Raw genomic sequence first — 54,225 nt, forward strand, 5'->3', positions numbered from 1 at the left:
GCCAAGCAAGGAAGCCTGGAGTTTGCTGCCGATGAATGACCTGCACGTACGCATCGCCGACTGGCACAAGGATTACGAAGAGCTGCATCGCATCCGCGAAACCGTCTTCGTCGCTGAACAGGCCGTGCCGCCTGAACTGGAATGGGACGCCGAAGACAGTGATGCCGTGCATTTTCTCGCCTGCGAAGGCGACTACCCGATCGGTACGGCACGCCTGCTCGCCGACGGCCAGATTGGCCGGGTAGCGGTGCTCAAGGACTGGCGCGGCCTGAAGGTCGGTGAAGCCCTGCTGCAGGCGGTGATCGCCGAAGCGCAAAAACGTGGCCTGAGCCAGCAAATGCTCAGCGCCCAGGTGCAGGCGACGCCGTTCTATGAAAAGCTGGGCTTCACTGTAGTGAGCGAGGAGTACCTGGAAGCCGGTATCCCTCACGTCGACATGGTGCGCAGCAGCTGATCTCAGCCGTGGCACACCGGTGCCACAGAGGTCAGCATGAACGACGAACACACGCCCGCCGATCTCGAGCCCATCGAGTTCGAATCGCCCGGGCGTTTTACCCTGCACAACCCGGACAGCCCCCTGCCACAGCCGGCCGCCTGGGAGCCGGCACCCTTCGTGCTCGGCAGCGAGTCGGCCGTGCAGCGTTTCAGCCTGCCCGACCAGGCCCGCAGCCACGCCCTGGCGATGATGCAGCAGGCCAGGCGCACGCTGTGCCTCTACAGCCCCGATCTCGAACCCTGGCTCTACCATCACAGCAGCATTCACGCAGCCTGTAGCGATTTTCTACTGCGTCATCGCCACAGCAGCCTGCGCATCCTGGTGTGCGACAGCAGCCGCGCGGTTCGTGACGGGCACCGACTCATCGCCCTGTCGCGAAAACTGCCCAGCCACCTGCACATTCGCCGCTGCCATCCTGATTACCCTGTTCCTGAGGGCGCCTTTCTGCTGGCTGACGACCAGGGCGTGCTGATGCGCCCGGAGCCGGATCAGTTCGGCGGCTATGCGAATTACCAGGACGCCGCCCGTGTTCGCCAGTTGCAGCGACTATTCGACCAGACCTGGGATACCAGCATCACCGATCCTGACTTGCGAAGTTTTCTGCTATGAAGAGATTTATTGCCATGAAGAGCTTTCTGCCATGAAGCGACACGTTCTCGGCGCCGCCCTGCTCGCGCTCAGCCTCTCGGCACTGGCCGCCACCGAAGTCATTCCACTCAACTACCGCACCGCAGGCGACCTGCTGCCCGTGGTGCAATCGGCGCTCGGTAACGACGGGCGGGTGAGTGCCTACGGCAACCAGTTGATCGTGAATGCGTCGCCAGCGAAGATCGAGGAGGTGCGCGCCCTGCTCGGCCAGCTCGACACTCAGCCGCGGCGCTTGCTGATCAGCGTCGACACCAGCGAATCGACCTACCGCGACGACCGGGGTTACGGGGTCGACGGCAGCATCAGCGCCGGCAACGGCCGCGTGGAAATCGGCCGTGGCGAAGTCGACGGTCGCGACCAAGCGCGCATCATTCGCCGCAGCACCGACAGCCGCGGCGGCGGCACGCAGCAGGTGCAGACCAGCGAGGGTTACCCGGCGCTGATCCAGGTTGGCCAGAGCGTGCCGGTGACCACCAGCAGCCGCGGCCCTTACGGCCAGGTGTACAACAACACCGAGTACCGCAACGTCACCCAGGGCTTTTACGTCACTGCCAGCCTGGCGGGCGAGATCGTGCACCTGGATATCAGCAGCAACCGTGACCGGGTCAGCCAGCAGCAACCCGGCGTTATCGACATCCAGCAAGCCGACACCCGGGTCAGCGGACGGCTCGGCGAGTGGATCACCATCGGCGGCAGCAGCGAGCAGAGTCAGGCCGACCGCAGTGGCGTTCTGCGCCGCTACTCGACCGAAGGCCGCGACGACATGAGCATGCGCGTGAAGGTCGAGGTGATCGACTGAAAGCCCCGTAAAACGTGACCATACGGTCGATCTAAGACTTATGTAGTACTCCTAAAAAAACACTACAAAAACGATTGACGAACATTTCCGTCGGTCGCATGATGGCCTCGCTCCCGCTAATCAGGGGTTCTGGAAACGGAACCTCCGGGTCAGTCTCCGCGCACCGCAGGGATCGATTCGTGTTGTTACGCCCACAAGGCAGCTCGACGAGATGGCGACTGGAACGAGGTTGTCCTGAGGGACGGGGAAGCGTTTCACGCATCGAACGGCACAGTGCCAAGGGCGTCCACGGGCCTGCACGCACTACCGCTCGCCTACCCGGCGGCGGGCACACGATGCGCTTCGTCCACCCGGCCACGGCCCTCCTCTTTCCGGTTTCCTCTCAACGTCTGCGGTGAGCTCGCGCCGAGCCTGCGCTTCCATGCGCGATGCCCGGTGCTCGACCAAACACACACTTGAAGGATTGACCATGTCAGCTTACGAAAACGACATCAAAGCCGTTGCCGCCCTGAAAGAAGCCGCTGGCAGCAGCTGGAGCGCTATCAACCCGGAATCCGTCGCTCGTATGCGCGCCCAGAACCGCTTCAAGACTGGCCTGGATGTAGCCAAGTACACCGCGGCCATCATGCGCAAGGACATGGCCGAGTACGACGCCGACTCGTCCGTCTACACCCAGTCGCTGGGCTGCTGGCATGGCTTCATCGGCCAGCAGAAACTGATTTCCATCAAGAAGCACCTCAAGACCACCAACAAGCGTTACCTGTACCTGTCCGGCTGGATGATCGCCGCGCTGCGTTCCGATTTCGGCCCGCTGCCGGATCAGTCCATGCACGAGAAGACCGCGGTCGCAGCACTGATCGAAGAGCTGTACACCTTCCTGCGCCAGGCCGACGCCCGTGAGCTGGATCTGCTGTTCAGCGCCCTCGATGCGGCCCGCGAGTCGGGCGATCGTGGCAAGCAGAGCGAGATCCAGGCGCAGATCGACAATTTCGAAACCCATGTGGTACCGATCATCGCCGACATCGATGCCGGTTTCGGCAACCCCGAGGCCACCTACCTGCTCGCCAAGAAGATGATCGAAGCCGGCGCCTGCTGCATCCAGATCGAGAATCAGGTCTCCGATGAGAAGCAGTGCGGCCACCAGGACGGCAAGGTCACCGTGCCCCATGCCGACTTCCTCGCCAAGATCAACGCGGTGCGCTACGCCTTCCTCGAGCTGGGCGTGGACGACGGCGTGATCGTCGCCCGTACTGATTCCCTGGGTGCCGGCCTCACCAAGCAGATCGCCGTGACCAGCGAGCCGGGCGACCTGGGCGACCAGTACAACTCGTTCCTGGATTGCGACGAAATCAGCCCGGCCGAACTGAAGAACGGCGACGTGGTGATCAACCGCGAAGGCAAGCTGCTGCGCCCCAAACGCCTGCCGTCCAACCTGTTCCAGTTCCGCAAGGGCACCGGCGAGGATCGCTGCGTACTGGACAGCATCACCTCGCTGCAGAACGGCGCGGACATGATCTGGATCGAAACCGAGAAACCTCACGTCGGCCAGATCAAGGCCATGGTCGATCGCGTTCGCGAAGTGATCCCCAATGCCAAGCTGGTCTACAACAACAGCCCGTCGTTCAACTGGACCCTGAGCTTCCGCCAGCAGGTGTTCGATGCGCTCGAAGCCGACGGCAAGGACGTATCGGCCTACGATCGCGCCAAGCTGATGAGCGCCGAGTACGACGAAACCGAACTGGCCCAGATTGCCGACGAGAAGATCCGCACCTTCCAGCGTGACGGTTCGGCCAACGCTGGCATCTTCCACCACCTGATCACTCTGCCGACCTACCACACCGCTGCGCTGTCCACCGACAACCTGGCCAAGGGCTACTTCGCCGACCAGGGTATGCTGGCCTACGTCAAGGGCGTGCAGCGTCAGGAGATCCGTCAGGGCATCGCCTGCGTCAAGCACCAGAACATGGCGGGTTCGGATATCGGCGACAACCACAAGGAGTACTTCGCCGGTGAAGCGGCTCTGAAGGCTGGCGGCAAGGACAACACCATGAACCAGTTCCACTGAGAACTGGCGCCCGCCCGAGCACACGTTTCGAGCCTCGGCCCCGGCAGCGATGCCGGGGCTTTTTTATTGGCAACTAAGGCGCCCAGCTTTAAAGGCGCCAGTTATCGAGACGAGCCGCCTGGAGAAGCGTTAAAAGAATACATTCTCAAATGACATATATTCCTATTGAAGCGAGTTTTACTTTCCACTACATATAACTTCCCCGCGCAGCCGAAGTTTCCGCCTTGTTTTGTAGCTCCTTGATTTGCGTGGTTTTCTGAAAACGGGCTGATTGCAGACATGCGACGTTTTATTATTTTTTTGTACTGAAAAATTTACTTACACCAAATACAGGCATAACATTATGCGAATTGATTCAAGGCGCTTAATGCCTTGCCATAATTTTAAATCGTGCGTTAAGCCGTTCCTTGCCTGAGGAGCCCCGGCATGCTGGAAGCAAGCAGTTCCCTGTCCCATAACTGGGCGTTGGCCGTTTTTCTGCTGGGCGTCGTTGGCCTCTGTGCCTTCATGATGGGCGTCTCCAGCCTGCTGGGCAGCAAAGCCTGGGGGCGCAGCAAGAACGAGCCTTTCGAATCGGGCATGCTTCCCACCGGTAGCGCGCGTCTGCGCCTGTCCGCCAAATTCTATCTGGTCGCGATGCTCTTCGTGATCTTCGACGTCGAAGCCCTCTTTCTCTTCGCCTGGGCCGTCTCCGTTCGCGAAAGCGGCTGGGCCGGCTTCATCGAAGCAGCCGTTTTCATAAACATTCTGTTGGCAGGTCTTGTCTACCTTTGGCGTATCGGTGCGCTGGATTGGGCACCCGAGAGTCGTAAGGCTCGGCAGGCGAAGCTGAAACAATGAGGCTTTGGCGATGCAATACAAACTCACTCGGATCGATCCGGATGCTCCCAACGAGCAATACCCGATCGGCAAGCGGGAGGTCGTTACCGACCAACAGCTAGAAGACGAAGTGCACAAGAACATCTACATGGGGAAACTCTCGGATGTTCTCAGCGGTGCGGTGAACTGGGGTCGCAAGAACTCCCTGTGGCCGTACAACTTCGGGCTTTCCTGCTGCTACGTGGAAATGACCACCGCGTTCACCGCGCCGCACGACGTCGCGCGATTCGGTGCCGAGGTAATCCGTGCATCCCCACGCCAGGCCGACTTCATGGTCATCGCCGGCACCTGCTTCATCAAGATGGCGCCGGTCATTCAGCGTCTCTATGAGCAGATGCTCGAACCCAAGTGGGTCATTTCCATGGGGTCGTGCGCCAATTCCGGCGGTATGTACGACATCTATTCGGTCGTTCAGGGTGTCGACAAGTTCCTTCCCGTCGACGTCTACATTCCCGGTTGCCCGCCCCGCCCCGAGGCGTTCCTGCAAGGCCTGATGCTGTTGCAGGAATCCATCGGTCAGGAGCGCCGCCCGCTGTCCTGGGTCGTTGGCGATCAAGGCGTTTACCGCGCCGAGATGCCTTCCCAGAAAGAACAGCGCCGCGAGCAGCGTATTGCGGTTACCAACCTGCGTTCCCCTGACGAAGTCTGAGTCCTGCCTCCTTATAGAGCCGGACTCACTCTCACCGTTGACCGATAGCGATCGAGACCATGACTGCAGACACCATCGTGTCCATTGCGCCGTACAAGGCGGACGACCAAGACGTCGTCGTTGAGCTTCAATCCCGTTTTGGCGCCGACAGCTTCACGCTGCAGGCCACCCGCACCGGCATGCCGGTGATCTGGGTCGGCCGCGACAAGCTCGTCGAAGTGCTGCGCTTCCTGCGCCAGACCACCCGTCCCTACGTCATGCTGTATGACCTGCACGGCGTCGACGAGCGCCTGCGCACCCAGCGTCGCGGCCTGCCGGACGCCGATTTCACCGTGTTCTATCACCTCATGTCGCTGGAGCGTAACAGCGACGTGATGATCAAGGTGGCGCTGCGCGAGGGCGACCTCAATCTGCCGTCCGTGACCAGCATCTGGCCGAACGCTAACTGGTACGAGCGCGAAGTGTGGGACCTGTACGGCATCCACTTCACTGACCACCCGCACCTGACGCGCATCATGATGCCGCCGACCTGGGAAGGTCACCCGCTGCGCAAGGACTACCCGGCGCGCGCTACCGAATTCGACCCGTTCAGCCTGACCCTGGCCAAGCAGCAGCTCGAGGAAGAGGCCGCGCGCTTCAATCCCGAAGACTGGGGCATGAAACGCCACAGCGAGAACGAGGACTACATGTTCCTCAACCTCGGCCCCAACCACCCGTCCGCCCACGGTGCGTTCCGTATCATCCTTCAGCTCGACGGTGAAGAAATCCTCGATTGCGTGCCGGAAATCGGTTATCACCACCGCGGTGCCGAGAAGATGGCCGAGCGCCAGAGCTGGCACAGCTTCATCCCCTACACCGACCGTATCGACTACCTCGGCGGGGTGATGAACAACCTGCCCTACGTGCTCTCGGTCGAGAAGCTCGCCGGCATCAAGGTGCCGCAGAAGGTCGACACCATCCGCATCATGATGGCCGAGTTCTTCCGCATCACCAGCCACCTGCTGTTCCTGGGTACCTATATCCAGGACGTGGGCGCCATGACCCCGGTGTTCTTCACCTTCACCGACCGCCAGCGCGCCTACAAGGTGATCGAAGCCATCACCGGTTTCCGCCTGCACCCGGCCTGGTACCGCATCGGTGGCGTCGCCCACGACCTGCCGCGCGGCTGGGACAAGCTGGTCAAGGAATTCGTCGACTGGCTGCCCAAGCGCCTCGACGAGTACGAGAAGGCTGCACTGAAGAACAGCATCCTCAAGGCCCGTACCATCGGTGTGGCCCAGTACAACACCAAGGAAGCGCTGGAATGGGGCACCACCGGTGCCGGCCTGCGTTCCACTGGCTGCGATTTCGACCTACGCAAGGCGCGCCCCTACTCCGGCTACGAGAACTTCGAGTTCGAAGTGCCGCTGGCCGCCAACGGCGACGCCTACGACCGCTGCATGGTGCGCGTCGAGGAGATGCGGCAGAGCATCAGGATCATCGATCAGTGCCTGCGCAACATGCCGGAAGGCCCGTACAAGGCGGATCACCCGCTGACCACGCCGCCGCCGAAAGAGCGCACGCTGCAGCACATCGAAACCCTGATTACCCACTTCCTGCAGGTTTCCTGGGGCCCGGTCATGCCGGCCAACGAAAGCTTCCAGATGATCGAAGCGACCAAGGGTATCAACAGCTACTACCTGACCAGCGACGGCAGCACCATGAGCTACCGCACGCGCATCCGCACGCCGAGCTTCGCCCACCTGCAGCAGATCCCTTCGGTGATCCGCGGCAGCATGGTTGCCGACCTGATCGCGTACCTGGGCAGTATCGACTTCGTCATGGCCGACGTGGATCGCTGAGGAGAACACCATGAACATGATTCAGACCGACCGTTTCGCCCTCAGTGAAACCGAGCGCTCGGCCATCGAGCACGAGATGCACCACTACGAGGACCCGCGTGCGGCGTCCATCGAAGCCCTGAAGATCGTGCAGAAGGAGCGCGGCTGGGTGCCGGACGGTGCCGCCGATGCTATCGGCGCGATTCTCGGCATCCCGGCCAGCGACGTCGAAGGTGTCGCCACCTTCTATAGCCAGATTTTCCGCCAGCCCGTCGGCCGTCACATCATCCGTGTATGCGACAGCATGACCTGCTTCATCGGTGGCCACGAGAACGTGCTGGGCAGCATCAAGGCCGAACTGGGCATCGTGCCCGGCCAGACCACCGCCGACGGCCGCTTCACCCTGCTGCCGGTGTGCTGCCTGGGCAACTGCGACAAGGCCCCGGCGATGATGATCGACGACGAAACCTTTGGCGACGTGCAGCCCGAAGGCGTGGCGCAACTGCTGGAGAACTTCCAATGACCAGCCGCAGCTCCAACCTGCTGACCTCCTTCGGCCCGGCCAACCGCATCGCCCGCAGCGAAGAGACCCATCCGCTGACCTGGCGCCTGCGCGACGACGCCCAGCCCGTATGGCTCGACGAATACCAGCGGAAGAACGGTTATGCCGCCGCCCGCAAGGCCTTGGCCGAGATGGCCCAGGCCGACATCGTGCAGACGGTCAAGGATTCCGGCCTCAAGGGCCGCGGTGGCGCGGGCTTCCCCACCGGCGTGAAGTGGGGCCTGATGCCCAATGACGAATCGCTGAACATCCGTTACCTGCTGTGCAACGCGGACGAGATGGAGCCCAATACCTGGAAGGACCGCATGCTGATGGAACAGCTGCCGCACCTGTTGGTGGAAGGCATGCTGATCAGCGCCCGGGCGCTCAAGGCGTACCGCGGCTACATCTTCCTGCGTGGCGAGTACGTCGACGCCGCCGCCAACCTCAATCGCGCCATCGAAGAAGCCAAGGCAGCCGGCCTGCTGGGCAAGAACATCCTGGGCAGCGGTTTCGATTTCGAGCTGTTCGTGCATACCGGCGCCGGGCGTTACATCTGCGGTGAAGAAACCGCGCTGATCAACTCCCTGGAAGGCCGTCGCGCCAACCCGCGCGCCAAGCCGCCCTTCCCCGCTGCGGTGGGCGTGTGGGGCAAGCCGACCTGCGTCAACAACGTCGAGACCCTGTGCAACGTGCCGTCGATCATCGGCAACGGCGTGGACTGGTACAAATCCCTGGCCCGCGAAGGCAGCGAAGACCACGGCACCAAGCTGATGGGCTTCTCCGGCAAGGTCAAGACCCCGGGTATCTGGGAACTGCCGTTCGGCATCAGCGCCCGCGAGCTGTTCGAGGACTACGCCGGCGGCATGCGCGACGGCTACACCCTCAAGGCCTGGCAGCCTGGCGGCGCCGGCACCGGTTTCCTGCTGCCCGAGCACCTCGAGGCCTCCATGTACGCCGCCGGCATCGCAAAGGTCGGCACCCGCATGGGTACCGGCCTGGCCCTGGCCATCGACAACACGGTGAACATGGTTTCGCTGCTGCGCAACATGGAAGAGTTCTTCGCCCGCGAATCCTGCGGCTGGTGCACGCCATGCCGCGACGGCCTGCCGTGGAGCGTGAAGATCCTCCGTGCCCTGGAACGCAAGCAGGGTACCCGCGAGGACATCGACACCCTGCTCGGCCTGGTCAATTTCCTCGGCCCCGGCAAGACCTTCTGTGCTCACGCACCGGGCGCCGTGGAGCCACTGGGCAGCGCGATCAAATATTTCCGTGAAGAGTTCGAAGCCGGTGTGGGCGCCCCTGCGCCGCAGCCACCGGTAGCGGCACACGCGGTATAGGCCCGATGGCCGGACGAGTGGGCGCGATGGCGCCGTCCGGCCCAGGCAAAGACAAGAATTCCCTTAGCCCGTCCGCTTTCGAGCGGGCAAACGAAGACTGAAGAAAAATGGCCACTATCCACGTAGACGGCAAAGATCTCGAAGTCGATGGTGCAGACAACCTGCTGCAGGCCTGTCTGTCCCTTGGTCTCGACATCCCCTACTTCTGCTGGCACCCGGCGCTCGGCAGCGTTGGCGCCTGCCGCCAGTGCGCGGTGAAGCAGTACAGCGACGAAAACGACAAGCGCGGCCGCCTGGTCATGTCCTGCATGACGCCGGCCACCGACAACAGCTGGATTTCCATCGACGACGAAGAGGCCGTGGCCTTTCGCAAGAGCGTCGTCGAGTGGCTGATGACCAACCACCCGCACGACTGCCCGGTCTGCGAGGAAGGCGGCCATTGCCACCTGCAGGACATGACGGTGATGACCGGCCACAACGCCCGTCGCTATCGGTTCAGCAAGCGCACTCACCAGAATCAGGAGCTCGGCCCGTTCATCGCCCATGAGATGAACCGCTGCATCGCCTGCTATCGCTGCGTGCGTTACTACAAGGATTACGCCGGCGGCACCGATCTGGGCGTCTACGGCGCACACGACAACGTGTACTTCGGCCGCGTCGAAGACGGCACCCTGGAAAGCGAATTCTCCGGCAACCTGGTCGAGGTCTGCCCGACCGGTGTGTTTACCGACAAGACCCACTCCGAGCGCTACAACCGCAAGTGGGACATGCAGTTCGCCCCAAGCATCTGCCATGGCTGCTCCAGTGGCTGCAACACCAGCCCGGGCGAGCGCTATGGCGAAGTACGCCGCATCGAGAACCGCTTCAACGGCTCGGTGAACCAGTACTTCCTGTGCGACCGTGGCCGCTTCGGCTATGGCTACGCCAACCGTGAAGACCGTCCGCGTCAGCCGGTGATGATGCTCAGCAAGATGAAGATGGGCCTGGACGCCGCGCTGGATCAGGCCGCGGCCCTGCTCAAGGGCCGCAAGGTGATCGGTATCGGTTCGCCGCGTGCCAGCCTGGAGGGCAACTTCGCCCTGCGCGAGCTGGTCGGCGCTGGCAACTTCTACTCCGGTATCGCCGCAGCCGAGCAGGCCAACATTCGCCTGATCCGCGACGTGCTGCAGAACGGTCCGCTGCCGGTGCCGACCCTGCGCGACATCGAGAGCCACGACGCGGTGTTCGTACTTGGTGAAGACCTCACCCAGACCGCCGCCCGCGTCGCCCTGGCCCTGCGCCAGTCGGTCAAGGGCAAGGCCACCGAAATCGCCGCTGGTGCGAAGATCCAGGATTGGCACATGGCCGCCGTGCAGAACGTCGCCCAACACGCGCTCAACCCGCTGTTCATCGCCAGCGTCACCGCCACTCGCCTCGACGACGTCGCCGAGCAGTGCGTACACGCCGCGCCCGATGACCTGGCGCGCATCGGTTTCGCGGTGGCCCACGCTATCGACCCGAGCGCCCCGGCCGTCGAAGGCCTGGAAGCCGAGGCCAGCGAGCTGGTGCAACGCATCGCCGAGGCGCTGGTGGGCGCCAAGCGCCCGCTGATCGTTTCCGGCGCCTCGCTGGGCAATCGCGCGCTGATCGAAGCCGCCGCCAACATCGCCAGCGCCCTGAAGAACCGCGAGAAGAATGGTTCCATCAGCCTGGTGGTGCCGGAAGCCAACAGCATGGGCATGGCCCTGCTGATGGGTGAGCAGTTCGCCGGCAACAGCCTGGACGACGCCCTCGAAGCGCTGACCTCCGGTCAGGCCGACGCCCTGGTGGTGCTGGAGAACGACCTCTATCACCGTGCCGATGCCGCCCTTGTAGATGCCGCCTTGGCCGCCGCCAAGGTGGTGATCGTCGCCGATCACCAGAGCACCGCCACCACCGCCAAGGCGCACCTGCTGCTGCCGGCTGCCAGCTTCGCCGAAGGTGACGGCACCCTGGTCAGCCAGGAAGGCCGCGCCCAGCGTTTCTTCCAGGTCTATGACCCGTCCTACTACGACGCCAACATTCTGGTGCGCGAAGGCTGGCGCTGGCTGCACGCGCTGCACAGCACGCTGCACAATCGCGTCGTCGACTGGACCCAGCTCGACCAGGTCACCGCTGCCTGCGCCGAAAGCTCCGCGCAGCTGGCCGGAATTCGTGATGCCGCGCCAAGCGCCTCGTTCCGCATCAAGGGCCTCAAGCTGGCCCGCGAACCGCATCGCTACAGCGGTCGTACCGCCATGCGCGCCAACATTAGCGTGCACGAGCCACGTCAGCCCCAGGACAAGGACAGCGCCTTTGCCTTCTCCATGGAAGGCTACTCGGGCAGCAAGGAAGACCGTCAGCAGATCCCGTTCGCCTGGTCGCCCGGCTGGAACTCGCCTCAGGCCTGGAACAAGTTCCAGGATGAAGTCGGTGGTCACCTGCGTGCCGGCGACCCCGGCGTGCGCCTGATCGAAGCCAAGGGCGCAAGCCTGGGCTGGTTCAGCGCACCGACGGCCTTCAACCCGGCCCAGGGCACTTGGCAGGCCGTGCCGCTGCACCATCTGTTCGGCAGCGAGGAAATGTCCTCGCGCGCCGCGCCGATCGCCGAGCGCACACCCGAAGCCTACGTGGCGCTGGCCAAGGATGAAGCCGATCGCCTCGGCGTCAACGACGGCGCCCTGCTGCAACTGAGCGTCAACGGTCAGAGCCTGCGCCTGCCGCTGCGCGTCAGCGAAGAGCTGGGCATCGGCCTAGTCGGCTTGCCGGTCGGTCTGGCAGGCATTCCGGCTGCCATCGCCGGCGCGTCCGTCACCAATATCGGGGAGGCCGCGCAATGAGTTGGCTGACCCCGCAGTTGCTCGACATCATCCAGGAAGTGCTCAAGGCCATCGTCATTCTGCTGGCGGTGGTGGTTACCGGGGCGCTGCTGAGCTTCGTCGAACGCCGCCTGCTTGGCTGGTGGCAGGATCGCTACGGCCCGAACCGGGTCGGCCCGTTCGGCATGTTCCAGCTCGCTGCGGACATGCTGAAGATGTTCTTCAAGGAAGACTGGACGCCGCCGTTCGCCGACAAGCTGATCTTCACCCTGGCGCCGATCATCGCCATGGGCGCCATGCTGGTAGCCTTCGCGATCATCCCGATCACCCCCAACTGGGGCGTGGCGGACCTGAACATCGGCATCCTGTTCTTCTTCGCCATGGCTGGCCTGTCGGTATACGCCGTGCTGTTCGCCGGCTGGTCGAGCAACAACAAGTTCGCCCTGCTCGGCAGCCTGCGTGCCTCGGCCCAGACCATCTCCTACGAGGTGTTCCTGGCCCTGGCGCTGATGGGCATCGTCGCCCAGGTTGGCTCGTTCAACATGCGCGACATCGTCGATTACCAGGCGCAGAACCTGTGGTTCATCATTCCGCAGTTCTTTGGTTTCTGTACCTTCTTCATCGCCGGCGTGGCCGTGACGCACCGTCACCCCTTCGACCAGCCGGAAGCGGAGCAGGAGCTGGCCGACGGTTACCACATCGAATACGCCGGCATGAAATGGGGCATGTTCTTCGTCGGTGAATACATCGGCATCGTGACCATCTCCGCGCTGCTGGTAACCCTGTTCTTCGGTGGCTGGCACGGTCCGTTCGGCATCCTGCCGCAGATCCCGTTCTTCTGGTTCGCGATCAAGACCTGCTTCTTCATCATGATCTTCATCCTGCTGCGCGCTTCCATTCCGCGCCCGCGGTATGACCAGGTCATGGCCTTCAGCTGGAAGTTCTGCCTGCCGCTGACCCTGATCAACCTGCTGGTGACCGGCGCCGTCGTGCTGGCCACGGCCCAGTAAGGAGAAACGAGATGCTCAAATATATCTGGGATGTGCTGGTCGGCACCGGCACGCAATTGCGCAGCCTGGTCATGGTCTTCGGCCATGGCTTTCGCAAGCGCGACACCCTGCAATACCCGGAAGAACAGGTCTACCTGCCGCCGCGCTACCGCGGCCGCATCGTACTGACCCGCGACCCCGATGGCGAAGAACGCTGCGTAGCCTGCAACCTGTGCGCCGTGGCCTGCCCGGTAGGCTGCATTTCGCTGCAAAAGGCGGAAACCGAAGACGGCCGCTGGTACCCGGACTTCTTCCGCATCAACTTCTCGCGCTGCATCTTCTGCGGCCTGTGCGAGGAAGCCTGCCCGACCACCGCGATCCAGCTCACCCCGGATTTCGAAATGGGTGAGTTCAAGCGTCAGGACCTGGTGTACGAGAAGGAAGACCTGCTGATCTCCGGCCCCGGCAAGAACCCGGACTACAACTTCTACCGCGTGGCCGGCATGGCCATCGCCGGCAAGCCGAAAGGCGCCGCGCAGGACGAAGCCGAGCCGATCAACGTCAAGGGGTTGTTGCCATAATGGAATTCGCCTTCTACTTCTCCGCAGGGGTCGCGGTTGCCTCGACCTTTGGCGTGATCACCGGCAAGAACCCGGTGCACGCCCTGCTCTACCTGATCATCTCGCTGCTCGCCGTATCCATGGTGTTCTTCAGCCTCGGCGCGCCGTTCGCCGGTGCTCTGGAGATCATCGTCTACGCCGGCGCCATCATGGTGCTGTTCGTGTTCGTGGTGATGATGCTCAACCTCGGCCCGGCCTCGGTACAGCAGGAACGCACCTGGCTGACCCCGGGCATCTGGATCGGCCCGGCGCTGCTCTCGGCGCTGCTGCTGGGTCAGCTGCTGTACGTGCTGTTCGCCGTACCGAGCGGCGCCACCATCGGCCACACCACGGTCGATGCCAAGGCCGTGGGCATTCACCTGTTCGGCCCTTATCTGCTGGCCGTCGAGCTGGCGTCCATGCTGCTGCTGGCCGCACTGGTCGCCGCCTATCACCTGGGTCGTAACGACATCAAGGATGCTACGCCATGAACGGTATTCCAATGGAGCACGGCCTGGCGCTGGCCGGCGTGCTGTTCAGCCTCGGCCTGGTGGGCCTGATGGTGCGCCGCAACATCCTGTTCGTGCTGATGAGCCTGGAAGTGATGATGAACGCCGCTGCCCTCGCCTTCGTGGTCGCCGGCGCGCGCTGGGCACAGGCTGACGGGCAGATCATGTTCATTTTGGTCATCGCCCTGGCCGCCGCCGAAGCGAGCATCGGCCTGGCGATCCTGCTGCAGCTGTATCGCCGCTTCCACACCCTCGATATCGACGCAGCCAGCGAGATGCGCGGATGAACCTCCTATTCCTGACCCTACTGTTCCCACTGATCGGCTGGTTCATCCTGGCCTTTTCCCGCGGTCGCCTGAGCGAAGGCGCTGCCGCCGTCGTCGGTGTCGGCTCGGTCGGCCTGTCGGCCCTGACCACTGCCTGGATCATGTGGCAGTTCAACGTCGCGCCACCGGCAGACGGCGTTTACACCCAGACCCTGTGGCAGTGGATGAGCGTCGACGGCCTGGCGCCGAACTTCACCCTGTACCTGGACGGCCTGTCGCTGACCATGCTCGGCGTGGTCACCGGCGTGGGCTTCCTGATCCACATGTTCGCCAGCTGGTACATGCGCGGTGAAGAGGGTTACTCGCGTTTCCTCTCCTACACCAACCTGTTCATCTTCAGCATGCTGCTGCTGGTGCTGGGCGACAACCTGATGACCCTGTTCTTCGGGTGGGAAGGCGTGGGCCTGTGCTCGTACCTGCTGATCGGCTTCTACTACAAGCACGTGCCCAACGGTAATGCGGCGCTGAAAGCGTTCATCGTCACCCGTATCGGCGACGTGTTCCTGATGATCGGCCTGTTCCTGCTGTTCCTCAACCTCGGTACCCTGAACATCCAGGAACTGATGGTGCTGGCCCCGCAGAAGTACGCAGCCGGCGACACCTGGCTGTGGCTGGCGACCCTGATGCTGCTCGGCGGCGCGGTCGGTAAATCCGCCCAGCTGCCCCTGCAGACCTGGCTGGCCGACGCCATGGCCGGCCCGACCCCGGTTTCCGCACTGATCCACGCCGCCACCATGGTCACCGCGGGCGTCTACCTGATCGCCCGTACCAATGGCCTGTTCCTGTTGACCCCGGAGATTCTCGAGCTGGTCGGCATCGTGGGTGGTGTGACCCTGGTGCTGGCGGGTTTCGCCGCCTTGGTACAGACCGACATCAAGCGCATCCTCGCCTACTCGACCATGAGCCAGATCGGCTACATGTTCCTGGCTCTGGGCGTTGGCGCCTGGGACGCGGCGATCTTCCACCTGATGACCCACGCCTTCTTCAAGGCGCTGCTGTTCCTCGCCTCCGGCTCGGTGATTCACGCCTGCCACCACGAGCAGAACATCTTCAAGATGGGCGGCCTGTGGAAGAAGCTGCCGTTGGCCTATGCCAGCTTCATCGTCGGCGGCTCGGCCCTGGCGGCGCTGCCGCTGATCACCGTGGGCTTCTACTCCAAGGACGAGATTCTCTGGGAAGCCTTCGCCAGCGGTAATTCCGGCCTGCTCTACGCCGGCCTGCTGGGCGCCTTCATGACCTCGATCTACACCTTCCGGCTGATCTTCATCGCCTTCCATGGCGAGCAGAAAACCGACGCCCATGCCGGTCATGGCATCGCCCACAATCTGCCGCTGATCGTGCTGATCGTGCTGTCGACCTTCATCGGCGCCTGGATCACCCCGCCGCTGGCTGGCGTGCTGCCGCAGAGCGCCGGCCATGCCGGTGGCGAGGCCAAGCACAGCCTGGAAATCGTCTCGGGCTGCATCGCCCTGGCCGGTATCCTGCTGGCCGCCATGCTGTTCCTCGGCAAGCGCAGTTTCGTGAACGCCGTCGCCAGCAGCGCGCCGGGTCGTTTCCTGTCGGCCTGGTGGTTCGCCGCTTGGGGCTTCGACTGGCTTTACGACAAGATTTTCGTGCAGCCCTACCTGTTCTTCTGCCGGGTGCTCGCCCGTGACCCGATCGACGGTGCCATCGGCATCGTCCCGCGCCTGGCGCGTGGTGGTCATAGCGTACTGAGCCGCAGCGAAACCGGGCATCTGCGCTGGTACGCCATCTCCATCGCCGGGGGCGCCGTGCTGGTGCTCGCCGCCGTGCTGCTGGCCTGACCGATGATCCCGAATACTTTTTCTAAGGAAACTCGCCCGTCATGATTCTGCCTTGGCTAATCCTGATCCCCTTTATCGGCGGCCTGTTGTGCTGGCAGGCGGAGCGCTTCGGCGGAACCCTGCCGCGCTGGATCGCGCTGCTGACCATGTCCCTGCTGTTCGGCCTCGGCCTGTGGCTGTGGGGCACCGGTGACTTCAGCCTGGCGCCTGCGCCGGGTGCCGAGCCACGTTGGGCCCACGAATTCCAGGTACGCTGGATCGAACGCTTCGGCATCAGCATCCATCTGGCGATGGACGGCCTGTCGGTGCTGATGGTCACCCTGACCGGTCTGCTCGGCGTCCTGTCGGTGCTCTGCTCGTGGAACGAGATCCAGAACCGCGTCGGCTTCTTCCACCTCAACCTGATGTGGATCCTCGGCGGCGTGGTCGGTGTGTTCCTGGCCATCGACCTGTTCCTGTTCTTCTTTTTCTGGGAAATGATGCTGGTGCCGATGTATTTCCTCATCGCGCTCTGGGGTCATAGCGGCAGCCCTGGCAAGAGCCGCATCAACGCGGCCACCAAGTTCTTCATCTTCACCCAGGCCAGCGGCCTGGTGATGCTGGTGGCGATCCTCGGCCTGGTGTTCGTGCACTTCAACCAGACCGGCGTGTTCACCTTCAACTACGCGGACCTGCTCAAGACCCAGCTGTCGGAAGGCACCGAATACCTGCTGATGCTCGGCTTCTTCATCGCCTTCGCGGTCAAGTTCCCGGTGGTGCCCCTGCACTCCTGGCTGCCGGACGCCCACGCCCAGGCACCGACCGCCGGCTCCGTGGACCTCGCCGGTATCCTGCTGAAGACTGCGGCCTACGGCCTGCTGCGTTTCGCCCTGCCGCTGTTCCCCAACGCTTCCGCCGAGTTCGCGCCCATCGCCATGTACCTGGGCGTGTTCGCGATCATCTACGGCGCACTGCTCTCCTTCGCACAGACCGACATCAAGCGCCTGGTGGCCTACTCCAGCGTCTCGCACATGGGCTTCGTGCTGATCGCCATCTACTCGGGCAGCCAGATCGCGCTGCAGGGCGCAGTGGTGCAGATGATGGCCCACGGCCTGTCGGCTGCGGCGCTGTTCATCCTCTGTGGTCAGCTGTACGAGCGCCTGCATACCCGTGACATGCGCGAGATGGGCGGCATCTGGGCACGTATGTCCTGGCTGCCGGCCCTGAGCCTGTTCTTCGCGGCTGCTGCACTGGGCCTGCCGGGTACCGGCAACTTCGTCGGCGAGTTCCTGATCCTGATCGGCAGCTTCAAGGCCGCGCCATGGGTCACCGTGATCGCGGCGACCGGTCTGGTACTGGGCTCGGTGTACTCGCTGATCATGATCCACCGCGCCCACTTCGGCCCGGTGAAGAACGACAGCCCGCTGCCGGGCCTGCAATTTCGTGAACTGAGCATGGTGCTGTGCCTCGCGGTGCTGCTGATCCTGCTCGGCGTTTACCCGCAACCGGTGCTCGACACCTCTGCCGCCAGCATGCAAGGCGTGCAGCAGTGGTTCAGTGGCGCTCTCGATCAACTCGCCTCGGGCCGGTAAGGGTTAAAATTTATGGAACATCATGCTGTGCAATTCACCACCCAACACCTGATCGCCCTGCTGCCGCTGCTGGTCACCTGCGCCACCGTGGTGGTGGTCATGCTGGCCATCGCCTGGAAACGCAGCCACGCGATGACCTTCGTGCTGTCGGTGATCGGCCTCAACGCGGCCCTGCTGTCGCTGCTACCGACCCTCGGCGTCACTCCGCTGCAGGTCACCCCGCTGATGCAGATCGACACCTTCGCCTGCTATTACATGGCGCTGGTGCTGATCGCCACCCTGGCGTGCGTCACCCTCACCCATGCCTACCTGGGCGAGGCCAAGGTCAATGACGGGCAGACCAAGGGCTACCCGCGCAACCGCGAAGAAATGTACCTGCTGCTGCTGCTCTCCGCGGCTGGCGGCCTGGTGCTGGTCAGCACCGAACACCTGGCGGGCCTGTTCATCGGCCTGGAGCTGCTCTCGGTTCCGACCTACGGGATGATCGCCTACGCCTACTTCAACAAGCGTTCGCTGGAAGCCGGCATCAAGTACATGGTGCTGTCGGCCGCCGGCAGCGCCTTCTTGCTGTTCGGCATGGCGTTGCTGTATGCCGACGCCGGCAGCCTGAGCTTCGCCCAGATCGGTGCCAGCCTGGCCGCTGCCAGTGGCAGCCAGCTGGTGCAGATCGGTATCGGCATGATGCTGATCGGCCTGGCGTTCAAGCTGTCCATGGTGCCCTTCCACCTGTGGACGCCGGACGTCTACGAAGGCGCCCCGGCGCCGGTGGCCGCCTTCCTGGCCACCGCCAGCAAGGTCGCGGTGTTCGCCGTGTTGCTGCGCCTGTATCAACTCTCCCCGGCAACCGCCGGCGGTTGGCTGAACGACCTGCTGACCGTTATCGCCATCGCTTCGATCCTGTTCGGTAACCTGCTGGCTCTGGTGCAGAACAACCTCAAGCGTCTGCTCGGTTATTCGTCCATCGCCCACTTCGGCTACCTGCTGGTGGCGCTGGTCGCCAGCAAGGGCCTGGCCGTGGAAGCCATCGGCGTGTACATGGCCACCTACGTGCTGACCAGCCTGGGCGCTTTCGGGGTGATCACCCTGATGTCGACGCCTTACAACGGCCGTGACGCCGACGCGCTGTACGAGTACCGCGGCCTGTTCTGGCGCCGTCCGTACCTGACCGCGGTGCTGACCGTGATGATGCTGTCGCTGGCCGGTATTCCGCTCACTGCAGGCTTCATCGGCAAGTTCTACGTGATCGCTGCCGGTGTGCAGGCGCAGCTGTGGTGGCTGATCGGTGCGCTGATCCTGGGTAGCGCCATCGCGGTGTTCTACTACCTGCGCGTGATGGTCACCCTGTTCCTCAACGAGCCGAACCTGCAGCGTCACGATGCACCGTTCAACTGGGGCCAACGTGCCGGCGGCATCATGTTGATGCTGGTGGCGGCCCTGGCCTTCGTGCTCGGCGTTTACCCGCAGCCGCTGCTGGATCTGGTCCAGCAGGCCGGTCTGGCCACTACCGCGCTCTGATCCGAGTCGCGTCATGAAAAAACGGCTGCCTCAGGGTAGCCGTTTTTGTTCGTGCGTCACGCTTTGCCTATGCCAGATAAAGCGCGGCTGTCATACCCGCTTCAGGGCAGGCGGGTTTTTCGTAGCCTGTTGCTGAGCGAAGGGATGCGCAGGAGGGCACAAGAAACGTCCCAGGGCTCAGACCCCGGGTTTCGCTTTGCTCTACTCAGGCTACGCGGGTTTACGACTGTGCGTGATAACGAAAAACGGCTGCACTGGGCAGCCGTTTGGGATGAAGCCAGCGGTTACTCCGGCAGCCTGACGGTCTTCTTGCCCGCTGCGAACAGATTCCAGCTGGCAACGAACAGCGCCGCGATCAGCGGGCCCAGCACGAAGCCGTTGAGGCCGAGCAGCGCCATGCCGCCCAGGGTGGAAATCAGGATCAGGTAATCGGGCATGCGGGTGTCCTTGCCGACCAGGATCGGGCGCAGGATGTTATCCACCAGGCCGATCACCAATACCCCGAACAGAGTCAACACCACGCCCTGCCAGATATCGCCACTGAGCAGCAGGTAGACCGCTACGGGCGCCCAGACGATGCCGGCACCCGCCGCTGGCAACAGCGACAGAAAAGCCATCAGCACGCCCCACAGCAGCGGGCTGGGGATGCCCAGCACCCAGAAGATCAAGCCACCGAGAGCGCCCTGCACCGCTGCCACCACGATGTTGCCTTTCACCGTGGCACGCACCACGCGGGTGAACTTGATCTGCAGGCGGCGCTTGGTGTTGTCGCCCAGCGGCACCGCCATGCGGATGTCACGCACCAGCTCCTGCCCATCGCGCAGCAGGAAGAACAGCAGGTACAGCATGATGAAGAAGCTGACCACGAACTCGAAGGTGCCCTGGCCGATGGCGAACACCTTGGTAGCCAGGTACTGGCTACCGGCAGCGGCGCCGCTGGTGATGCGTTCCTGCAGATCGTCCATGTTGCCCACGCCGATGCGGTCGATCTGCTGCTGCAGGAACGGCGGCAGCATTTGCTTGGTGCTGGTCACGTAGGCCCCCACGTCCAGCTCGCCGGAGTCGATGCGCTTGTAGATGCTGGTGCCCTCGGCAACCATTGCCGAGGTGATGAAGATCACCGGCAGAATCGCCACCAAAAGGCAGATGATCAGGGTCAGCAATGCCGACAGGTTGCCGCGCCCGCCCATACGCTGGGCCATGCGTCGTTGCAGCGGTGCGAACACCACGGCCAGCGCCACTGCCCAGAACACCGCGCCGTAGAACGGCAGCAATATCCAGATGAAGGCGATCGTCACCAGGACGAGCAGGAGGATGAAGGTTTTCTTTTCGAGGGAGGTCGTCTGCATGGCCGGATCACAGGAGGGGATATGGCCGTTAGTCTCCCGAGCAGCCGACAAAGTGCACTCTGTATTCGAGCGAGCGTCCCTGCTCGCCTGAACGGGTCAGATGCGGAACTGGCGAACCAGGTTCTCCAGGCCCTGACCGAGTTGCGCCAGGCTGCGTGCAGTCTGGGCGCCCTGGCGGGTTTCGTCGGCGACGCTGTCCACCGCGCCAGCGATCTGGTGCACGCTGCGGTTGATCTCCTCGGCCACCGCGGTCTGCTCTTCGGCCGCGCTGGCGATCTGCGCGTTCATGGCGTTGATGGTGCCGATCAGCCCGGCGATGGCATCGAGCGAGGCACCGGCCTTGTTGGCCTGCTCGCTGGTGATGTCGCCGGCGTCGCTGGACTGGCGCATGGCATTGACCGCATCGCGCGTGCCGCTCTGCAGGCGATCGATCATGCCCTGGATTTCCTGGGTGCTCTGCTGGGTGCGGCTGGCCAGGGCGCGCACCTCATCGGCGACCACCGCGAAGCCGCGACCCGCCTCCCCGGCACGGGCTGCCTCGATGGCCGCGTTGAGCGCCAGCAGGTTGGTCTGCTCGGCGATCGAGCGGATCACGTCGAGCACGCTGACGATGGAATGCACGTCCTTTTGCAGGTTATCCAACGAGCTGCCGCTCCCGCGGATGTCGCCAACCAGCGAGTGAATGCGCGCGATGCTGCCATCCACCACCTGCTTGGCCGCCTGCCCTTCGCGGTCGGTCTGCTGCGCCGCTTCGGCGGCACCCTGCGCGCTTTTCGCCACTTCGTGGGCTGCGGCGGACATTTCGTTGATGGCGGTGGCAACCTGGTCGGTTTCATGGCGCTGGCGCTCCATGGCCTGCTCGGAACGTTGCGCCTGGGAAGCGACCTGGCCGACCAGCTCGGTCAGCTGACCGGTCATTTCGGTGATCTGCCGCACCAGGCCGTGCACCTTGTCGACGAAACGGTTGAACGAGCCGGCCAGCTCGCCCAGCTCGTCGCGGCTGGTGACCGGCAGGCGCTTGGTGAGGTCGCCGTCACCCGCGGCAATATCGTCGAGGTTGGCCTTGATCTGCTGCAGCGGACGCAGGAAGGTGTTGGCCAGGATGCCGCCGACCACGCCAAAGATCACCAGCAGCACCGCAGCGATCATCAGGATGCTGGTGATGATGGTGCTCACCCGCTGGTCGATCCCGGCGCGCACCTCGACGATCTGCGCCTCGACGCCATCCAGGTTCACCGCGGTGCCAAGCGCCATGTCCCACTTGGGCAGGTAGTAGCTGTAGGCGAGCTTGGGCACCTGGATCGCTTCGTTGCCGGGCAGCGGCGAGGAGTAATTGACGTAGTAGCTGTTGTCCTTGGCGACGCGCACCAGCTCGCGGTTCACGAACACGCCGTTGACGTCACGCCGGTCGCTGAGGTTCTTGCCCACGTCCACCGGGCTGTCGCTGCGAAACAGCCGCACCACGTTGGAGTCGTGGCCGAAGAAGTAGCCATCCTTGCCGTACTTGATCTTCGACAGGATGGCGATGGCCTGCTTGCGGCTTTCCAGGTCGCCGGCCGGCGCGGCGTCGTACAGGCTCTGCACGGAGCCCATGGCGATCGCGCTGTAGTTCTGCAGCTCGTTGCGCTTCTCATCGAACAGTCGCTCGCGGGTTTCGGTGACCTCCTGTTCCGCCAGGCCATACAGCACCTTGGCAGCGGCGCCACTGAGCACCACGGCGAACAGCAGAACGGGAATCAGGGCCAACAGCACGACTTTGGACTTCAAGGTCAGGCGCATTTTTGTTTTCCTTATGACCAGGCAAAGCCAGAGGGTGGCTTCTACTCAGGTCATCGGCAGCCGCTAGCGAACCTTAAGAGGCTCGTCTGCAGCTAGCGCAACACTGCGCCTGCTACAGCACCATCGCTGCAACCCAGCCGAACACCAGCAGCGGCAGGTTGTAGTGCACAAAGGTGGGTACAACGGTGTCCCAGATATGATTGTGCTGGCCGTCGACGTTGAGGCCAGCCGTGGGGCCCAGGGTCGAATCCGAAGCTGGCGAACCGGCATCGCCGATGGCGCCGGCAGTGCCGACGATGCACACCGTGGCCAGCGGGCTGAAGCCCAGTTGTACGCACAGCGGCACGAAGATCGCGGCGATGATCGGCACGGTGGAGAACGACGAGCCGATGCCCATGGTCACCAGCAGACCGACCAGCAGCATCATCAGCACGCCCAGGCCCTTGCTGTCGCCTATCCAGCCGGCGCTGGCGTCCACCAGGCCCTTGATCTCACCGGTTTCGCGCATCACTTCGGCGAACCCCGAGGCGGCGATCATGATGAAGCCGATCATCGCCATCATTTTCATGCCTTCGGTGAACAGGTCGTCGGTTTCCTTCCAGCGCACGATGCCCGAGGCGGAAAAAACCACGAAGCCCAGCAGCGCGCCGATGATCATCGAGTCGAGCCACAGCTGGGCGCCGAAGGCGATGGCCACCGCCACCCCGGCGACGATCAGGCTGCGCCGGTTGTAGCTGACGTCCACCCGCTCGGTGCGCTCGACCAGCGCCAGGTCGTAGCTGCGCTTGCCGCGGTAGCTGTAAAGCGCCAGCAGCAGGCCGGCGACCATGCCCATGGCCGGAATCAGCATGGCGTGGCTGACGTTCACGCCGCTCACGTCCACGCCGCTACGCACCACGTTGGCGAGCAGGATCTCGTTGAGAAAGATATTGCCGAAGCCCACCGGCAGGAACATGTACGGGGTGATCAGGCCGAACGTCAGCACGCAGGCGATCAATCGGCGGTCGATCTGCAAACGGGTGATCACGTACAGCAGCGGCGGCACCAGCAGCGGAATGAAGGCGATATGGATAGGCAGAATGTTCTGCGAAGAGATCGCCACGGCGAGCAGTAACCCGACCAGCATCCACTTCAGCGCACCGCCGCCGCGCTCGTCCTGGCGGCCGACCAGGGTCAGCGCCTTGTCGGCCAGCGCATGGGCCAGCCCGGATTTGGCGATTGCCACCGCGAAGGCGCCGAGCAAGGCATAGGACAGCGCCACGGTAGCGCCGCCGCCCAGGCCCTTGTTGAAAGCTGCCAGCGAACCGTCCATGCCCAGGCCGCCGATCATACCGCCGGCCAGCGCGCCGATGATCAGCGCCACCACGACGTGCACTCGGCAAAGGCTGAGAATCAGCATGATGCCGACGGCGGCGATAACTGCGTTCATGAAAGGCTCCTCGAATCACCGCGAGCGCGGCGCAATCAAAAAAGCGTCGCACTCTGCCGCAAGCTGACCTGGGTGTCAAAAATCGGCGCCAGGCGAGCTCTCGTCGAGCCCGGTTCTAAGCAAATAGCACAAACGTACTTTGCGCCTGGCGCCGCGGGCGTTAGCCTCTCGCCTCTTTCATCAACGGAGGATCCCATGCTCGATATCGTTCTGATCGCCGGCTCAAGCCGCCCCGACAGCCAATCCGCCAAGGTGGCCCAGTTCCTGCGCCAACGCCTGATCACCCTGGGCAAGACCAGTGCCGAGCTAAGCCAGGTCATCGACCTCGGCACCGGCCCGCTGCCGCTGTGGCCTGCGGAAGACAACGGCACCTGGGCCGACTATGGCTCGCGCCTGCAGCGTGCCGACGCCGTGGTGGTGATCGCGCCGGAGTGGAACGGCATGGCCGGCCCGGCGATCAAGAACTTCTTCATCTATGCCAGCAAGGCCGAGCTGGCGCACAAGCCGGGGCTGCTGGTGGGCGTGTCATCGGGTATCGGCGGCGGCAGCCCGATCGCCGAGCTGCGTAGCTCCAGCTACAAGAACTGCCGGATCAACTACCTGCCCGAGCACCTGATCGTCCGGTCGGTGACCAAGGTCCTCAACGACGAACAGCCGGCCAGCGAAGACGACAGCCGCATCCGCGCCCGTATCGATTACGCGCTGGATATCCTGGCCAAGTACGGCGAAGCGCTGAAACCGGTGCGCGCTGCCATCGACCTCAGCGATCCGGCATTCACCAACGGCATGTAAGCAACACGGCGGATCGCTCCAGGTGATCCGCCTGTGGCCTGGGTAGAGCGCAGCGAAACCCGGGAACCGCTGTCGGACGTGACTATCGCGCGCGCAGCGGCAGCTCGATTCTGACCTGCAAGCCGCCCAGGTCACTGTCGTGCAGCGACAAGGTGCCGTCCCAGGCATCGACGATATCGCGCACGATACCCAGGCCCAGGCCGTGCCCCGCGGTTTGCTCATCCAGGCGAATGCCGCGGCTGAGTACCTCCTCGCGGCGTTCACCGTCGATCCCCGGGCCATCGTCGTCGACGCTCAATACGTAGGCCGTATCGGTACGCTCGATGCGCAGGCGCACCTGGCTGTCGGTCCACTTGCAGGCGTTGTCGAGCAGGTTGCCAAGCAGCTCCAGCAGGTCCTCGCGATCGCGCGGCAGGCGCAGGTCGGGCGGTGACGCCTGCCAGCTCAGCTCGATGGCGCTGTCGTGGATCATGCCGAGGGTGGCGAACAAGCCCGGCAGCTCCTCTCGGCAATCGAAATGCGCGCCGGGCAACGCTTCACCAGCCAGACGCGCACGGCCCAGCTCACGGGCAATGCGCTGCTCGATCTGTTGCAGGTGCTCGAGCAGGTTGTCGCGCAGCTCGGGGTGCGCACGCAGTTCATCCCGCGAGGCCAGGTTGACCAGCACCGCCAACGGCGTCTTCAGCGCATGGCCCAGGTTGCCGAGGGCATTGCGCGAACGTTTGAGGGTTTCCTCGGTGTGGGCCAGCAGGTGGTTGATCTGCTCCACCAGCGGCTCCAGTTCCTCGGGCACCTGCTCGTCCAGCTCCGAGCGCTGCCCTTGCTGCAGCTGGGCGATCTGCACGCGGGTCTGCTCCAGCGGCCGCAATGCACGGCTGACCGCCAGGCGCTGCAGCAACAGGATCAGGGCCAGGCTGCCCAGCCCCAGCCCCAGGCCGATACGCTGCACCCGGCGGAAGCTGTCGAGCACCGGCGTGTAGTCGCGCGCCACGCTGATGGTCAGGTTCTGGCCGAAACGCCGGTATTCGCCGCGATAGGTGACCAGGACCTGCTCTTGCGGGCCGTCCTGCAATTCAGGCTGCAGACCGTCCACGTCAGAGGGCCGCAGTTCGCTGTCCCACAACGAACGCGAACGCCAGCTCTTGTCGCTGAAGTCGATCCGGAAATACAGGCCCGAATAGGGCCGCTGATAGGCCGCGCTGAGCCGCGACTCGTCGAGTTGAATACCGGAGGGCCCGCGCACCAGGGCGATCAACAGCGATTGCGCTTCTTCTTCGAGCCCGGCCTGCATATAGCGCCGCAGGTTGCTGTCGAACAGCCACAGGCAGGTTTGCGCGAGCAACAGGCCGATGATCAGCAGCACGCTGATCAGCCCCAGGCTCAGGCGCCGCTGGATCGACCTCAAGCGGCGCTACCGGTGAACCGATAGCCCTGGCCGCGGCGGGTTTCGATCACTTCGCGGCCGAGCTTGCGGCGCAGGTGATTGACGTGCACCTCGATGACGTTGGAGTCGCGCTCGGTCTCGCCGTCGTACAGGTGTTCGGCCAAGTGGCTCTTGGAGAGAATCTGCCCGGCGTGCAGCATGAAGTAGCGCAGCAGGCGAAACTCCGCGGCGGTCAGTTCGATCTCCTGCTCGCCACGGCTGACACATTGCCGGCTTTCGTCGAGGTGCAAACCGGCAGCCTGCAGTTGCGGCTGGTTGGCCAAGCCACGGGCACGGCGCAACAGCGCCTGAATGCGTAGCTGCAGTTCTTCGGGGTGGAAGGGTTTGGTCAGGTAGTCGTCGGCACCAACCTTGAGGCCTTCGATGCGCTCAGCCCACGAACCGCGGGCGGTGAGAATCAGCACCGGGGTAGCCAGACCACCCTGGCGCCACTCCTGCAGCACCTCGAGCCCCGGCTTGCCAGGCAAACCGAGGTCGAGAATGATCAGGTCATAGGGCTCACTGGCGCCCTGGTACACGGCGTCACGGCCGTCGGCCAGCCAGTCCACGGCATAGCCCTGGCGAGCCAGTGAGGCGGTCAGTTCATCGGCAAGCGGTACGTGATCTTCAACCAGCAACAGGCGCATGTCAGTCGTCTACCTCATCCTTCAGGATCTTGCCATCGTGGGCATCGAGCTCCAGTTCACGAACCACGCCCTCGCGGGTCAGCAGTTCCACTTCATAGACGAAGACATCGTCTTCTTCTTCCAGCTCGGCTTCGAGCAGGGTCGCGCCCGGGTAACGCTCCAGCGCGGCGCGCATCAGCTGATCAAGCGGCAGGATCACGCCACTCAGGCGCAGATCCCGCGCTTCATCCTGATCCAGATCACGAGCACTGGCCGCGCAGGTCAGCGCGGCCAGCGAAACGATGCAGATGCAACGTAGAACGGGGTTGCCTTTCATCAATCATCCTGGTGGTTCTTGAGGATGGTGCCGTTGGTGGCATCCAGCTCGACATCCCATTTCTGGTTCTGGGCGTCGCGGATTTCTACCTGATAGAGGTAGCGGCCGTATTCTTCCTCGAGTTCGGTATCGCCCAGTTTACCGCCGGGATGGGCAGCAAGGGCAGCCTCGTTGAGTTTTTCGAATGACTGGATGGTGCCGGCATCACGCAGTTTCAGCGCCTCGTCCGGCCCCAGGTCACGGGCCTGGGCCATACCAGCGGTGGCAGCGAGAGCAGCAACGGCGAACAAAGCGGTCAATTTCTTCATGGTGATCTCCTGAGTAATCGTGTTTCGACGATGATCAGGTTAAGGGGAGCGACTTAATTCAACCTGAATTGCCCCACAGACCCGCGTGAGCCAGGCCCTTATACTGGTGCCTCTCTAGCGGAGGTCGGCATGAGCGCCATCCAGATCAAATTCCCTGCCCTTACGTTGAAAGCCGGCCAACGCGCCTTGACGCGCATTCGCGAGCGCGGCCTGCAGCCCGCCGATGTCGGCACCCTGCCTGGCGCAGCCGGCGGGCCCAAGGCGCTGGGTATTCAGGGCCTGGATATCGCTCTGTTCGGCGACTGGCTGGCCCGAGCGCCCCGTGAGCGCTCGCTGATTGGCGCGTCCATCGGTTCCTGGCGCTTCGCCAGCGCCTGCCTGCCCGACCCCGCCGCGGCGTTGCAGCGCCTGGGCGAGCTGTACACCGGCATGCGCTTCGCCAAGGGCGTGAGCATCGCCGAGGTAAGCGAACGCTGCGTGCGCATGCTCGACGAGCTGTTGCAACAGCAGGATGGCGCCGTGCTCGACAATCCCCATTACCGACTCAACATCGTGGTGGTGAAGAGCCACGGCCGCCTTGCCGAGGATGATCGCCGCTCCCTGGGGCTCGGGCTGTCGTCGGTGATCGGCAGCAACCTGCTCGGCCGCCCGCGCTTGGCCCGCCACTTCGAGCGGGTGATCCTGCACGACGCGCGCCTGGCGCCGCCCCTGCATCCGCTGACCGATTTCCCCTCGCGTTGCCTGCCGCTGGATATCGGCAACCTGCGCCATGCCTTGCTGGCCTCCGGCTCGATTCCTTTCGTGATGCAGGGCGTGCGCGATATTCCCGGCGCCGGACCCGGCACCTACCGCGACGGCGGCCTGCTGGACTACCACCTCGACCTGCCCTACAGCGGCGATGACGTGGTGCTGTACCCGCACTTCACCGATCGCATCATTCCCGGCTGGTTCGACAAGGGCATGCCCTGGCGCCGTGGCGACGCCATGCGCCTGCAGGATGTCCTGCTGCTGGCGCCTTCGCGCGATTACCTGGCACGCTTGCCCTACGGCAAACTGCCGGACCGCAAGGATTTCACCCGCTTTCTGAGCGACGACGCCGGGCGCGAGCGTTATTGGCGCCAGGCCATGGACGAAAGCCGGCGCATGGGCGACGAATTTCTCGAACTGACCGAGACGGGGCGCTTGGCCGATCGGCTGGTTGCGCTGTAAGAACCTGTTCAAAAGCCTCGCGAGCTAGAGCAATGCAAGGCGAAAACAGGCGAGGACGCGGAGTTTACGAGCTGTAAATGAGCAGTCCGAGCCTGTTTTTAACGCCGCAGTGCCGACGCGCAGCAGGCTTTGAACAGGTTCTAACGCTTTGCAGGCCATCGCCGGGCTTCCAAGATGGCAGTCAGAAAACCGCCACAGATTGTTTTAAGCAAGTTAAACGCCTGTCCCTATTAATAAAAAATCTGAACTTAACGGAACTGATCAGCAGGGCCATTTTCCTATTGGGTGTTGATGCCATTTTCGGTGGTTAAACATTAAGTGCACGGCCCGATGGCGTGCCGCCACCCTTGAAAACTTTGATGCCCGTCAACTTCACAAGATGATTTTCAGTTTTTTTGAAAATTAATTAATTTGGATGTGACTTGCAGGCCTCATCGAAACATCAACAGCTAGGAACGTCAGCGTTGAACAAGCTCGCTGACACTATGAATCATTGGGAAACCCTCGGAGAACCGACCCCATGAACGCTTCGCTGCGTTTCAATGATGCACTGCTGATTGCCGACCGCGCCTTTCAACCTTTCCACTGCGTGGCCTGGGCGCCGCAGGACGGTACAGGCTTACTGAACCTGACCATCGTCGACCGCACCAACACGCCGTTGATCGATCGCGCGCAACTGACCAGCAGCATCTACAGCGACCCTCAGGAGCTGGCCAAGGCTCTGAAAAAATCCCGTGACGAGCTCAGCAGCAAGGGCTTCGATCTCGCTCCCTGGAGCATGCCGGAGTAATTCCTCGGCAGTTGTTTTGCCAGTTGCCGCACTCTCGGGTGCGGCAACTTGTCTCAACGTTATAATCCCCTCCCCGCCTTTATCCGTTCACGCCGGCGCATCCGTTAAAGTCTGAACTTCCCCTCGTATTCAACGGGCTAAGTCTTTAACTGTTGTCATGAGCTGACCGGCATGCAAAACCTCTTTTTACTTCTGCCGCCCCTCTCGTATCGCATTGCCATACCCGGCGGCGGTTTTCTACAGCCCGCTCGCTGCGTGATCGGGAGCGCACCGCGATGACCAGCCTGTCGATAACGCCCGAGCTGCCCAACGACCTGCACTACGTCGACGATCGCGCGCCCGGCATCACTCGCCGCAAGCTGCGCGGCAAATTCTGCTATTTCGAACCGAACGGCGAGCGCATTCGCGACGCCCAGGAAATCGCCCGCATCGATGCCCTGGCGATACCTCCGGCCTACGTGGACGTGTGGATCTGCCCCGACCCGAAGGGCCACCTGCAGGCGACCGGCCGCGATGCCCGAGGCCGTAAGCAGTACCGCTATCATCCGCGCTGGCGCGAAGTACGCGACACCGACAAGTACGCCAACCTGCTGCTGTTCGGCAAGGCGCTGCCCAAGTTGCGCCATACCATCGAACAGCACCTGTTGCTGCCTGAACATGGCCGCGAAAAGGTCATGGCCACCGTGATCACGCTGCTCGACAACACACTGATCCGTATCGGCAACGTGCGCTACGCCAAGGAAAACCGCTCCTACGGGCTGACTACCCTGCGCAACCGGCATGTCGAGGTACAAGGCAGCGCCATCCGCTTCCATTTCCGTGGCAAGAGTGGCATCGAGCATGAAGTGGAGGTCAGCGACCGGCGCCTGGCTCGCATCATCCGCCGCTGCCTGGAGCTGCCGGGCCAGCACCTTTTCCAGTACCTGGATGCAGACGGCGAGCGCCACACGGTGACCTCGACGGACGTCAACAACTACCTGCGTGAGCTAACAGGCGCCGATTTCACCGCCAAGGATTACCGCACCTGGGCCGGCAGCGCCCTGGCGCTGACGCTATTGCGCGAACTGGAATGGCAGCCGGAAAGCTCGGCCAAGAAGCACGTGGTCGGCATGGTCAAGCAGGTCGCCGAAGAGCTGCGCAACACGCCCGCGGTGTGTCGCAAGTGCTACATCCACCCGGCGCTGATCGAAGCCTTCCATGCCGGTGAACTGGCTGACCTACGCCTGGCCGCGGCGCGCAAGGGGCTGCGCAGCGAAGAAAGCCTGCTGATGCGCTTTCTGGAGAAGTTGCCGGTCGCCTGAAAGTGGCAAGATCCGTGGGATTGATGTCATTGCCGCCACAACTTTTTCTGCCCACACTGGCCTTCTCCATTCAGAGGGGCCACCATGGACGACCGCAAATGCATCGCCGCACTGATCTACCCGGGCTTCATGAGCCTGGACGTGGTCGGCCCACTGCAGGTGTTCGCTTCCGCCAACGTCGAGCGTAATCGCCAGGGTCTGGGCGATGCCTACCGGCTATTGATGCTTGCCGACCAGCCAGGACCGGTGAACAGCTCCGCCGGCATGGGCGTGATAGCCGATGCCGCATGGCGCAACGTGGACCCCGCCAGCCTGGATACCCTGCTGATTCCCGGCGGCGCTGGTGAAACCCGACAATGCGAGAACCAGCCGCTGCTGGGCTGGCTGCGGGATTCCGAACCCCATATCCGGCGCCTGGGCTCGGTGTGCTCCGGCGCGCTGATCCTCGCGCGCACCGGGCTGCTCGACGGCAGGCGTGTGACCACCCACTGGGCCGATATCGACGCGCTGCGCCAGGACGGCAAGCTGCTGGTCGACAGCGACTGCCTGCACACCTATGCCCCCAGTGCAGGCGATGGCAGCGAGCATCTGTTCACCTCCGCTGGCGTTACCGCCGGTATCGACCTGGCATTGGCCCTGGTCGAGGCCGACCTGGGCCGCAGCACCGCACTGGCGGTGGCGCGACGCCTGGTGATGTTCCTACGCCGCCCGGGCGGCCAGGCGCAGTTCAGCGCCCTGCTCGCCCCGGAGCCGAGCCGCACCCCGCGTCTGGCCGAATTGCTCGAGTGGATTCCAACCAACCTGGGCGGCGACCTGTCGCTCGACGCCCTGGCCGACAAGGCGCGGATGACGCCACGCACCCTGTCGCGGGTATTCGCCAGGGAACTCGGCACTGGGCCGGCCGGCTATGTGGAGCGTGTTCGCCTGGAGGCTGCCCGTAGCCTGCTGCAGGACGCCCAGGCGTCGATTAGTACCGTCGCCCGCCTGACCGGCTTCGGCCACCCGGAGAACCTGCGTCGGGCCTTTCACAAACACCTGTCCATCAGCCCCCAGCAATACGCCGAACGTTTCGGCCAGGAGATCGACCATGCTTGAGCTACGCCCCAACTGCGAATGCTGCGACCGCGACCTGCCGCCGGACTCTCTCGACGCGCGCATCTGCTCGTTCGAATGCACCTACTGTAGCCAGTGCGCCGACACGCATCTCAAAGGGCACTGCCCTAACTGCTCGGGAGAGCTGGTGCGTCGGCCGATTCGCCCTGCCGCCAAGCTGCCGGCCAACCCGCCCTCGACCTTGCGCGTGCTCAAGGCGGGAGGATGCGATGCTGCTTATTCGTAACCGGGCCCTGCTGACCCTGTTTCTCGCCCAGGCGCTGTACTGGAGCTGCTCGCTGATCGGCATCACGCTCACCGCGCTGATCGGCTTGCAACTATCGCCCTACAACGCGCTGGCCACCCTGCCCCTGGCGCTGCTGGTGCTCGGCAACCTGCTGGCGACTCACCCGCTGTCGCTGTTCATGCAGCGCCATGGCCGCAGGCCCGGCCTGACCCTGGGCGCCGCAGCCGGCATACTCGGCGGCCTGACCAGCGCCCTGGGTGTCTGGCTCGGCGACTTCATCCTGTTCTGCCTCGGCGCGCTCGCCACCGGCGTCTATCAGGCCTCAGCCGCGTATTACCGTTTCGCGGCGCTGGAAACGGTGGACGATGCCTACAAGGGGCGCGCGGCTGCCTGGGTGATCGCCGGCGGCATCTGCGCCGCCCTGATTGCGCCGAGCCTGACGCTGTGGGCGCGTAACGCACTGAGCACGCCCTTCGTAGGTGCCTACGTGCTGTTGGCCGGCCTGGCGCTGCTTGGCCTGGCGTTGCTCAGCACCCTGCGCGTGGGAACCATCACCGTCGCGCCGCGAGGCGACATGCGCAGCCTGCTGGCGCGTCCGGCAATCCGCGCTGCACTGGTGGTAACGGCCATCGGCAACGGCCTGATGATTCTGGTGATGAACGCGACACCGCTGGCCATGAGCTTCTGCGGCTTGCCGCTGGAAAGCGCTGCCGGGGTGATCCAGTGGCACGTGCTGGGCATGTTCCTGCCTGCGCTGATCGCTGGCCCACTGGTGGATCGCCTGGGCAGCCGGCCGGTGGCCCTGCTGGGTATCGCAACGCTCGGCGGCAGTGCGCTGATCGGATTGAGCGGGCAAAGCCAGGCTTTCTTCCTGGTTTCCTCGCTGCTGCTGGGCATCGGCTGGAACCTGATGCTGATTGCCGGTACCACGCTGCTGGCCTCGGCCCACCAGCCCGACGAACGAGGCAAGGCCCAAGGGCTCATGGAGTTGACCAATAGCGGCGTTGCCGCCTGTGCGGCCTTCGCGTCCGGTGCACTGATCACCGGGCTGGGCTGGGCGCAGATCAACCTGGCCATGCTGCCGCTGCTGGCGATCGCCCTGATCGCACTGTTGGCACGCCCTGCAACCAGGGCAGCGGCGGCCGGCTAGACGCCGAACACCGTGACCTGGTTGCGACCGTTGCGCTTGGAGCTGTAGAGCGCCTGGTCGGCCCACTGGATGACCTGCTGGTGATCGTGGCTGGGCTCGCTCAGGTCGGCCACGCCGAGGCTGATGGTGAAGGGAATCACCTGTCCCTCGTGGCTAACCTGCAAGCGCTCGACGATCAGGCGCAAACGTTCGGCGAAGACCCGCCCGCCCGCCGCATCGACATCCGGCAGCAGCACCACGAACTCCTCGCCGCCATAGCGCCCGGCGATGTCGGTATCACGCAACTGCTCGCGCAGCACCTTGGCGACACTCTGGATCACCGTGTCGCCGGCCTGGTGGCCGTAGGTGTCGTTGACCTTCTTGAAATGATCGATATCGAAGATCACCAGCGCTGCGCTGCTGCCGTAACGGCGATGACGGGCGTGTTCGCGCTTGAGCTCCTCCTCCCAGTGGCCGCGGTTGTTCAGCCCGGTCAGCCGGTCGGTACGCGAAAGGTGCTTGAACTGATCGCTCATGGCCTGCAACTGACGCTTGTTCACCGCCACGCTGGTCACGTCATAAACGATCACGCACAGGTGCTCGATCTTGCTGTTGGTGGCCATCAGCGGCAGGATGGTGGTGTTCTGGTACATGAAATCTTCCAGCCCGGTGATCGGCTGGTAATTCTTGAAACGCACCAGGTACGGCCGTTGCTCCCAGATGGTGAAGGCCGGCGTACCCAGGGTTACGACGTTTTCCACCTTGTTGCGAAACCACACCTCGTCGACCTCGGGAAACAGCTCGAAGAACGAGCGCTCGGCCGCATCCCGGGCGGTACGCCCGGAATGGTTCTCCATGAAGCTGTTCCATACTTCCACGCGGTACTGACGGTCGAGCACCACCACGCCGACATCGATGCTCTGCACGATGGCCAGCAGCCAATGGAAATCGTTTAAATCCATGCTCTCGGCCATGCGGCTTATTCCATCAGATAGGCGAGTTTGTTGGTCAGCAGCGACACCGAATCCTCGGTGAACAGCAGCAACAGGTCGAAGTGGATGTCGTGGCCTTCGATGCTGTAGCTCACCTCGACGGCCAGGGTCTTGCGCCAGCGCTGGCTGTTGATGCGGATCAGCTCGTCGATGGAGGCATGCTCGCCGAGTATCTGCGGGTGGCCCTGGGAGAAGCTCACGTCGAGCTGCTCGGCGATGCCGCTCAGGCACGCGCCAATGAGGATGCTGGACATGTCCAGGAGCATCTCCATGGACGAATGGTTGTGCTCCTGCCACTGCATCAGCTTGGCCATGTCGGCCACTTCCGAATCATGGAAGATCAGCAGCGCCTCACCGGCGATGCCCTCGCCGATATAGCCCTGGCACACCGCAGTCAAACCATTGCCACGCTGGGCATCGGCCAGCGCCATGTGCAGCTCGCTGACCTCGAGGATATTGACGTTAGGGATCGGCAGTTGCACGAACACCCCGAGCACCCGGGCCAGCAGCGCAGCCGCACGGCCCATGGCGATGTTGACCACCTCGCGGAAGGCATCGCGAAACGACACCTTGGGCTCGGGCAGCGCCGCGACGGGCGCCGCCGCCACGTGCAGAAAGCCAAGCTGATCCAGGGTCTGGCGCAACAGCTCGGGGTCGGCAGGCTTTTTCAGGAATGCCAGGGCGCCGAGTTCCTTGACCCGGCGGATCGCTTCTTCCTGCACGTCGCCGGACACCACGATAACCTTCTGCGCACGCCCTTCGGCCTTCAGCGCCGCGAGCACGCCGTAGCCATCGAGCACCGGCATGGTGAGGTCGAGCAACAAGAGATCGAAGTGAGCCGCGCGCAGTTGCTGCAGCGCTTCTTCACCGTTGGCGGCCTGGCTGACGGTTACCGGCCAGTCCGCTGGCAAGGCGCGCAGCAGTTGCTTGCGGGCCATGTTGGAGTCATCGCAGACGAGAAGAGATGCGGTGGGCATCGATACGCCTCAAGAAGTGGGCCTGATCCGGCTTAGGCTGCAGCGAGTGTACGACAGCAACGCCATCCCTGGTGCGTTACCGACACTTATAGCAGAACGCCAGCACGCTTTCGGGTGTTTTCTAACGCTTTCGTGAAGTGAAGCATGCCAAAACGCACAAGGCGACCGAAGTCGCCTTGTCATCCCACTGGACGCGATCAGTAGTACGCGTTTTCACGATTGCTGTGGTCGGTCACGTCACGCACACCCTTGAGTTCCGGAATGCGCTCGAGCAGGGTTTTCTCGATGCCTTCCTTGAGGGTCAGGTCGGCCTGGCCACAGCCCTGGCAACCGCCGCCGAACTGCAGCACGGCAATGCCTTCGTCGACCACGTCGATCAGTGTGACCTGACCGCCGTGGCTGGCCAGACCCGGGTTGATCTCGGTCTGCAGGTAATAGTTGATGCGCTCATTGAGCGGGCTGTCTTCGTTGACCATCGGCACCTTGGCGTTCGGCGCCTTGATGGTCAGCTGGCCGCCCATGCGATCGGTGGCGTAGTCGACCACGGCGTCTTCGAGAAACGGCTCGCTGACGGCATCGATCCAGGCCGTGAAGCTGGCCAGGCCAATGGCCTGGTCTTCCGGCTTCTGCTCGCCCGGCTTGCAGTAGGCGATGCAGGTTTCCGCGTACTGGGTACCGGGCTGGGTGATGAAGACCCGGATACCGATTCCCGGCGTGTTCTGCTTGCTCAGCAGGTCGGCCAGGTAATCATGGGCGGCATCGGTAATGGTAATGGTGCTCATGGCAACTCCTCACGGTCATGGGCGAAGTGTACGCCAAATGGCCGTCGCGAATAAAGTCCTACCATTTTACTCAGGATAAGGCCTGAAGCTGGTCTTTGCCCGATCGCTCGTTGATCCATGCCTTGGCCTGGACGAAAAAGCGCTTCTCGATCAGCTCGTAACTGCCCCACGACGCCAGGGCGATCAGCGGCATGCAGGCGACGATGACCACATAGGGATCGAGATCCAGGCTGGCCTGCAGGTACCAGCCCAGGGACAGGATGATCACGTGCAGCAGATACACCGAATACGAGCAGTCGCCCATGCGTGCCAGCAGGCGGTTATCCTTGAACCACGGCTCCATGGCGATGCAGGCCGCGACGATCAGGGCGCTCGGCACGCCCCAGTGCAGCAGGCGCATGGTGTTGTCGAAGTGGTAGATGGCCAGCAGCGAACCGGAGATCACCAGCAGCGGCACCCACAGCCCCTGACGGATCCAGCCGCGGCTGTAGACCATACCCAGCAGCACGCCGAACAGGAACTCGTAGACGATGCTGTTGCGATAGAAGTTGCTCAGCCAGGGCTGGGTCGCCAGGAGGCCGAAGATCATCAGCATCACCGCCACGAACAGTAGGCGCAGGCGCTGCGGAACCACGAAAGCCAGGGCGAACAGCAGGTAGAAGAACATCTCGTAATTCAGGGTCCAGCCGACGTTGAGCGTGGGGTAGAGCCCGAAACCCGCCGGGTTTTCCGCAGGAATGAACAGCAGCGACAGCATCAGGTGCTGCAGATCGAAGGCCTGGGTGGGCATCACCGGGTTGGCGAAGGCGATGATCAGTGCGGCGATCAGCGAGTACAGCCAGTAGGCCGGCACGATGCGCAGGGCGCGGTTGAGCATGAAGCGCCACGGGGTGATGGTCTTGCCCTGGGTGGACAGGTAGATGACCAGGCCGCTGATGACGAAGAAAATATCGACGCCCACTGCGCCCTTGTCGGAAAAAAGATGGCCCATGAAGCTCTCGGCCTTGAAATCGAAAAACACCTGCATGACATGGTGAAAGACCACTACCCAGGCAGCCAATGCCCGGAGTGCCTGCACTGAAATCAGCATAAAACCGCCACTCTCCCGCTCGTTGAAACCGATACCGGGCAGCCGTCAATAATCGGCTGCCACAGCGTCCGACCGCAGTGGCGACAGAAAGATCGGATGAATTAGCGAAGCGTTGCTCGGGTACGGCTACGCCGCGGCTCTCGCGGCGATTCGCGAGAGCCGGGTTGCTGGCTACAGGTTCTGGTAGCGGTTCATGTCCAGTACGCCGGCCTCTATCGGCTCGTGCTCGCGGATATGCGCCGTCAGGTCATGGAAGTACTGCCAGAACTGCGGGTGAGTGCGACGAATGCCCCAGCGCTCGACGACCTTCTCGAAAGCGGCCGCATCGCCGGCCTGCTCCATGGCTGCCACGAAGTCCGGCACCTGGGCGGCGGGCATCGAGAACATGAAATTCGGGTAGCTGCTCATTACCTCGGGGTAGACGGTCAGGGTGTCGAGATGCGGCTGGTAGCGCAGCTCTTCGCCAAGCATGAAGGCGACGTTGCTGTGGGCACGGTTGCGCAGCAGGCTGTACACCTCGCGACGACCGTCCCCCTCGACCCGCAGCAGCGTGGTTTCCGGCAGTTGCTCGATCACCTTGAGTTGCGCGGCTGGCTTCGACGCCAGGCGGCTCAACGCCTGTTCGGCCTGACGCAACTCGGCAGGCAGGCCATCGCGATGGCAATGCTCGCCGCCACAGCGATTGATCGGATCAGGCCGGGCGTCGAGTGCGACGAAGCGCTGCAGCAGTTGCTCGGCGAACTGGCGCTTTGGATCATCGCTGCCCAGGGCCAGGCCGCTCGGGGTTTTCCGATCCACCGGGTAATAGTCCATCCACGCCTTGAGCTTGCCGCTGTACTGGTACCAGTCACCAAAGATCGCCTTGCGCGAATCGGCCGGCATCAGGCGCAGGAAGTTCTGTTCGGCGCCATTGCGGATCAAGTCGAAGTACAGGCGCGTCTGCGCCTGGTGCGAGACGTTGCCGAACACGTCGAAATTGACCACCAGTTGGTAATAGGTGCGCTCGAGCAGCGGATAGTCCATCCACCAGAGGGTCTGCGGGATCTCGCCCACCAGGCCTTTGCGCACCGAGGCGCTGTCGTGCTGGCGGAAGATCGACAGCAACGCGTTGTCGTTACCCTGCCAGATCTGCGACCACTCCGGCGCCGGAGCCGCGGCGTAGCCTTCGGTACGCAGCGCCTCGTATTCATTGCGCTTGTCACGGTAGCTGCGCCACAGGCCCAGCAGGTCGCCGATCTCGTCGAGCTGGCCCGGCATCGCCAGCAAGGGCGTGGCGGCGCCGCGATAAGCCGGGTCGGTGACGTACAGGTCGTGCTGCGGGTCCTGGAAGAACACCCAGAAGTTGTCGCGGATCACGTCGGTGGCGATCTGCCCACGGCACACCGGCCCACGGATGAAGGTGCGCACGAAGTACTCGGCGTTATCGAGCATGAACTGGTAACGGGCCTGGGCCGGAATCGCCTCGAACGCCAGAAACGGATTGGAGCGATGCTGCACGCCATAACCTGGCAGCTGACTTACCTGCCAATCGGTACCGAAGAACAGCGCGCGCACGTGCGCAAGCTTGGCGCCACTGAGCGGATAGGTGATGTGGGTCTTGTGGACGATCACCCCCTGGATCGGCATCAGCCGGTAATAGAAGTCCGTACCGGGGTCATCGTTGGGGCGCCGGGTGGCGATGATGTCCACCGGCTGCCCGCTGGGCGTGCGCGAGCGCACCAACTGAAAGAAATGCCCGGCCTCGCCCCCATCGAAATACAGATGGGCGAGAAACAGGTGCTCGTAGAGCCAGCGGCTGACCAGGCGTTGCTCATTGCCCGCGGCATTGAGAAAACGCTCCCAGTCGGCGACCTGGCGGGCTTCGGCCGGGCTGGCCTGCAGCGCTTGCTCGTCCACCGGCGCACCTTGCTGCAGCCAACGCTGTACGGTCTGGTAATCCTGTTCGGTAAGGCCGGTGACGGCGAACGGCATGCCGGCCATGGGGTTCTTGCCAGCGAAGTCGGCGAACTCACTCGGTAACGCACACTGGTTGGCGCGCTCGATGCTGATGTCCAGGTCCCTGGGCAGCTTGCTGTTGGGCGGCAGCGGCGTGGCATGGCCGAGTTCGAGCATACGCGCCATCAGCGCCGCCTGACCGCCCTGCTGCTCCAGCACCGAATGAAAATCCTTGCGGCGCCAGGCCGGCGCACCATGGGCGTCCATGAACAGCCGCGTGGTCGCTTGAGTATGGGTACGCGTGCCGTCGTAAACGGCTGCTTTGCTGGCGCCGCGCTCGACGCCTTCGCCACTGCCCAGATTGAGCTGGCATGGTGCGTCGTAGCAGGCGTGGCACGCTACGCAGTTGTGCGTGAAGATCGGCTGGATGTCGCGGCTGTAGGAAATCTCTTGGGCCACTGTCAGCGGGCTGATCAGAACGAGACAGAAGGTCAACAACAGCCGGCAGTACATGGCGCAAAATTCCACGAAATTGGCCGCGCATTCTAGCCGTTTCGTCTGTGCTATCGCTATGCCTGCATGGCCGTTCACGTGGCCATCAACATGAACATAATTCATGCACAAGTGTGCGGCGCAGAAAAACCGTCAGGGTTTGTTATCATTTGCCGCCTTGTCGTAGCCTCCCGTTCAGAGCCTTTTCCATGCCCTTGTCAGATCGCAGCGCCCGCCTCCAAGCACTTCAGCAAGCCCTCAAGGAACGCATCCTGATCCTCGACGGCGGCATGGGCACCATGATCCAGAGCTACAAGCTCGAAGAAGCCGACTACCGCGGCGAACGCTTCGCCGACTGGCCGAGCGACGTGAAGGGCAACAACGACCTGCTGCTGCTGACCCAGCCGCAGATTATCGCCGCCATCGAAAAGGCCTATCTGGACGCTGGCGCCGACATCCTGGAAACCAACACCTTCAACGCCACCCAGGTGTCCCAGGCTGACTACGACATGGAGTCGATCGTCTTTGAGCTGAACGTCGCCGGCGCGCGCGTGGCCCGTGAAGTGGCCGACGCCAAGACCCTGGAAACCCCGGACCGTCCGCGTTTCGTCGCCGGCGTCCTGGGCCCGACCAGCCGTACCTGCTCGATCTCCCCGGACGTCAACGACCCCGGCTACCGCAACGTAACCTTCGACGAGCTGGTCGAGAACTACACCGAAGCCACCCGCGGCCTCATCGAGGGCGGCGCCGACCTGATCCTGATCGAGACCATCTTCGATACCCTCAACGCCAAGGCGGCGATCTTCGCCGTGCAACAGGTGTTCGACGAGGACGGCGTTACGCTTCCGATCATGATCTCCGGCACCATCACCGACGCCTCCGGCCGCACCCTGTCGGGCCAGACCACCGAAGCGTTCTGGAACTCGGTGGCCCATGCCAAGCCGATTTCCGTGGGCCTGAACTGCGCCCTTGGCGCCGCCGACTTGCGCCCGTACCTGGAAGAGCTGTCGAACAAGGCCGGCACCCATGTGTCCGCGCACCCCAATGCCGGCCTGCCCAACGCCTTCGGCGAGTACGACGAAACCCCGGCAGAAATGGCGGCGGTAGTCGAAGAATTCGCCGCCAGCGGCTTTCTCAACATCATCGGCGGCTGCTGCGGTACCACGCCGGGGCACATCCAGGCCATCGCCGCAGCGGTCGCCAAGTACCAGCCGCGCCCGATTCCGGACATTCCCAAGGCCTGTCGCCTGTCGGGCCTGGAGCCATTCACCATCGATCGCCAGTCGCTGTTCGTCAACGTCGGCGAGCGTACCAACATCACCGGCTCGGCCAAGTTCGCCCGGCTGATCCGCGAGGAAAACTACACCGAGGCCCTGGAAGTCGCCCTGCAGCAGGTGGAAGCCGGCGCCCAGGTGATCGACATCAACATGGACGAAGGAATGCTCGACTCCAAGGCGGCCATGGTCAGGTTCCTCAACCTGATTGCCGGCGAGCCGGACATCTCCCGCGTGCCGATCATGATCGACTCCTCCAAGTGGGAAGTGATCGAGGCAGGCCTGAAGTGCATTCAGGGCAAGGGCATCGTCAACTCGATCTCCATGAAGGAAGGTGTCGAGCAGTTCAAGCACCACGCCAAGCTGTGCAAGCGCTATGGCGCCGCCGTGGTGGTGATGGCCTTCGACGAGGTCGGCCAGGCCGACACCGCGGCGCGCAAGAAGGAAATCTGCCAGCGCAGCTACGACATCCTGGTCAACGAAGTGGGCTTCCCGCCGGAAGACATCATCTTCGACCCGAACATCTTCGCCGTGGCCACCGGCATCGAGGAACACAACAACTACGCCGTGGACTTCATCGAGGCCTGCGCCTACATCCGTGACCAGCTGCCGTATGCGCTGAGTTCGGGCGGCGTGTCCAACGTGTCCTTCTCGTTCCGCGGCAACAACCCGGTGCGCGAAGCGATTCACTCGGTGTTTCTCTACTACGCGATCCAGAACGGCCTGACCATGGGCATCGTCAACGCCGGCCAACTGGAGATCTACGACGAGATTCCCAAAGAGCTGCGTGATCGCGTCGAGGATGTAGTGCTCAACCGCACGCCGGGCGGCACCGACGCCCTGCTCGCCATCGCCGACAAGTTCAAGGGTGACGGCGCCGCTAAGGAAGTCGAAAACGAAGAGTGGCGCTCGCTGCCGGTCGACAAACGCCTGGAGCACGCGCTGGTCAAGGGCATCACCGCCTTCATCGTCGAAGATACCGAGGAATGCCGCCAGCAATGCGCGCGCCCCATCGAGGTCATCGAAGGCCCGCTGATGAGCGGCATGAACATCGTTGGCGACCTGTTCGGCTCGGGCAAGATGTTCCTGCCCCAGGTGGTCAAGTCCGCTCGCGTGATGAAGCAGGCGGTTGCGCATCTGATTCCGTTCATCGAGGCGGAGAAAGGCGACAAGCCGGAAGCCAAGGGCAAGATCCTCATGGCCACCGTGAAAGGCGACGTGCACGACATCGGCAAGAACATCGTCGGCGTGGTGCTGGGCTGTAACGGCTATGACATCGTCGACCTGGGCGTGATGGTGCCAGCGGAAAAGATCCTGCAGACCGCCATCGCCGAGAAGTGCGACATCATCGGCCTGTCCGGCCTGATCACCCCGTCGCTGGACGAGATGGTCCACGTCGCCAAGGAAATGCAGCGCCAGGGCTTCAAGCTGCCGTTGATGATCGGCGGCGCGACCACCTCCAAGGCGCACACGGCGGTGAAGATCGACCCGCAGTACCGCAACGACGCCGTGGTCTACGTCACCGACGCTTCGCGCGCCGTGGGCGTGGCCACCCAGCTGCTGTCCAAGGAGCTCAAGCCCGATTTCGTGCAGCGCACCCGCGACGAATACGTGGTGGTGCGCGAGCGTACCTCGGCCCGGGCGACCCGCACCGAGCGCCTGAGCTACGTCAACGCCGTCGCCAACAAGCTGAAATTCGACTGGGCCGGCTATAGCGCTCCGCAACCGAGCTTTACCGGCGCCAAGGTGCTCGATGACATCGACCTCGATGTGCTGGCCGAGTACATCGACTGGACGCCGTTCTTCATCTCCTGGGACCTGGCCGGCAAGTACCCGCGCATCCTCACCGACGAAGTGGTCGGCGAGGCGGCCACCAGCCTGTTCAACGATGCCCAGGTGATCCTGCGCAAGCTGATCGACGAGAAGCTGATCAAGGCTCGCGCCGTGCTCGGCTTCTGGCCGGCCAACCAGGTGCGTGACGACGATATCGAAGTCTACGGCGATGACGGCCAACCGCTGGCCACCCTGCACCATCTGCGCCAGCAGACCATCAAGCCCGATGGCAAGCCGAACCTGTCGCTGGCCGACTTCGTCGCGCCAAAGGACAGCGGCGTCACCGACTACGTGGGCGGCTTCATCACCACCGCCGGCATCGGCGCCGAGGAAGTGGCCAAGGCTTATCAGGACAACGGCGACGATTACAACGCGATCATGGTCAAGGCCCTGGCCGACCGTCTCGCCGAGGCGTGCGCGGAGTGGCTGCACGAGCAGGTGCGCAAGCAGTACTGGGGCTATCAGCCGGACGAGCAGCTGAGCAACGAGGAACTGATCAAGGAAGCCTACAAGGGCATCCGCCCTGCCCCAGGCTACCCGGCCTGCCCGGATCACACCGAGAAAGGCACGCTGTTCAAGCTGCTCGACCCGGAGGCCGACTACAACCAGGCCGGCCAGAGCGGCGTGTTCCTCACCGAGCACTACGCCATGTTCCCGGCGGCTGCGGTCAGCGGCTGGTATTTCGCCCACCCGCAGGCGCAGTACTTCGCCGTGGGCAAGGTCGACAAGGATCAGATCGAACGCTACACCGAGCGCAAGGCGCAGGACCTCGCCGTCAGCGAACGCTGGCTGGCGCCCAACCTGGGGTATGACGAATGAGTGAGCAACCCTATCTGCTCGACGGGCTGGAAACCGCCGACATGCTGGTCATCGACGACCTGCACGCCTTCGACTTCCAGCTCGACGACGCGCTGCTCGACCAGGCCGAGGCCGCGGCAGAAGCGGATCAGTCGTTCGCCAGCGAAGCCGTGGTGCTGTCCATCGAGGTTCAGGATGGTCGCGACCGCAAGCGCTGGCAGTTCAGCTACAACGCGGTGATGGAGGCCGAATACGAGGCTGGCGACGACAGCTGGTTGATCGACGGCCACCGCCTGACGTGCCTGGCAGCGGTCAGTGCTGAAGGTGACTGACCTAGCAACCATCGACACAACAGTTGCCGGCAAATCCGCCTAGCGAAAAGTCAGCTGCGGCAGCGTTATGAAAGGTTCGACGAAGAACGCCTGACGATCTTGATCGAGTGCTTGAGGGTCGGCTTGCGCGTCACGCTGATCGCCTTGCGGGTCACGGTGTCGATGGTAATGTTCCAGAACCCGCTGCTGGGCACGGTGATTTTCGCCGGAAACTTGTCGAACGCGCCGCCATGATAGGTGTGGCGGCCACCATTCTTGAAGCTGCGAAAGTTCGCGTCGTTCATCAGGCGGATATTGCAGGTTTGCGAGCATTCGATGATGACCAGGTCATCCTCGTTGAGGTGCTCGCGCTGGTGGATGTACTTCATCAAGCGCTCCTCGGGGGTTTCAGGGCGCTAGCATGACTCACCAGCCGTCCGACAGCAAAGCCCGCGACCGATCGAGGCCCAGATAACTGGTCAGAATGCGCTGCCAGCTGCCGTCACTACGCATGTCGGCGAAGGCCGCTGTCATCTGCTCGGATAATGTCTGTGCGCCTTCGAGCTTGAGGCTTCCGGCGATATGGCTGCGGGTACCGCTCAACGGCTTGCCGAACACCAGCGGTGGCTCGGCATCCATCTCGCGCCACAGGTACAGGGCGCGCAGATCGATTTCGTACCAGGCCACCACTCGCCCACTGTGCAACAGCTTCGCGGCCTGCTGCGGATCGGTGACTTCCACGACCCGTTGATCACCAGTGCGGATGCGTTTGATCTCGTCGGCACGCGGCGTGCCGGCCATCACCGCCACAGGGCCGGCCTGCAGGGCATCGCTGAGGGTATCGAACGGCCGATCGAGGCTGGCGAGTACATAGGGGGTAGGCAGCACGTCGAGCAGCCAGACGAATCCGGCTTCGCGCTCGGGGGTGCGCCCCAGGTTGAGCACGATGCCACGGGGGTCGCCCTCCGCTTCGCTCAATACCCGACGCCAGGGCACACTGCGAAACACGCATTGCTGCGCGGTGCGCACGCACAACTCGTGCATCAGCTCACCGAACAAGCCGGCACGCTTGGCGACGCCATCGGCGAATGGCATCTGCCCTTGCCCGACATAGACGTTCAGCGGCTCGCCCTGCGCTGTGGCACCGCCACCCAAAACGCCCGCCAGCATGAGCATGCAGGCGGCGCGACGACCACGGGCCATGACATCATTTATGCGCACGCGCCAATCCCATTCCGATCGCTGAAGCATCAAGACGAGGCGCAGTGTGCATCAGCTCCCGGCAAATGCCTATCAGCCCAATGCCGTATCTAAGAACATCATCACAGCAAATCCGCCCATCAGCCCCAGCGTCGCAGAAGTCTGGTGCCCATTGCGATGCGTCTCGGGGATGATCTCGTGGGACACCACGAACAGCATGGCGCCAGCCGCCAGGCCCAGGCCAATGGGATAGGCCAGCGCATAACTGCTGGACATGCCGACGCCGACCAGCGCTCCCAGCGGCTCCATCAGCCCGCTGGCCGCCGCGATCAGCGCCGCACGCAACGCCGAGATGCCGATGGTGCGCAGCGCCAGGGCAATAGCCAGGCCTTCGGGAATGTCCTGAATGGCGATGGCGGTCGCCAGGGGAATGCCGACCTGCATGTCATCGGCCGCGAAGCCCACACCGATGGCCATGCCTTCGGGCAGATTGTGCAGGGTGATCGCGAACACGAACAACCACACGCGACTCAGCCGGCTGCTGTGCGGCCCCTGGGCACCCGCGCTTTCGTGCTCGTGCGGGGTGAAATGGTCGAGCCCGAGCATCAGCAGCACGCCCAGGCCAAGGCCGAGCACCACGGTCGCCGCGCCGCCCATGCCGCTGCCGGTCAGGTTCTCGGCAGCCTCCAGGCCCGGCAAGATCAGCGAGAAGGAGCTTGCCGCAAGCATCATGCCCGCCGCGAACCCCAGCATGCTGTCCTGGGTTCTGACGCTGATGCTGCCCAGCGCCAGGGCGACGAACGCACCCAGGGTGGTTGCCGCAAACCCCGCCCCGCCGCCATAGAGGGCATGACGAATGCGCTCCGGGTGCCCCTCGTCGAATACGTTGGACAGGCTGCTGACCAGCAACCACACCACCACCAGCAGGGCAACTGCCAACCCGGCTGCGACCCAGGGCGATTGACGAACCTGGGACATCCACACCTGCAGCAAGCCATTGCGCTCGGAAAGCGTTTGCATAGAACCTCGTTTATCGACCCTGAAATGAGCGGGCGTAAGCCGGCCGCCTGTTAAGTGCGACAAGCGGACTACGACTGGTGTTTCACCTGGCTGCCGCCCGGCATCGCTACGCCCGAAAAGCAGCGTTAGGCGCCTCGCCGCTGCGGATGATTCTCAGTCCTCAACACCCCGTGAAGACCGTTCGCCACGCCCTTTTGCGACGATGCACCGACACAGTTATGCATGCTTTCTCGCTTAGTACCAAAAGTTCTTTTCTTATATTCAAACATCACTTTTGCGCATAAACCTGAACTGGTATCGTGCCCCGGCTCCGCATAGGAGTGCGCGGCCGTGCGCGCAGATTTGCTGTAACAGGTCATCGAAGCATTGTGAGTGACGGCTTGCCAGGGCCACTCAGCGAACGAACGCGAGTTCGACCGCCGCTGATCCAAGCCGCACTGTCGCGCCGCAATCGCCTTTCATCGATCTGGCAAGCAGCCTGATAACAGGATTCCCATGTACGTATACGACCAGTACGACCAGAAAATCGTCGAGGACCGCGTCAAGCAGTTCCGCGATCAAACCCGCCGTTACCTCAGTGGCGAACTGAGCGGCGAAGAATTCCGTCCGCTGCGGTTGCAGAACGGTCTGTACATCCAGCGTTTCGCGCCAATGCTGCGCATCGCCGTGCCCTACGGCCTGCTGAACAGCACCCAGGTGCGCAAGCTGGCCCAGATCGCCCGTGACTACGACAAGGGCTACGCGCACATCAGTACGCGCCAGAACGTCCAGTTCAACTGGCCCGAGCTGGAAGACGTACCGGAGATTCTCGCCGAACTGGCCACCGTGCAGATGCATGCCATCCAGACCAGCGGCAACTGCATCCGCAACACCACCACAGACCAGTTCGCCGGCGTAGCCAAGGACGAGATCGTCGATCCGCGCCCATGGTGCGAAATCATCCGTCAGTGGTCGACCTTCCACCCCGAATTCAGCCACCTGCCGCGCAAGTTCAAGATTGCCGTCAACGGCGCCGCCAGTGACCGCGCCGCCATCGAAGTGCACGATATCGGCCTGGAAGCGGTGAACAACGCCGCCGGCGAACTGGGCTTCCGCGTCGCCGTCGGTGGCGGTCTGGGTCGTACGCCGATCGTCGGCAGCTTCATCAACGAATTCCTGCCGTGGCAGCATCTGATCAGTTATCTCGACGCCATCCTGCGCGTATACAACCGCTATGGCCGTCGTGACAACAAATACAAGGCGCGCATCAAGATCCTGGTCAAGGCGCTGACCCCGGAAGTGTTCGCCGAGCGCGTGAACGCCGAGTGGGCGCACCTCAAGGATGGCCCAACCACCCTGACCGAAGCCGAAGTGGCCCGCGTCGCTGCGCATTTCGTCGACCCGGCCTACCAGGCGCTGCAGGATCAGGACGCGCAACTCGCCCAGCTCGACGCCGAGCACCCGGGTTTCGCCCGCTGGCGCCAACGCAACACCTTCGCCCACAAGAAGCCGGGTTACGTGGCCGTCACCCTGTCGCTCAAGCCTACCGGCGTGGCCCCGGGCGACGTCACCGACAAGCAGCTCGACGCCATCGCCGACCTGGCCGATCGCTACAGCTTCGGCGAAGTGCGCAACAGCCATAACCAGAACATCATCCTTGCCGACGTCGAGCAGGCGCAGCTGTTCACCCTGTGGGGCGAACTGCGCGACAAGGGTTTCGCCACGCCGAACGTAGGCCTGCTGACCGACATCATCTGCTGCCCGGGCGGCGACTTCTGCTCCTTGGCCAACGCCAAGTCGATTCCGGTGGCCGAAGCCATCCAGCGCCGCTTCGACAACCTGGACTACCTGTTCGACATCGGCGACATCGACCTGAACATCTCCGGTTGCATGAACGCCTGCGGCCACCACCACGTAGGCCACATCGGCATTCTCGGCGTCGACAAGAAAGGCCAGGAGTTCTACCAGGTGTCCCTCGGTGGCAGCGCCGGTCGTGACGCCAGCCTGGCGCAGATCCTCGGCCCGTCTTTCGCCCAGGACGACATGCCAGACGTGATCGACAAGATCGTCAACGTCTACGTCGAGCAACGCACCGAAGAAGAAAGTTTCATCGACACCTTCCGCCGTATCGGTGTCGCCCCGTTCAAGGAGCGCGTATATGCAGCGAATCATTAAGAACGGCCAGATCGTCGACGAAAGCTGGCACCTGCTGCCCAAGGAAACCGCCTTCGAAGAACTGTCCAACTGCGACGACCTGATCGTGCCGCTGAACCTCTGGCTCGAACATGGCCATGCTTTGAAAGCCCGCGACGGCGGCCTGGGTGTTTGGCTGGACGCCGAGGAAGAGATCGAATCGATCGTCGATTCGCTGGACGCCTTCCAGGTCATCGCCCTGAACTTCCCGGCCTTCACCGACGGCCGTCACTCGTCCTCCGCTTATCTGCTGCGTACCCGCTATGGTTTCAAGGGCGAGCTGCGCGCCATTGGTGACGTGCTGCGTGACCAGCTGTGGGCGCTCAAGCGCTGCGGCTTCGATGCTTTCGCCCTGCGCGAAGACAAGGACGCCGAAGACGCCCTGAAAGCCTTCGAGGAGTACTCAGAGGTCTACCAAGCCTCCGCCGACGAGCCTCAACCGCTGTTCAGGCGCCGCGCCTGAGAATGGAAAAACCCGCCTCTCGGCGTAATGCTGTTCACTTAGGCTGCAGAGCGAGATGATTCATCGCTTGTATTGGCCTTGAAACCCAGGAAAAACGTCGCTTCCACATTTCGAAAAAGCGGCGTTTTTTCTTAAGTGAACAGCATTACGCCTCTCGGCGGGTTTTTTATGGGCGCTTTTCCGGCCTCAGTCGAGCCTGACCAGCACCCGACCCGCCTGTTCGCCCTGCAGGATGCGCTCGATGGCTGCCGGCAACTCGTCAAGCCCGACCTCAGTGGCCAGGGCTTCCAGATTCGGCAGCTTCCACTGTAACGACAGTTTGTCCCACATCGAGGCCTTGACGACCAGGGGCAACTCGACCGAGTCGACCCCCAGCAGATTTACGCCACGCAGGATGAACGGCAGCACGCTGGCCTGGAATTCGACGCCGGCGGTCAACCCGCAACAGGCCACGCTGCCGCCATAGCGGGTAGCCTTGAGCACGTTGAACAGGATGTCGCCACCCACGGTGTCGACAGCCCCGCTCCATTGCTCGCGCAGTAGTGGCCGATCGGTTCCGCTTTGCAGCTCCAGCCGCGGCACCACCTGGGACGCACCCAGGCGCGTGAGCATGTCGGCCTGCTGGGCCTTGCCCGTGGCTGCGCTCACCTGATAGCCCAGCGTGCTGAGCAGCAGCACCGCGATGCTGCCGACCCCACCACTGGCACCGGTAACCAGTACCGGGCCGTTCTGCGGCTCGACGCCGGCCTGCTCCAGTTTGTCGACGCACAGCGCCGCAGTCAGGCCTGCGGTGCCGAGAATCATCGCCTCGCGCAGTGACAGCCCTTGCGGGCGTTTGATCGCCCAACTGGCAGGTACCCGGATGTACTGACCAAAGCCACCGGCCGTGTTCATGCCAAGGTCGTAGCCAGTAACGATCACCTCATCACCTTCGGCGAATTCGGCGGCGCTGGAATGCTCCACCACGCCAGCCGCATCGATACCCGGCGTATGCGGGTAATGCTTGCTGACCCCACGCTGCCCGGTAGCGGACAGCGCATCCTTGAAATTCAGCGAGGAATAGCGAACGCGGATCAACAGCTCACCAGCGGGCAAATCGGCCACGTCGCGCTCGACCACTTGCAGGCCGAAATGGCCATTGGTATCGGGCGCAGCTTGCAGGGCAGTGAAATTCGTCATCCAGACCTCCTTGATCCGCTCACGCGGAGAGTGCGGGTTACCAGAAGCGCTGCTGGGTCAGACGGCCCAACCAGGTCAGGGCAAAGCGATCCAGCGCTACGCTGGCAGCCAGGCCGACACGCTCCTGCAGGGATTTCTTCTGCACGTAGTGCAGCTGGTAAAGGTCGGCCTCACGCGCACGCTCGGCCAGGTACTCGTCGCTGGTTTTCAACTCATCGACCAGTTGCTTCTCCATGGCCGCCATGCCGAGCCAGACTTCACCGGTGGCGATCTCGTCGATCTCCAGCTGCGGACGGTAGCGGGCCACGAAGTTCTTGAACAGCTCGTGGGTGGTTTCCAGGTCTTCCTGGAATTTCTCGCGGCCCTTTTCGGTGTTCTCGCCGAACACCGTCAGGGTGCGCTTGTACTCACCGGCGGTCAGCACCTCGAAATCGATGTCGTGCTTTTTCAGCAGGCGGTTGACGTTGGGCAACTGGGCAACCACGCCGATGGAGCCGAGAATGGCGAACGGAGCGGAAATGATCTTCTCGCCGATGCAGGCCATCATGTAACCGCCACTGGCGGCGACCTTGTCGATGCACACCGTCAGCGGCACGCCAGACTGGCGAATCCGCGCCAGCTGCGACGAGGCCAGGCCGTAGCTGTGCACCATGCCGCCGCCGCTTTCCAGGCGCAGCACAACTTCATCCTGGGGCGTGGCGAGGCTCAGCAGTGCGGTGATCTCGTGGCGCAGGCCCTCGGTGGCCGAAGCCTTGATGTCGCCATCGAAATCGAGCACGTAGACCCGCGACCTGGTTTGCGGCTGTTTCTTGGCAGCCTTGGCGGCCTTCGCTTCCTCTTTGCCCAATGCCTTGAGCTGTTCCTTGTCGAGAATCGATTGTTCGAGGCGCTGGCGCAGCGCCTTGTAGAAATCGTTGAGTTTGGTGACCTGCAACTGGCCGCCGCTGCGACGCCCCCGGCTGCGCAGCACCGCAACCGCCACCAACACGACCAGAATGGCCACCACGAGCGTCACCGTTTTGGCCAGAAACCCTGCGTAATCAGCAAGAAACTCCACACACTTCCCCTTTATTCAATCGTCAGCCTCGCCTGGAGGCCCGCATCGTTCAGCATACCGGCGCTACCGCACAGCGAACAGCCAGCGCGCGGGGTTTCGAACCTGCAACGAGCAATTCAAACAAACGTATGAATTTTCGTTGACAGCTTCCGCCCATCCCTCCTACCCTCGCCTCACATTCAAGGTTCCCGGGTTGCAGCGCACGTGGGCAGCATCTACCTGATTCGACATGGCCAGGCCTCATTCGGTGCAGAGGATTACGATGTCCTCTCGTCGCTGGGCGAGCGCCAGTCGACTTTGCTCGGCAGCCACCTGGCCCGGACCGGCCTGCAACTCGATCGCGCAGTCAGCGGCAGCCTGACCCGCCAGGTCCATACCGGCCGTCTGGTGCTCGAACAGCTTGGCGAGTCGACGGCGCTGGAAACCGATGCCGCCTTCAACGAATTCGACGCCGGAGGCGTGATCCGCACCCTGCTCCCCGCGCTGTTGCCGCATGAGCCCCAGGCGCTGGACGTGATGCGCAACGCCGCGCACAACCGTGCCGAGTTCCAGCGCCTGTTCGTGAGCCTTATCGATACCTGGGTCGGTGGCGACTATGACGCGCCCGCGCTGCAGAGCTGGCAGGCCTTTCTGGATCAGGTCAACAGCGGCCTGCAACGCCTGCTCGAACAGGCCCACGGCCGCGAGCGCATCGCCGTGTTCACCTCCGGCGGCACCATCACCGCCCTGATCCACCTGCTGACCGGCATGCCGGTCGCCAGCGCGTTCGCCATGAACTGGCAAATCGTCAACACCTCGCTAAGCTGCCTGAAGTTCCAGGGCGAACGGGTGACCCTAGCTTCCTTCAACAGCCACGCGCATTTGCAGCTGTTGAACACCCCATCGCTCATTACCTATCGCTGAGCGACGGTCAACGTGCCCGCGAGGGCGCAGAACAATCGGAAATCACAAGGAAACCACCATGAGCGTCGCAGACATCGTCCAAACCATGAAAGCCAAGTTCAACCCAAGCGCCGCCGAAGGCCTGGACCTGGTTTTCCAGTTCAACATCGAAGATGCCGACAACCACTACCTGATCGTCAAGGACGGCACCTGCGACGTGAAACAGGGCGACAGCCCGGACGCCAACGTCACCCTGATCATGGACAAGGAAACCTTCAAGGGCATCACCACCGGTGAAACCGACGGCATGCAGGCGTTCATGGCCGGCAAGCTGCGCGCTGAAGGCGACATGATGCTGGCGCTCAAGCTGAGCGAACTGTTCCCGGTCTGAGTACGGGCGAACGGCTCGAATCGCGAAACCGGAATCCCAGGATTCCGGTTTTTTTTGGCCTGCCGACCGGCGCATCAGCAGGTTTGATTCGCCACCAACAGCCGTATCGATAAGCCTGCGCCGCGCTTGTGGCCCGATGCCGGGCTGATTAGATTGACCCCATCATCACCGCCAATGAAAACGAGAAGGGATAGGGATGACACTCACCGACCGGCCCAGCGCCATCCGTCAGGGCGAAGAGCTCGACGCCCGCGCCATCGATGCTTACCTCAAGGCTCACATCAGCGACCTGCGCGGTGAGCCGCAGATCAGCCAGTTCCCGGGCGGCGCCTCCAACCTGACTTACCTGCTGCGCTATGACGATCGCGAACTGGTGCTGCGCCGCCCGCCTTTCGGCCGCAAGGCCAAGTCCGCCCACGACATGGGCCGCGAGTTTCGCATTCTCAACCAGCTCAGAGACGCCTTCCCGTACTGCCCGCAGGCGTTCGTGCACTGCACCGACGAATCGGTGATCGGCGCCGAGTTCTACGTCATGCAGCGTGTGGACGGCATCATCCTGCGTGCCGACCTGCCGGCAGAGCTGCAGCTCACGGCCGATCAAACCACCTCCCTGTGCAAGAGCTTCATCGACCGCCTGGTCGAGCTGCACCAGGTCGATTACCAACGCTCTGGCCTGGCCGACCTGGGCAAGCCCGATGGGTACGTGGCGCGGCAGATCAGCGGCTGGAGCGAGCGCTACGACAACGCGCGCACCCCCGATGCGCCCGGCTGGCAGGCGGTTCGCAGCTGGTTGCAGGAGAAGATGCCGGCCGACCACCCGCGGCCGGCCATCGTGCACAACGACTATCGCTTCGACAACGTGATCCTCGATGCCAACGACCCGCTGCGCATCATCGGCGTGCTCGACTGGGAGCTGACCACCCTGGGCGACCCGCTGATGGATCTGGGCAACACCCTGGCCTACTGGATCGAAGCGGACGACCCAGCGCCCGTACAACTGATGCGCCGCCAGCCGAGCAACGCGCCCGGCATGCTGACCCGCCAGGCCTTCGTGGATTACTACGCCGAGCGCGCGGGCGTCCGCTTCGACTGCTTCGATTTCTACTACATCTACGGCCTGTTCCGCCTGGCCGGCATCGTCCAGCAGATCTACTACCGCTACTACCACGGGCAAACCGCCGACAAGCGCTTCGCCTCCTTCGTGCAGATGAACGCCTTGCTCGAACAGATGGCCCTCGGGGTCATCGCGCGCTCATCGCTCTGACGCCCTTCCTTACCGAGACTCACGCCATGTCCAAGACCCAGTTGTTCGACCTCGACGGCAAGATCGCCTTCGTTTCCGGTGCCAGCCGCGGCATCGGTGAAGCCATCGCCCACCTGCTGGCTCAGCAAGGCGCCGAGGTGATCGTCGCCAGCCGCAAGCTGGACGACTGCCAGACCGTGGCCGACGCCATCGTCGCCAAGGGCGGCAAGGCCGTGGCGATGGCCTGCCATATCGGCGAGATGGAACAGATCCAGGCGGTGTTCGCCGAGATTCGCCAACGCTTCGGCCGGCTCGACATCCTGGTCAACAACGCGGCGACCAACCCGCAGTTCTGCAACGTGCTGGACACCGACCTGGGCGCCTTCCAGAAGACCGTCGACGTGAACATCCGCGGCTACTACTTCATGTCCATCGAAGGCGGCAAGCTGATGAAGGAGAACGGCGGCGGTAGCATCATCAACGTGGCGTCGATCAACGGCGTGTCGCCGGGTGAATTCCAGGGCATCTACTCGGTGACCAAGGCGGCTGTGATCAGCATGACCAAGGTGTTCGCCAAGGAATGCGCACAGTTCGGCATCCGCTGCAATGCCCTGCTGCCGGGGCTGACCGACACACGCTTCGCGTCGGCGCTGACCAAGAACGAGGCGATCCTCAACTTCGCCCTGCAGCGCATTCCGCTCAAGCGCGTCGCCGAACCGAGCGAAATGGCCGGTGCGGTGCTGTACCTGGCCAGCGAGGCGTCGAGCTACACCACTGGCGTGGCGTTGAATGTCGATGGCGGGTTCCTGTCCTGAAAACTGGCTGCGAGCCTTGAGGCTGTGATCGTGCGGTTGTGTGGGCGGTAAAAACAGAAGCAACCACTCAAACCAACCTGTGGGAGCCCCGACCTCGGGGCGAAACGATTGCAGCCTGACTGCCTATTTCGGCGGTGCCTG

General features: G+C 63.3%; 51 protein-coding genes (1 of these 51 only partly in view). 34 read left to right on the forward strand and 17 right to left on the reverse strand.

Features of this window, described 5'->3' with window-relative positions:
• The 18 genes from BVH01_RS10705 to nuoN form a co-directional block, all read left to right on the forward strand.
• Positions 1–39: the 3' end of a cupin domain-containing protein gene (locus tag BVH01_RS10705; protein ID WP_075930302.1), read on the forward strand. It extends 1,131 nt beyond the left edge of the window; 39 of the gene's 1,170 nt are visible here — the last part of the coding sequence; its start codon lies off the left edge, out of view; the stop codon is at positions 37–39.
• Positions 32–454, forward strand: coding sequence for a GNAT family N-acetyltransferase (locus BVH01_RS10710; protein WP_075930303.1), 423 nt, complete (start codon positions 32–34; stop codon positions 452–454). Before BVH01_RS10705 ends, BVH01_RS10710 begins: the two co-directional genes overlap by 8 nt.
• Before the next feature lie 36 nt (positions 455–490).
• On the forward strand, positions 491–1,105 hold the full coding sequence (locus BVH01_RS10715) for a histone acetyltransferase HPA2 (protein ID WP_075930304.1): 615 nt from the start codon (positions 491–493) through the stop codon (positions 1,103–1,105).
• 31 nt (positions 1,106–1,136) lie between these two features.
• Entirely contained in the window at positions 1,137–1,943 is an 807-nt protein-coding gene (locus BVH01_RS10720; RefSeq protein ID WP_075930305.1) for a secretin N-terminal domain-containing protein, read from the forward strand.
• A gap of 469 nt (positions 1,944–2,412) precedes the next feature.
• The gene (locus BVH01_RS10725) at positions 2,413–4,008 is read left to right on the forward strand and encodes an isocitrate lyase (RefSeq protein ID WP_075930306.1); all 1,596 of its coding nucleotides are present in this window, start codon (positions 2,413–2,415) and stop codon (positions 4,006–4,008) included.
• A gap of 426 nt (positions 4,009–4,434) precedes the next feature.
• Complete coding sequence (locus tag BVH01_RS10730) at positions 4,435–4,848, forward strand: NADH-quinone oxidoreductase subunit A (protein WP_013791411.1); 414 nt, start codon at positions 4,435–4,437, stop codon at positions 4,846–4,848.
• 10 nt (positions 4,849–4,858) lie between these two features.
• Positions 4,859–5,536, forward strand: coding sequence for an NADH-quinone oxidoreductase subunit B family protein (locus tag BVH01_RS10735; protein ID WP_013791410.1), 678 nt, complete (start codon positions 4,859–4,861; stop codon positions 5,534–5,536).
• A gap of 59 nt (positions 5,537–5,595) precedes the next feature.
• Positions 5,596–7,377, forward strand: coding sequence for an NADH-quinone oxidoreductase subunit C/D (nuoC, locus tag BVH01_RS10740; protein ID WP_075930307.1), 1,782 nt, complete (start codon positions 5,596–5,598; stop codon positions 7,375–7,377).
• A 10-nt stretch (positions 7,378–7,387) separates the two neighbouring features.
• Positions 7,388–7,879, forward strand: a complete 492-nt coding sequence (gene nuoE / locus BVH01_RS10745; protein ID WP_070887421.1) for an NADH-quinone oxidoreductase subunit NuoE — start codon at positions 7,388–7,390, stop codon at positions 7,877–7,879.
• Positions 7,876–9,237 (forward strand): NADH-quinone oxidoreductase subunit NuoF, encoded by a 1,362-nt coding sequence (gene nuoF, locus BVH01_RS10750; protein ID WP_075930308.1) that lies wholly within the window; start codon positions 7,876–7,878, stop codon positions 9,235–9,237. The genes nuoE and nuoF overlap by 4 nt, the downstream gene beginning before the upstream one ends.
• A 107-nt stretch (positions 9,238–9,344) precedes the next feature.
• Positions 9,345–12,074: an NADH-quinone oxidoreductase subunit NuoG gene (gene nuoG, locus BVH01_RS10755; RefSeq protein ID WP_075930309.1), complete on the forward strand. Its 2,730-nt coding sequence runs from the start codon at positions 9,345–9,347 to the stop codon at positions 12,072–12,074.
• Positions 12,071–13,063 carry an NADH-quinone oxidoreductase subunit NuoH gene (nuoH, locus tag BVH01_RS10760; protein ID WP_075930310.1) on the forward strand — a complete coding sequence of 331 codons (993 nt, stop codon included), beginning with the start codon at positions 12,071–12,073 and terminating at the stop codon, positions 13,061–13,063. Before nuoG ends, nuoH begins: the two co-directional genes overlap by 4 nt.
• An 11-nt stretch (positions 13,064–13,074) precedes the next feature.
• Positions 13,075–13,623 carry an NADH-quinone oxidoreductase subunit NuoI gene (nuoI, locus tag BVH01_RS10765; protein WP_013791404.1) on the forward strand — a complete coding sequence of 183 codons (549 nt, stop codon included), beginning with the start codon at positions 13,075–13,077 and terminating at the stop codon, positions 13,621–13,623.
• Positions 13,623–14,132 carry an NADH-quinone oxidoreductase subunit J gene (gene nuoJ / locus BVH01_RS10770; protein ID WP_027905360.1) on the forward strand — a complete coding sequence of 170 codons (510 nt, stop codon included), beginning with the start codon at positions 13,623–13,625 and terminating at the stop codon, positions 14,130–14,132. Before nuoI ends, nuoJ begins: the two co-directional genes overlap by 1 nt.
• Positions 14,129–14,437 (forward strand): NADH-quinone oxidoreductase subunit NuoK, encoded by a 309-nt coding sequence (gene nuoK, locus BVH01_RS10775; RefSeq protein ID WP_013791402.1) that lies wholly within the window; start codon positions 14,129–14,131, stop codon positions 14,435–14,437. Before nuoJ ends, nuoK begins: the two co-directional genes overlap by 4 nt.
• The gene (nuoL, locus tag BVH01_RS10780) at positions 14,434–16,281 is read left to right on the forward strand and encodes an NADH-quinone oxidoreductase subunit L (RefSeq protein WP_075930311.1); all 1,848 of its coding nucleotides are present in this window, start codon (positions 14,434–14,436) and stop codon (positions 16,279–16,281) included. The genes nuoK and nuoL overlap by 4 nt, the downstream gene beginning before the upstream one ends.
• A 41-nt stretch (positions 16,282–16,322) precedes the next feature.
• On the forward strand, positions 16,323–17,852 hold the full coding sequence (gene nuoM / locus BVH01_RS10785; protein WP_075930312.1) for an NADH-quinone oxidoreductase subunit M: 1,530 nt from the start codon (positions 16,323–16,325) through the stop codon (positions 17,850–17,852).
• 27 nt (positions 17,853–17,879) lie between these two features.
• On the forward strand, positions 17,880–19,367 hold the full coding sequence (gene nuoN / locus BVH01_RS10790; RefSeq protein ID WP_075930313.1) for an NADH-quinone oxidoreductase subunit NuoN: 1,488 nt from the start codon (positions 17,880–17,882) through the stop codon (positions 19,365–19,367).
• Positions 19,368–19,651: 284 nt separating this feature from the next.
• Here nuoN and BVH01_RS10795 read toward each other — a convergent pair whose 3' ends face one another.
• The 3 genes from BVH01_RS10795 to BVH01_RS10805 all read right to left on the reverse strand — a co-directional run bounded on the left by BVH01_RS10795 (position 19,652) and on the right by BVH01_RS10805 (position 23,924).
• Positions 19,652–20,716, reverse strand: coding sequence for an AI-2E family transporter (locus BVH01_RS10795; protein WP_075930314.1), 1,065 nt, complete (start codon positions 20,714–20,716; stop codon positions 19,652–19,654).
• A 96-nt stretch (positions 20,717–20,812) separates the two neighbouring features.
• Entirely contained in the window at positions 20,813–22,495 is a 1,683-nt protein-coding gene (locus BVH01_RS10800) for a methyl-accepting chemotaxis protein (RefSeq protein ID WP_075930315.1), read from the reverse strand.
• Between the two features lie 112 nt (positions 22,496–22,607).
• On the reverse strand, positions 22,608–23,924 hold the full coding sequence (locus BVH01_RS10805; protein WP_075930316.1) for a Na+/H+ antiporter family protein: 1,317 nt from the start codon (positions 23,922–23,924) through the stop codon (positions 22,608–22,610).
• A 195-nt stretch (positions 23,925–24,119) separates the two neighbouring features.
• Here BVH01_RS10805 and BVH01_RS10810 point away from each other — a divergent pair, with 195 nt between their 5' ends.
• Positions 24,120–24,716, forward strand: coding sequence for an NADPH-dependent FMN reductase (locus tag BVH01_RS10810; protein WP_075930317.1), 597 nt, complete (start codon positions 24,120–24,122; stop codon positions 24,714–24,716).
• A gap of 82 nt (positions 24,717–24,798) precedes the next feature.
• Here the strand turns inward: BVH01_RS10810 and BVH01_RS10815 are convergent, their stop codons facing one another.
• Genes BVH01_RS10815 through BVH01_RS10830 form a run of 4 tightly spaced genes read right to left on the reverse strand, consistent with a single transcriptional unit; the run spans position 24,799 to position 27,410 of the window.
• Positions 24,799–26,121, reverse strand: a complete 1,323-nt coding sequence (locus BVH01_RS10815; RefSeq protein ID WP_075930318.1) for a sensor histidine kinase — start codon at positions 26,119–26,121, stop codon at positions 24,799–24,801.
• Complete coding sequence (locus BVH01_RS10820; protein ID WP_075930319.1) at positions 26,118–26,786, reverse strand: response regulator transcription factor; 669 nt, start codon at positions 26,784–26,786, stop codon at positions 26,118–26,120. Before BVH01_RS10820 ends, BVH01_RS10815 begins: the two co-directional genes overlap by 4 nt.
• A gap of 1 nt (position 26,787) precedes the next feature.
• On the reverse strand, positions 26,788–27,102 hold the full coding sequence (locus BVH01_RS10825) for a PepSY domain-containing protein (protein ID WP_075930320.1): 315 nt from the start codon (positions 27,100–27,102) through the stop codon (positions 26,788–26,790).
• Positions 27,102–27,410, reverse strand: coding sequence for a PepSY domain-containing protein (locus BVH01_RS10830; RefSeq protein ID WP_075930321.1), 309 nt, complete (start codon positions 27,408–27,410; stop codon positions 27,102–27,104). Before BVH01_RS10830 ends, BVH01_RS10825 begins: the two co-directional genes overlap by 1 nt.
• A 129-nt stretch (positions 27,411–27,539) precedes the next feature.
• On the opposite strand from BVH01_RS10830, the gene BVH01_RS10835 reads away from it, so the two are divergent.
• The 7 genes from BVH01_RS10835 to BVH01_RS10860 all read left to right on the forward strand — a co-directional run bounded on the left by BVH01_RS10835 (position 27,540) and on the right by BVH01_RS10860 (position 33,199).
• On the forward strand, positions 27,540–28,619 hold the full coding sequence (locus BVH01_RS10835) for a hypothetical protein (RefSeq protein WP_075930322.1): 1,080 nt from the start codon (positions 27,540–27,542) through the stop codon (positions 28,617–28,619).
• Positions 28,620–28,696: 77 nt separating this feature from the next.
• A complete protein-coding gene (locus BVH01_RS24370; RefSeq protein WP_139317817.1) occupies positions 28,697–28,930 on the forward strand; it encodes a hypothetical protein in 234 nt (77 codons plus the stop codon).
• A 209-nt stretch (positions 28,931–29,139) separates the two neighbouring features.
• Positions 29,140–29,409: a hypothetical protein gene (locus tag BVH01_RS10840; protein WP_075930323.1), complete on the forward strand. Its 270-nt coding sequence runs from the start codon at positions 29,140–29,142 to the stop codon at positions 29,407–29,409.
• A 275-nt stretch (positions 29,410–29,684) separates the two neighbouring features.
• Positions 29,685–30,710 carry a DNA topoisomerase IB gene (locus BVH01_RS10845; protein WP_075930324.1) on the forward strand — a complete coding sequence of 342 codons (1,026 nt, stop codon included), beginning with the start codon at positions 29,685–29,687 and terminating at the stop codon, positions 30,708–30,710.
• Positions 30,711–30,794: 84 nt separating this feature from the next.
• Positions 30,795–31,805, forward strand: coding sequence for a GlxA family transcriptional regulator (locus tag BVH01_RS10850; RefSeq protein ID WP_075930325.1), 1,011 nt, complete (start codon positions 30,795–30,797; stop codon positions 31,803–31,805).
• Entirely contained in the window at positions 31,798–32,049 is a 252-nt protein-coding gene (locus tag BVH01_RS10855; RefSeq protein WP_075930326.1) for a DUF1272 domain-containing protein, read from the forward strand. The genes BVH01_RS10850 and BVH01_RS10855 overlap by 8 nt, the downstream gene beginning before the upstream one ends.
• Positions 32,036–33,199 (forward strand): MFS transporter, encoded by a 1,164-nt coding sequence (locus BVH01_RS10860; protein ID WP_256562769.1) that lies wholly within the window; start codon positions 32,036–32,038, stop codon positions 33,197–33,199. The genes BVH01_RS10855 and BVH01_RS10860 overlap by 14 nt, the downstream gene beginning before the upstream one ends.
• Here the strand turns inward: BVH01_RS10860 and BVH01_RS10865 are convergent.
• From BVH01_RS10865 to BVH01_RS10885, 5 genes are all read right to left on the reverse strand, one after another.
• Positions 33,196–34,152 (reverse strand): diguanylate cyclase, encoded by a 957-nt coding sequence (locus BVH01_RS10865; RefSeq protein ID WP_075930328.1) that lies wholly within the window; start codon positions 34,150–34,152, stop codon positions 33,196–33,198. The genes BVH01_RS10860 and BVH01_RS10865 overlap by 4 nt on opposite strands.
• Positions 34,153–34,157: 5 nt before the next feature.
• Positions 34,158–35,147: a response regulator gene (locus BVH01_RS10870; protein ID WP_075930329.1), complete on the reverse strand. Its 990-nt coding sequence runs from the start codon at positions 35,145–35,147 to the stop codon at positions 34,158–34,160.
• 197 nt (positions 35,148–35,344) lie between these two features.
• Positions 35,345–35,929 (reverse strand): Fe-S biogenesis protein NfuA, encoded by a 585-nt coding sequence (gene nfuA / locus BVH01_RS10875; protein ID WP_075930330.1) that lies wholly within the window; start codon positions 35,927–35,929, stop codon positions 35,345–35,347.
• 70 nt (positions 35,930–35,999) lie between these two features.
• A complete protein-coding gene (locus tag BVH01_RS10880; RefSeq protein WP_075930331.1) occupies positions 36,000–37,019 on the reverse strand; it encodes an acyltransferase in 1,020 nt (339 codons plus the stop codon).
• Between the two features lie 171 nt (positions 37,020–37,190).
• Complete coding sequence (locus BVH01_RS10885; RefSeq protein WP_075930332.1) at positions 37,191–39,467, reverse strand: fatty acid cis/trans isomerase; 2,277 nt, start codon at positions 39,465–39,467, stop codon at positions 37,191–37,193.
• Positions 39,468–39,655: 188 nt separating this feature from the next.
• Here BVH01_RS10885 and metH point away from each other — a divergent pair, with 188 nt between their 5' ends.
• Together metH and BVH01_RS10895 are read left to right on the forward strand one after the other, a co-directional pair.
• Entirely contained in the window at positions 39,656–43,372 is a 3,717-nt protein-coding gene (metH, locus tag BVH01_RS10890) for a methionine synthase (protein ID WP_168177277.1), read from the forward strand.
• Positions 43,369–43,683: a DUF5629 family protein gene (locus tag BVH01_RS10895; protein WP_075930333.1), complete on the forward strand. Its 315-nt coding sequence runs from the start codon at positions 43,369–43,371 to the stop codon at positions 43,681–43,683. The genes metH and BVH01_RS10895 overlap by 4 nt, the downstream gene beginning before the upstream one ends.
• A 65-nt stretch (positions 43,684–43,748) precedes the next feature.
• Here BVH01_RS10895 and BVH01_RS10900 read toward each other — a convergent pair whose 3' ends face one another.
• From BVH01_RS10900 to BVH01_RS10910, 3 genes are all read right to left on the reverse strand, one after another.
• Positions 43,749–44,051, reverse strand: a complete 303-nt coding sequence (locus tag BVH01_RS10900; RefSeq protein ID WP_075930334.1) for a DUF1883 domain-containing protein — start codon at positions 44,049–44,051, stop codon at positions 43,749–43,751.
• A 37-nt stretch (positions 44,052–44,088) separates the two neighbouring features.
• Complete coding sequence (locus BVH01_RS10905; RefSeq protein WP_168177278.1) at positions 44,089–44,883, reverse strand: ABC transporter substrate-binding protein; 795 nt, start codon at positions 44,881–44,883, stop codon at positions 44,089–44,091.
• Between the two features lie 72 nt (positions 44,884–44,955).
• The gene (locus BVH01_RS10910; protein WP_075930336.1) at positions 44,956–45,882 is read right to left on the reverse strand and encodes a ZIP family metal transporter; all 927 of its coding nucleotides are present in this window, start codon (positions 45,880–45,882) and stop codon (positions 44,956–44,958) included.
• 495 nt (positions 45,883–46,377) lie between these two features.
• On the opposite strand from BVH01_RS10910, the gene BVH01_RS10920 reads away from it, so the two are divergent.
• Both BVH01_RS10920 and BVH01_RS10925 read left to right on the forward strand, forming a co-directional pair.
• On the forward strand, positions 46,378–48,036 hold the full coding sequence (locus tag BVH01_RS10920) for a nitrite/sulfite reductase (protein ID WP_075930338.1): 1,659 nt from the start codon (positions 46,378–46,380) through the stop codon (positions 48,034–48,036).
• Positions 48,020–48,517 carry a DUF934 domain-containing protein gene (locus tag BVH01_RS10925; RefSeq protein ID WP_074887588.1) on the forward strand — a complete coding sequence of 166 codons (498 nt, stop codon included), beginning with the start codon at positions 48,020–48,022 and terminating at the stop codon, positions 48,515–48,517. Before BVH01_RS10920 ends, BVH01_RS10925 begins: the two co-directional genes overlap by 17 nt.
• A 186-nt stretch (positions 48,518–48,703) precedes the next feature.
• Here the strand turns inward: BVH01_RS10925 and BVH01_RS10930 are convergent, their stop codons facing one another.
• Both BVH01_RS10930 and sohB read right to left on the reverse strand, forming a co-directional pair.
• Positions 48,704–49,696, reverse strand: coding sequence for a YhdH/YhfP family quinone oxidoreductase (locus BVH01_RS10930; RefSeq protein ID WP_075930339.1), 993 nt, complete (start codon positions 49,694–49,696; stop codon positions 48,704–48,706).
• A 37-nt stretch (positions 49,697–49,733) separates the two neighbouring features.
• Positions 49,734–50,753 carry a protease SohB gene (gene sohB / locus BVH01_RS10935; RefSeq protein ID WP_075930340.1) on the reverse strand — a complete coding sequence of 340 codons (1,020 nt, stop codon included), beginning with the start codon at positions 50,751–50,753 and terminating at the stop codon, positions 49,734–49,736.
• 204 nt (positions 50,754–50,957) lie between these two features.
• On the opposite strand from sohB, the gene BVH01_RS10940 reads away from it, so the two are divergent.
• The 4 genes from BVH01_RS10940 to BVH01_RS10955 all read left to right on the forward strand — a co-directional run bounded on the left by BVH01_RS10940 (position 50,958) and on the right by BVH01_RS10955 (position 54,084).
• Positions 50,958–51,656, forward strand: coding sequence for a histidine phosphatase family protein (locus BVH01_RS10940; RefSeq protein WP_075930341.1), 699 nt, complete (start codon positions 50,958–50,960; stop codon positions 51,654–51,656).
• 58 nt (positions 51,657–51,714) lie between these two features.
• Positions 51,715–52,026 carry an SCP2 sterol-binding domain-containing protein gene (locus BVH01_RS10945; protein WP_075930342.1) on the forward strand — a complete coding sequence of 104 codons (312 nt, stop codon included), beginning with the start codon at positions 51,715–51,717 and terminating at the stop codon, positions 52,024–52,026.
• A 196-nt stretch (positions 52,027–52,222) separates the two neighbouring features.
• Positions 52,223–53,290 carry a phosphotransferase family protein gene (locus BVH01_RS10950; protein ID WP_075930343.1) on the forward strand — a complete coding sequence of 356 codons (1,068 nt, stop codon included), beginning with the start codon at positions 52,223–52,225 and terminating at the stop codon, positions 53,288–53,290.
• A gap of 26 nt (positions 53,291–53,316) precedes the next feature.
• Complete coding sequence (locus BVH01_RS10955; protein WP_075930344.1) at positions 53,317–54,084, forward strand: SDR family oxidoreductase; 768 nt, start codon at positions 53,317–53,319, stop codon at positions 54,082–54,084.
• Positions 54,085–54,225 lie beyond the last annotated feature (141 nt).

Source organism: Pseudomonas sp. PA1(2017), from assembly GCF_001945375.1.
GTDB lineage: Bacteria > Pseudomonadota > Gammaproteobacteria > Pseudomonadales > Pseudomonadaceae > Aquipseudomonas.

Excerpts from the sequence above, each read along its gene's own strand:
- BVH01_RS10710 (WP_075930303.1), top strand. The coding sequence starts at position 32 with ATGAATGACCTGCACGTACGCATCGCCGACTGGCACAAGGATTACGAA.
- BVH01_RS10715 (WP_075930304.1), top strand. The coding sequence starts at position 491 with ATGAACGACGAACACACGCCCGCCGATCTCGAGCCCATCGAGTTCGAA.
- BVH01_RS10720 (WP_075930305.1), top strand. The coding sequence starts at position 1,137 with ATGAAGCGACACGTTCTCGGCGCCGCCCTGCTCGCGCTCAGCCTCTCG.
- BVH01_RS10725 (WP_075930306.1), top strand. The coding sequence starts at position 2,413 with ATGTCAGCTTACGAAAACGACATCAAAGCCGTTGCCGCCCTGAAAGAA.
- BVH01_RS10730 (WP_013791411.1), top strand. The coding sequence starts at position 4,435 with ATGCTGGAAGCAAGCAGTTCCCTGTCCCATAACTGGGCGTTGGCCGTT.
- BVH01_RS10735 (WP_013791410.1), top strand. The coding sequence starts at position 4,859 with ATGCAATACAAACTCACTCGGATCGATCCGGATGCTCCCAACGAGCAA.
- nuoC (WP_075930307.1), top strand. The coding sequence starts at position 5,596 with ATGACTGCAGACACCATCGTGTCCATTGCGCCGTACAAGGCGGACGAC.
- nuoE (WP_070887421.1), top strand. The coding sequence starts at position 7,388 with ATGAACATGATTCAGACCGACCGTTTCGCCCTCAGTGAAACCGAGCGC.
- nuoF (WP_075930308.1), top strand. The coding sequence starts at position 7,876 with ATGACCAGCCGCAGCTCCAACCTGCTGACCTCCTTCGGCCCGGCCAAC.
- nuoG (WP_075930309.1), top strand. The coding sequence starts at position 9,345 with ATGGCCACTATCCACGTAGACGGCAAAGATCTCGAAGTCGATGGTGCA.
- nuoH (WP_075930310.1), top strand. The coding sequence starts at position 12,071 with ATGAGTTGGCTGACCCCGCAGTTGCTCGACATCATCCAGGAAGTGCTC.
- nuoI (WP_013791404.1), top strand. The coding sequence starts at position 13,075 with ATGCTCAAATATATCTGGGATGTGCTGGTCGGCACCGGCACGCAATTG.
- nuoJ (WP_027905360.1), top strand. The coding sequence starts at position 13,623 with ATGGAATTCGCCTTCTACTTCTCCGCAGGGGTCGCGGTTGCCTCGACC.
- nuoK (WP_013791402.1), top strand. The coding sequence starts at position 14,129 with ATGAACGGTATTCCAATGGAGCACGGCCTGGCGCTGGCCGGCGTGCTG.
- nuoL (WP_075930311.1), top strand. The coding sequence starts at position 14,434 with ATGAACCTCCTATTCCTGACCCTACTGTTCCCACTGATCGGCTGGTTC.
- nuoM (WP_075930312.1), top strand. The coding sequence starts at position 16,323 with ATGATTCTGCCTTGGCTAATCCTGATCCCCTTTATCGGCGGCCTGTTG.
- BVH01_RS10795 (WP_075930314.1), bottom strand. The coding sequence starts at position 20,716 with ATGCAGACGACCTCCCTCGAAAAGAAAACCTTCATCCTCCTGCTCGTC.
- BVH01_RS10800 (WP_075930315.1), bottom strand. The coding sequence starts at position 22,495 with ATGCGCCTGACCTTGAAGTCCAAAGTCGTGCTGTTGGCCCTGATTCCC.
- BVH01_RS10805 (WP_075930316.1), bottom strand. The coding sequence starts at position 23,924 with ATGAACGCAGTTATCGCCGCCGTCGGCATCATGCTGATTCTCAGCCTT.
- BVH01_RS10810 (WP_075930317.1), top strand. The coding sequence starts at position 24,120 with ATGCTCGATATCGTTCTGATCGCCGGCTCAAGCCGCCCCGACAGCCAA.
- BVH01_RS10820 (WP_075930319.1), bottom strand. The coding sequence starts at position 26,786 with ATGCGCCTGTTGCTGGTTGAAGATCACGTACCGCTTGCCGATGAACTG.
- BVH01_RS10825 (WP_075930320.1), bottom strand. The coding sequence starts at position 27,102 with ATGAAAGGCAACCCCGTTCTACGTTGCATCTGCATCGTTTCGCTGGCC.
- BVH01_RS10830 (WP_075930321.1), bottom strand. The coding sequence starts at position 27,410 with ATGAAGAAATTGACCGCTTTGTTCGCCGTTGCTGCTCTCGCTGCCACC.
- BVH01_RS10835 (WP_075930322.1), top strand. The coding sequence starts at position 27,540 with ATGAGCGCCATCCAGATCAAATTCCCTGCCCTTACGTTGAAAGCCGGC.
- BVH01_RS24370 (WP_139317817.1), top strand. The coding sequence starts at position 28,697 with ATGAGCAGTCCGAGCCTGTTTTTAACGCCGCAGTGCCGACGCGCAGCA.
- BVH01_RS10840 (WP_075930323.1), top strand. The coding sequence starts at position 29,140 with ATGAACGCTTCGCTGCGTTTCAATGATGCACTGCTGATTGCCGACCGC.
- BVH01_RS10845 (WP_075930324.1), top strand. The coding sequence starts at position 29,685 with ATGACCAGCCTGTCGATAACGCCCGAGCTGCCCAACGACCTGCACTAC.
- BVH01_RS10850 (WP_075930325.1), top strand. The coding sequence starts at position 30,795 with ATGGACGACCGCAAATGCATCGCCGCACTGATCTACCCGGGCTTCATG.
- BVH01_RS10855 (WP_075930326.1), top strand. The coding sequence starts at position 31,798 with ATGCTTGAGCTACGCCCCAACTGCGAATGCTGCGACCGCGACCTGCCG.
- BVH01_RS10865 (WP_075930328.1), bottom strand. The coding sequence starts at position 34,152 with ATGGCCGAGAGCATGGATTTAAACGATTTCCATTGGCTGCTGGCCATC.
- BVH01_RS10870 (WP_075930329.1), bottom strand. The coding sequence starts at position 35,147 with ATGCCCACCGCATCTCTTCTCGTCTGCGATGACTCCAACATGGCCCGC.
- nfuA (WP_075930330.1), bottom strand. The coding sequence starts at position 35,929 with ATGAGCACCATTACCATTACCGATGCCGCCCATGATTACCTGGCCGAC.
- BVH01_RS10880 (WP_075930331.1), bottom strand. The coding sequence starts at position 37,019 with ATGCTGATTTCAGTGCAGGCACTCCGGGCATTGGCTGCCTGGGTAGTG.
- BVH01_RS10885 (WP_075930332.1), bottom strand. The coding sequence starts at position 39,467 with ATGTACTGCCGGCTGTTGTTGACCTTCTGTCTCGTTCTGATCAGCCCG.
- metH (WP_168177277.1), top strand. The coding sequence starts at position 39,656 with ATGCCCTTGTCAGATCGCAGCGCCCGCCTCCAAGCACTTCAGCAAGCC.
- BVH01_RS10895 (WP_075930333.1), top strand. The coding sequence starts at position 43,369 with ATGAGTGAGCAACCCTATCTGCTCGACGGGCTGGAAACCGCCGACATG.
- BVH01_RS10900 (WP_075930334.1), bottom strand. The coding sequence starts at position 44,051 with ATGAAGTACATCCACCAGCGCGAGCACCTCAACGAGGATGACCTGGTC.
- BVH01_RS10910 (WP_075930336.1), bottom strand. The coding sequence starts at position 45,882 with ATGCAAACGCTTTCCGAGCGCAATGGCTTGCTGCAGGTGTGGATGTCC.
- BVH01_RS10920 (WP_075930338.1), top strand. The coding sequence starts at position 46,378 with ATGTACGTATACGACCAGTACGACCAGAAAATCGTCGAGGACCGCGTC.
- BVH01_RS10925 (WP_074887588.1), top strand. The coding sequence starts at position 48,020 with ATGCAGCGAATCATTAAGAACGGCCAGATCGTCGACGAAAGCTGGCAC.
- BVH01_RS10930 (WP_075930339.1), bottom strand. The coding sequence starts at position 49,696 with ATGACGAATTTCACTGCCCTGCAAGCTGCGCCCGATACCAATGGCCAT.
- BVH01_RS10945 (WP_075930342.1), top strand. The coding sequence starts at position 51,715 with ATGAGCGTCGCAGACATCGTCCAAACCATGAAAGCCAAGTTCAACCCA.
- BVH01_RS10950 (WP_075930343.1), top strand. The coding sequence starts at position 52,223 with ATGACACTCACCGACCGGCCCAGCGCCATCCGTCAGGGCGAAGAGCTC.
- BVH01_RS10955 (WP_075930344.1), top strand. The coding sequence starts at position 53,317 with ATGTCCAAGACCCAGTTGTTCGACCTCGACGGCAAGATCGCCTTCGTT.